Here is a 57,198-nt window from a genome sequence, read left to right as displayed (position 1 = left end):
GCAGTACCTGGTCAGCGCCTACTTCTCGGCCGCCGTCCTGGTCCCCGACGCGCTCGGAATCTTGGAGAACGTGGAAATCGGACGCTGAGGACTCACCCGCGCCGTCGTGCCCGGCCGCGACGCGGCCGGGCACGACGGCGCACCCTGCGCGGCAACACAGAAGGGGGCACCGACCCTTGGACCAGATCTCAACCGACCTCACCGACCGCGGCGCCGACCGCGCCGCCATCGACCGCGCCCTGCGGGAGGCCGTGGACACGCTCGCGCCCGACGTGGCGCAGGTGGCCTCCTACCACTTCGGCTGGACCGACGCCGAGGGACGGCCCGCCGAGGCGCGCCCGGGCAAGCACGTCCGGCCCCTGCTGGCGTGTCTGACGGCCGACGCGCTCGGCGCCGACCGCGAGGCCGCCCTGGCCGCCGCGTGCGCCGTGGAACTGGTGCACAACCATTCCCTGGTGCACGACGACGTCATCGACCGCGACACCCACCGCCGCTCGCGCCCCACCGTCTGGGCCGTCTACGGCGTGCCCGCGGCGATCCTGGTCGGCGACGCCATGCACGCGCTGGCCTTCGAGGCGCTCTCCCGCCTCCCCGGAACCCGCGTCGACTCCGCGTCGTCCCTGTTGGGCAAGACCGTCAACCAGCTCGTGCGCGGGCAGATGAGCGACATGGCCTTCGAAACGCGCACCGACGTTCGCCTCGGCGACTGCGTCGAGATGGTGGCGGGCAAGACCGCCGCGCTCATGGCCTGCTCGACCTCCCTGGGCGCCATCGTCGCCGGGGCCGAGGAGGAGACGGAGAACTCCGCCTACCGCTTCGGCTTCCACCTGGGCATGTGCTTCCAGCACGTCGACGACCTGCTCGGCATCTGGGGCGAACAGGAGGCCACCGGCAAACCGAAATACTCCGACCTGCGCAACCGGAAGAAGTCGCTGCCCGTGGTGGCGGCGTTCGAGTCCGAGTCCTCAGAGGCCGAGCGGCTCAGGGACTTCTTCGCCCCGGCCGCCGACCAGACCGAGAGGCTCTACGGACTGCCCACCGAGCGGCGCGGCGACGAGGAGGAGGCCGACTACGAGGCCATGGCCGAACTCGTGAGCCGCCTGGGGGGCGAGGCCGTCAGCCGCAGCGCCGCGGAGGCGCACCTCGAACAGGCGCTCGCCGCCCTGGATGGCATGGGGCTCGACACCGAGGGCGCGGCGCCGTTGCGCGCCATGGCCGTCCTCCTGGCAGAAAGGGACCGCTTATGAGCGCTCGCACCGTACTGCTGGCTTCGCCCCGGTCCTTCTGCGCCGGGGTGGAGCGGGCCATCACCATTGTGGAGAGGCTGCTCGACCGGGCGGGGCCGCCGGTGTACGTCTACCACCACATCGTCCACAACCTGCACGTCATAGAGAGGCTGCGCGGCAAGGGCGCGGTGTTCGTCGACGACGTCGACGAGGTTCCCGACGGGGCGACGCTGGTCTTCTCGGCGCACGGGGTGGCCCCGGCTGTCGGCTCGAGGGCCCGCGGGCGCGGCCTGGACCCGGTCGACGCGACCTGCCCGCTGGTGGCCAAGGTCCATTCCGAGGTCCACCGCGCGCTGAAGGAGGACCGCCACGTCATCCTCATCGGACACGACGGCCACGACGAGTCGGACGGCGTCCGCGGGATCGATCCGGAGCGGGTCACCCTGGTGGAGAGCACCGCGGACGTGGAGGAGCTGGACCTCGCCGGCCGCGACCTGGCCTACGCGTGCCAGACGACCCTGTCGCAGACCGAGTCGGCCGGGATCATCGCCGCCCTCAAACAGCGCTATCCCGACATCGAGGACCCGCCGAGCGAGGACATCTGCTACGCGACGACCAACCGGCAGAACGCCCTGTCCGCGGTACTCGCCGAGGCGGACTTCGCCCTGATCGTCGGCTCGCGCTACTCGTCGAACACCACCCGGTTGTGGGAGTTGGCGCGCGAACTGAACGTGGAGGCGCGCCTTATCGAGGATTCCGGCGACATCGAACCGGACTGGCTGGACAATAAGGACAAGGTCGCCCTCACCGCCGGGGCCTCCGCTCCGTCCGAGCTGGTCGACGGGGTGATCGAGAGGCTGGCCGAACTCGGGCCGATCCGGGTGGAGGAGAGGACGACCGCCGTGGAGACGATGGAGTTCCACCTGCCCGGCAGCCTGAGGTGACGGTTCGGCGCGGGAGGAGGAGGGGAGAGGCGTGGGCGCCAAGGAAGTCGTCGAGCAGAGGGCGAAGGCCGCATGGGAGTGGGCCAAGCGGGTCCCCCTCCTGCGGGCGGCCATCGACTTCTTCTCCAACTCCCGCACCGACAACGCCGCGGCGCTGACGTACTACTCCGTCCTGTCGCTCTTCCCCGCCCTGGTGGTGGGGGTGGCGGTCATCGGCATGCTCGACCGGGGCGCCATAGACCGCTTCCTGGACACGCTGACCGACGTCATTCCGAACTCGGTCATGGAGACCCTCAACACCATCCTGGACAACCTGCACGAGAACCAGTCCGCCGCGGGCACCGTCGCGGTGCTGGGAACGCTGACGTCGCTGTGGGCGGCGGGGAACTACATCGTGGCCTTCGGGAGGGCCGCCGACCTCGTAGCCGAACGCCATGTCGAGAAGCCCTGGTGGCGCAATTACGTGGTGCGGTTGGCGCTCATCCTCGTCTGCGGCGTTCTCGGAGTGATCGCGGTGATCGCGGTGGCCAGCGGGGCGGACCTCGTCCGCACGCTCGGCGACACCTGGGGCGACGGGGAAGGGGCCGCCAAAGTCTGGGCCGGACTGCGCTGGCCGACCCTCGCGCTCGTCCTGCTGACCATGATCGTCCTCCTCTACTCCTTCGCGCCCTCCTACCGGCTGCCGTTCCGCCCGCTCGTGCCCGGTGCGGTGCTGGGCATGGTCCTGGGGATGGCCGCCTCCTTCGGCCTCGGCTACTTCGTGTCGAACGTGAAGAACTACAACGCCGTCTACGGCACCCTGGGCGGGTTCATCGTCTTCCTCATCTGGCTGTGGCTCATGAACGTGGTCATATTGCTGGGCTACCAGTACGGCGTGACCAGGGGCAAGCTCGGGCACTTGCACCACCTCGAGGAGGAACAGGGCCCCAAGGAGAAGCCTGTATAAATGAGAGCGTGCCTCTCATCAACTTCCGCGACGTCGCCGACACCGCCGGCCCCGGACTGCGGCCCGGTCGCCTCTACCGCTCGGCGCGTCCCTTCGGCCTCACCCGGGAGGACCACGGGTTCGTCGCGGGACTCAAACTCATCGCCGACCTGCGAACCCTCGTGGAGCGGGACCACGACGACTGGCCGGCCTCCGCGACGGTCGACGTGAGCGTCCTCCGCAACCAGAACGTCGGGCTGGGAGCCGATCCCCGGTCGCTCATGGGCGACCCCGACCTGGGCGCCATGTACGCGGCCATCCTCGACTCCGACACCGAGTGGCTGGCCACCAACGTCATCGAGCTCTCCCAGAACCTCCCGGCCCTGGTCCACTGCTCGGCCGGCAAGGACCGCACCGGCGTGGTCGTGGCGACGGCCCTGTCCCTGGTCGGCGTGGACCGCGAGAACATCATCGCCGACTACCTGGAGACCAACCGGAACCGGGCGGCGATCGAAGGGATGCTCAAACGGACGGCCTCGATGGGCGCCTCGTTCTCCCGAGCACCCGCGGAGGTCCTCGACAAGATCTTGGACGCTCCCCGGGAGGCCGTCACCTCCTTTCTGGACCGCCTCGACGAGAAGGGCGGAGCCGAGGCGGCGCTGCGACCGCACGGACTGGTCGACGAGCACATCGAGCAGCTGCGCGCCGGACTGCTCGCTTGACCCGACTCGGCGCTCGGTCAGTCCGTTCCCCGGATGATCTGGCGGATCTTCTCCGCCGCCGTCGTGATGACCTGCGACCCGGTGAGGATCCCGAGCATGACGGCCGTCCACACCGCCACCGCCGACGGACCTTCGACCGGGACGGCCTCGGGGAGGAAGAACCTCGTCGACGAGGTCACGATGTCCGTTCCCGGACCGATGAGCCAGAACGCCGAGAGGAACGTCAACTGCGCCGCCGGCCCGCGCCAGCGCTTCTGCGCGTGGTAGGCCAGCGGCACGATGACGAAACCGCCCAGGAAGGCGCCCACGATGGGGCCGAACAGGACGTCCGACCCCTGGACCAGCGCGTAGGCGATGGCGAAGACCGCGATCATCCCCACCACAGCGCCCTTTCTCGCCGACGCGTACAGGTAGGCGCCGAAGGCCATGACGGGCAGCCCGACCCACCCGAGCCAGGCGCCCGCGTGGTAGCCGCCGGGGGCGGGCCCGGGACTGCCCGCTGCGACGAACCCCCCGGTGATGCCCAGGGTGAGCACTAGTAGCGAGGCCCCGGCCAGCATGATCCGGGAGGCGCCCGAGACCGTCGCCCCCGAGGACAGCTCCGTCAGGCCGATGGTGAACGCGGCGCCGGGCAGGAGCACCACCAGCGAGGCGAAGACGATCACCGCCGGCTCCCCGCCGATCCAGACGGGCGGAAGGGAGAACACGATGTACGAGACCAGCACCGCCGAGGCGACCGGCAGGACCATCGACAGGAGACGAAGCCTTCCCGCCGCCCACTGCAGGGCCGCCGTCAGCGCGCCCAGGGCGGCCAGCCAGGGCAGCGCGATCAGGGCGGGGTCCCTCGTCATGCCCAGCCCCAGGGACAACAGCGCGCCGCCGAGCACGATGACGGCGGGCGGGAACCGGGGCGGCTGAATGAGCAGCACCTCCAGATCCTCCACCGCCTCGTCGGGGTCGGGCAGGGTGTCCTTCAACCGGGCGACGAAGTCCTTGACCCGGCCGATCTGGTCGAGGCGCAGGGAGACCCCGCCGGTGACGGCGAAGTCGACCGTGCCGCCCGACGGGTCGGCCCGCCGAATGAAGATCGAGGTGGGAAAGGCGGCGAAGCGGATGCGGTGGACGCCGTAGAGGGAGGCGATGTCGTTCAGCTGGTTCGCGACGCGGTTGGTCGCGTCCCCGCTCGCCAAGAGCGCCGCGCCGACATGCCGCAGCAGCCGGACCACCGCCGTGTCCACGTTTCCACCTCCCCGCAGTCAGGAGCCGGCCGATTCCACCCCGCGCCGTCGGCCCCGAGGACTCACCGTATAGCCGATCGCCGCTGCGAGCAGTGCGAATCACGGTGATCCCATCCGTGTAACCCGGGTGCGCGGCGGCTCGGACGCACTTCCAGAAGATCTGAAGGTAATTCATTCATTCACGCCTACGTCGCGGCCGCATTATCTACCTTTCGAACATCAGCGACTAGCAAAGGACCGCCATGACCGCGACGCCCCGCCCTCCGCTCCGTGCCTTGACGCTCCTCGCCGCCCTCTTCTCCGCCCTCCTCCTCTCCGCGCCCGCGCTCGCCATCGCCCCTTTCGTCCTCGACCAGGGGAACATCACCGACAAAGTGGGCGCGCTCGGCGACCGCCGCGACGACGTGCAGGCCGCCATCGACCGCCTCCAGTCCGACGCGGAGGTCGGCTTCTACGTCGTCTATGTCGACTCCTTCGGCAACCTCCAGCCCGACGAGTGGGCCAACACCACCGCCGTCGAGTCGGGGCTCGGCACCGACGACCTCCTCCTCGCCATCGCGACCGAGGACCGCCGCTACACCTGGAGCGTCGAGGAGGACTTCCCCCTCGACGACGAGAAGCTCAACGAGGTCGCCAAGAAGGCCATCGAACCGGAACTGGCCCGCGACGAATGGGCCCAGGCCACCATCAACGCCGCGGACGGCTACCGGGCCGTTGCGGCCGGCGAGCCCGTCCCGGACTCCTCCGGGAACGATTCGCGGCTCCTCACCGGCCTCCTCTGCCTGGCCGCGGCCGTAGCCGTCGCCATCGCCGGCTTCCTCTGGTGGCGCACCCTGCGCTCGCCGAAGGAGAAGGACTCCGAATCAGAGGGCACGCCGGTCGCCGAACTCGAAGGCCGCGCCGACACGCTCCTCGTCGAGACCGACGACGCCCTGCGGACCAGCGAGCTGGAACTCGCCTTCGCCCAGTCCGAGTTCGGCGAGGCGGCCACCGCCGACTTCGCCGCGACCGTGGAGGGAGCCCGGACCGATCTGGCCGACGCCTTCCGCGTCCGCCAGCAGCTCGACGACGAACGGCCCGAGACCGAATCCGAACAGCGCGACCTCCTGACCCGGATCATCGACAGGCTCAACGCCGCCAACTCCCGCCTCGACGCCGATGCCGAGCAGTTCGACCGACTCCGCGACCTCGGTCGGCGGGCGCCGGAGGGCCTCGAACGCCTGCGAGGGATGCAGACCGAGGTGACCGCGGCCCTGCCGGGGGTGGACGAGACCCTCTCCCAACTGCGCGAGTCCTATCCCGAAACGGCGATCGGGCCCGTGGCCGAGGCGGCCGACGACGCCCGCGACCGGATGCTCTTCGTCGGCGCGCACCTCGACGCGGCCCATGAGGCGATCGCCGACGGGCGGTCGGGGGAGGCCGCCGTCGAACTGCGGGCCTGCGAAGAGGCGCTCAGCCAGGGACAGCAGCTGGTGAACTCCGTCGTTCGACGCAGTCAGGAACTGAGGCGCGCCGAGCACGACCTTCCGGAGGTCGTCGACCGCGTCGACCGCGAGATCTCCGCCGCGAGCGAGGACGAGGCCGACGACGAACGACTTCGCGCGGCGGTAGCCTCCGCGCGCCAATCCATGGAGGAGATCCGTTCCCAGACCGCAGCCGGCGAGTACGACCCCATCGCTCTCACTCTCAAGGCGGAGCAGACGGCCGAGGCGCTCGCCGAGCAGACCGAGCGCCTCCGCGACGAGGAGGAGAACGCGCGACGGGCGCACGACCAGTTGCGGCAGGCGCTCGACAGTGCCGTCGCCGCGATCGGGGCCGCCGAGGACTACGTGGCGACTCACCGCGGTGCGGTCGGTCCGCGGGCGCGTACGCGACTCAACGAGGCGAAGGCGGCGTTGGCGCACGCGCAGCACGACGGAGCTTCTGAGCCGGTGGCGTCACTGAAGGCAGCCACTCGGGCCGGTCGTCTCGCGAGCGAGGCGGCGGACCTCGCCGAGCGCGACGTCCAGGCCTATCGCGATCCGCTGGACCAGCGCGTTCCCGGGCCGATGGGCAACAGTTCCAATGCCGGAGCGATTCTCGGGGGAATCCTCCTGGGCGGCATGCTCGGCGGAGGCGGTCGCGGCGGTGGACGTTCTCCCGGGTGGGGGCAGCCCTCCCACCGGCCCGGGCCCGGGTCTTTCGGCGGAGTCGGGACGCGGGGGAGAAGAGGGGGCGGCGGCCGTTTCTGAGGAATCGGCGTGTGGTGAAGGCGTTCCCGTATTTCCGAACCCGGATCACCGGGAAATCCCGTTCACACGAGTAGACCCGCCGGAGCCGGCGAGATTCACCGACCGTTCCCGGAGGGTCTCATATCGCTGTCCTACAATCGGGTTGCTATGAACGAGACCGACTACTCCTGGCAGGACGATGTGGACCGCATCCTCTCGAGCCTGCCCGACGGCACCTGGACCAGTTATGGCGAACTCGGGAAGGCCGTGGGCCGGGGTCCGCGCCAGATCGCCCGCTACCTCACCCACGACATCGTGCACAACGCCTATCGGGTCCTGCGTTCTGACGGCCGTGTCTCCGACGGTTTCCACTGGGGCAATCCGGACAGTCCGCCCGTCCACGATGTCCTGCGCGACGCGGGGGTCCGTTTCAGCAAGTCCCTCAAAGCCGATCCCATGCAGAAGCTGGACAGTGTGGACCTCGCCGAACTCCTCGGGGAGTAGGAACGGAGGCTCTTAAAGGGCTACTGCAGCTTGCAAGGGACAGACCTGCGATTTTAATTAGGTTCATGCCGAAAATGGCAAGTTCGGGCTCTTCGCGCTCGAATGAAGAGAGAAAGACCGGTGCTCGGATGTCCACATGGTTCCGTGCCACGATGAGAAGGCACCCTGAACTTGCACGAACCTTCGCAACCATTCAAAGTCTGCGTGAGCGTGTCCTGTATCCGTGGTCGCTCTTGGGTGATGCTCAGGGAGAAGCGAGGAGCGCGGGAGCTTCATGCAAAAGCCTCTTCTGGGTGAATCGCGTACTGTTCGAGTTTCATGACGGTCTGTGAGGTTCGGTAGAGGTAGCGGAGGGGTCGGCGGTAGCCGGTGGCTAGGATTCGCCAGTTGCGCAGGTGGGAGATGCCTCGTTCCACCGCGGCGCGGTGGGATTTGATGCCGCGGTTGAACTCTCGCTCCTCCTCGGTCAGGTTGCGGTAGGCCGGTTTCCGGACTGGAGTGATGGGTACTTTCCCGATGTAGGCCTTGTCGCCGAGCATGCCGGGACCTTCAGGGCTGCAGTGGACCCTGTAGACCTTGTCAAGGCCGGTGTCGGTGAACGCGCGGGAGTCATGGACTGATCCCCGCAGCGGTGGGGAGAGTTCTATGACCCGGCCGTGGAGGGTGGCGATGGCCTGTAGATTCGCTCCGGTGTCGTGGCGTTTGCCGGAATAGAGGCCGTCGAACCACTTCCGCTCCCCGGTGGGGACGAGGAACCCGTCGACGATCAGCGCCTCGGCCAAAGCAGCGGCCCGCAGGCGCGCCATGAGGTCGTCGAGCAGGACCGACACGACCGGTTCCAGCTCCTTGATGTAGCGGGAGACAGTGGATTGGGAGACGAGGAAGTGTTCGCCAACGGCTTCTTGACAGTCGTTGCGGCGCAGGTAGTTCACGGTGACGACCACGGCCATGAACACCGAGAGGGACTTCTGGCGTCCGGTGGCCGGCTGCCACGGCCCGATCGTTCTCTCGACCCCGTGCGCGAGAGATGCCAGTTGCCTGTAGGACAGACCGGTCGTATGGTCAAGAGGAGGCAGCGCCCTGTTCTTGATCGCTTCTGTTGTTTTCATATCCCAGCGATCTCACGACGGGCGCTGCCGTCGCCGCCAGGTTCCCGACTCGCGAGTAGTCAAATCCCCTGCACACGCAGCATGCCACCCACACGAGACAATTGCATGAAGCTCCGGGATTGAACAGGCGTTATCCGACTCGAAATGTGGTCTGCTTCGCTGAAAGGGTGGACTCCGACGACGTAGCATGCGTGGTCAACGACGCGTCGGAGCCTGATCTAGTAGGGAAGGTGATCGTCGTACATGACTACGCCACTCCCGGATGGGAGCTCACTTCGGAATGCCGGACCCTGGCCGACTGGTTCGCGTGCGTATCCGACGATGTTGCCGAATGCGGTGCCTGATCTGATGTCAATTCGGAATTTGAGCGTTCGCCCGGCGGGGCGATTATTGAGCTTAGAATCCGGGGAAGGCGCAGACTCTGCTGTGGCAGGAATCGTCTCCTACGGGGTTGCCAAAGGGACGCATGCAGCCCCGCTAGTCGTGGAAGATGCTGCTCGGGAACGGGCGTGCCGCCCAGTCAACGGAGTCGTTCGCCTTTGGGATCTACGTAGATCGGCTGCACCAGGTAAATGTCTTCTACGCAGCCAAGCACCGCTTTGTCAGGGCACAACCCGACGGTGGCGGTGTTGATCTCCTCCGGTCCTCCGGGCAGCGTCGACAAAGCGAAATACCCACGCGGGATTGCCTGTCTTCTGACCTTATCCCAATCGGCAGCCTTACCGTCGACCCTCAGCGCTACGAGATCTGCCGGGACTGAGGAATCGGCGACCCATCGGCGTTCCACTAGATCCACGCGAGCAAGGGCGACTGATCCTATTGCGAATCGCCGGTAGACCGATCGGTAATAGGGGGCGTGTCCTCCCTGACTTCCGGGAAAGTTTTTCGGCTCGGCCACGGACACTTGTTCAGTGCGTTTTCTGCGGCGGGAGCGCCGGAGCTTCTCGAAAATACCGGCTCCCACGACATCGGTGACGAGTCCGGCGACGAGGTCACCGATCATGAAACCTCCTAGATGATGCCATCGGGGTTCTCCGGCAGTTTGAACTCACGTTGTACTGGTGATGGTCCTATATCCCGGAGTAGGTTCAGGCGATGCCGATGGGGCAGCTCATTCCATTAGGGCCGAGATTGCAGTAGCCCTGCGGGTTCTTGTGCAGGTACTGCTGGTGGTAGTCCTCGGCGATCCAGAAGTCGCCGGCGGGCGCGATGTGCGTGGTGATGGGTCCGTACCCGGCCTCGGCCACGACGGGCTGGAAGGCCGTCCGAGACTCCTCGGCGGCCTTGAGCTGCTCGGGAGTGGTCGTGAAGACGACGGACCGGTACTGGGTGCCGATGTCGTTGCCCTGCTTGTTCCCTTGGGTGGGGTCGTGGTTCTCCCAGAACTTCCGCAGGATCTCCTCGAAGGGCACCTGCGAAGGGTCGAAGACGACCTTGACGACCTCGGCGTGTCCGGTCGAGCCGGAGCAGACCTCTTCGTACGTCGCGTTCGCCTTGGAACCGCCCATGTACCCGACGGCGGTCGTCCATACGCCGTCGGTCTGCCAGAACATCCGCTCCGCTCCCCAGAAGCACCCCATGCCGAAATAGGCCGTCTGGAGGCCTTCGGGCGTCTGTCCGTCGATCGGGTTTCCGAGAACTGCGTGCGGTGTGGTCATGCGGTCCATGGTAGTCCGGTTCCGACCCTTCCGGCCACGCGTTCCACCGAGTGGACGCGTAGGCCACAGGGCGCGGAACCCCCGCACCGAGCAGCTGGGCGCCCCGGAACGGCCGCTCAGGCCGCGTCCAGCCCTCGCAGGACGCCGCGGACGGCCTCCGCGTCGGCCATCCACTCGCGAGCGCCGTCCTCGTCGCCCTCGCCCAGGCAGGTCAGAACGGATTCCGCGTGGCGGGCCAGCGCCCAGCCGGCGATGCGGCGCGCGTCGAGACCGGTCGTTTCGGCGGCGATCTCCAGCAGTCCCGGCAGGTCGTCCGGGTCATCGGACACCTGGGTCCAGAGCGGGCCGAGATCGTAGGCGGGGTCTCCGAGCAACGGCTTGGGATCGATGGCGACCCAGTCCTGGGCGCCGTGGCGGAGGACGTTGCCGGGGTTGAAGTCCCCGTGAAGCAGCACGGAACTCTCGGCGTCCCCCGAAAGCGTGCGCAAACTCTCCAGGCCCTCCAGCAGCAGGTCGCGGTCGAAGTCGCCGGGAGCGCGGGGGAGGTGCTTCTCGGCCCCAGCGGCCTGGTTCATCGCGACGAGCGGGAGCCCTTCGACGGAGGTGGAGTCGGGCACCTCGGCCGCCCAGAGTCCGCCGAGCACCTTGAGGCCGGCGCGCAGGGCTTCGACCGGGTCGTCGTGGTCGGCCAGCGAGTTTCCCGGCCGGACGTCCTCGAGCACGAGGATGTTGTTGGGCCAGTCCTCGTCGATCACTTCCACGGCCGGGCCGCCGCTCCACAGCCGCAGCGCCTCGGGTTCGGTCAGCATCTCGGGGTGCGGCCATCCGATCTTGACGACGACCGTGGTGCCGTCGCTCCGTCGCGCGCGTCCGACCCAGGAGCAGCTGCCCTTGTGGAACGGTTCGAGGAAGTGGAGGTTGAAGCGGTGGGCGGCGTGGGAGATCAGGTTGGGCAGCCTGGCGAGCCAGGCATGCGCGGAGGTGTTTCGGCGCAGATTGGCGATCACGGGAAGATCGGAGGGGATCAGGCGGAGTACGTCGTCCACATACCCAGTGTACATAGATGTGGCGCCCCGGTTCTCATCGTTGGCAATGTGGACAGTGATGGGTGGCGCGGCCTCCCACGACGCGTTTGCGCATGACGGTCTCGCAGCGTCGGCACGGCTGCCCGGCGCGCCCGTAGGCGTTGAGGGAGCGGTCGAAGTACCCCGACTCGCCGTTGACGTTGACATAGAGCTCGTCGAAACTCGTTCCCCCGGCGGTGACGGCCTCGGTGAGCACGTCGGTGACGTGGGAGAGCAGGTCGGCGGCCTTGGCGGTACCGACGCGGTGTCCCGAGCGGACGGGGCTGAGGCCAGCCCTCCAAAGCGCCTCGTCGGCGTAGATGTTCCCGATGCCGCTCACCCAGCCCTGGTCGAGCAAGACCCGCTTGACTTCGCTGCGCTTGGCGCGGAGGCGTTCGACGGCGCGGTCGGCGTCGTAGGCGGGGTCGAAGACGTCGGGGGCGATGTGCGAGATCCGCTCGGGTAGCCCGTCGGCCATCTCGGTGACCTCCATGCCTCCGAAGGTCCGCTGGTCGACGAACCACAGTTCGCGCCCGTCGGTGAACCGCAGGGCGATTCGCAGGTGGCGGTGGGCCGGGATCTTCTCGGTGACGGCGTGGAACTGTCCGCTCATGCCGAGATGGCACAGCAGGGCCTGGCCGGAGTCGAGCGTCAGCCACATGTACTTCCCGCGCCGCGACGACCCGGTGATCCGCGCGCCGGCGAGGGACTGGGCGAAGAACTCGCCGCCCTCGGCCTGGCGGCGGACGGCGCGCTGGTGGAGGACGTCGGCCTCGGCGATCTCGGCGCCGCGGAAGTTGGCGTCGACGCCGCGCCGGATGGTCTCGACTTCGGGTAGCTCGGGCATCCTTCCACTATAGGCACCGCTCGAGCGGTGCCTCCTTCGCGAGGGGCCCGATGCGGCATGAGGGGCAACGGGCCCTTGGGAGACGGCGCCGGGTGGGCGGGGACACTGCGTAGACTCGAGGAGGTGACCGCGAGCGAAGGGGAGGCGGGCCGTCCCCGCTTCGAGAGGGACCGCGACCGTCCCGAACTGGCCCACCTGATCATGGACGGCGTGGTCCAGGCGACGATCGACACGGAGGATCCGAAGGTCCTCGACGCCGACTACATGCGCCGCATCTCCTATTTCATCGACGCGTCCGCCCCGTCCGGTCGGCCGATCCGCGCCCTCCACCTGGGCGGCGGCGCCCTGGCCCTGGCCCGGTACGTGGCGGCCGCGCGTCCGCGCTCCTACCAGCAGGCGGTGGAGCCTAACCGCGAGGTCATCGACCTCGTCCGCGCCGACGCACCGCTCCCGAAGGGCGTGAAGGTCAAGATGCGCTGCGGCGACGCCCGGGAGGAGCTGGAGAAGGCCCCGGAGGACTGCTACGACTTCATCATCACCGACGTCTTCCAGGACGCGCGCATACCCGGTCACGTCGCGACCAGGGAGTTCGTCGGGGAGGTCGCCAGGGTGCTGCGCCCCGGCGGTCTGTACGCGGCCAATCTCTGCGACGGCGGCCGGCGCACGTTCGCCCGTTCGGCCCTGTCGGCGGTGCGCGCCGAGTTCGCCCACGCGCTGATTGCCGCGCCCGGCGCGGTGCTCCGAGGCGGGACCTTCGGGAACATCCTCGTCCTCGCCTCCGCCGCGCCTCTGCCGATCGAGGACGTGCGCCGGCGTTTCGCCACCGACCCGTTCCCGTGCCGCCTGGTCGAGGGAGCCGAGCTGGACGACTTCATCGCGGGCGCCCGCGCCCTGAGCGACGAGGCCGCCATGGATTCGCCGGTCCCGCCGAAGGGCGCCTTCCGCTGACGCCCGCCGGGCGGTGCGACAGGGGACATATCGGCTGTTCCCGCGACGAAGTGGACGACCTGTGCCACCCTTGGCGTATGCCGCAACCGCAAGCCCGGCAGCCCGGTGACCGCTGGAGGGAGGCGCTCACCGCCCTGGGCCGAGAACCCCGTCACGACGCCCCCGTGGCCGAACTCGTCGCCGAGGTCGCGGCCGTCACCGATGTGACGACGGCCTTTCTCCTGCTGGACAAGGACTCCGCCTTCGACTGGTCCCGCCGCTACTTGGAGGCGACGCCGGGGGCGACGCTGAACGCGGCCGCCGCGCGCCTGGTCTCTGCACGCCACGTCCTGCTCCACCTGGTGGAGGGGGAGGGGCCCGTGGACGACGCGACGGAGGCGTTGGCGGAGGCCATCGAGTTCCTCATGGAGGCGGAGAACGAGCTGACCGGCGGACCGGAGGGGGAGTCCGGCGGGACGGGCGCCGACGGGGAGGGGTCTCGGGGCCGGGCCGGAGAACCAGATGAATAGTTGTCTGTCTATTTATGATGGATTTATGAAGGACTCGTGACAGTACAGGGCAGACTGGAGTCATTGGACACGCATGTCCTCCGGATTGAGCAGCCGCCGACCGGGACGACTGGCAGTCCCGTCCCGGTCGGCGGTGGACGCTCCCCGCGCGTCCGACGAGTCCCCACCCGCAAGAACACAGGGCCGTTCCGGCGGCCGCGACGCGGGCTCGCCGGGCGCGCCTCTCACGCCGGCCTCAGCCGATCTTGAGCCACAGTCCCCATGTCGCGTCGGTCTGCGCGCAGGAGAAGTCGAAGACGTCCGTCCGGTCGCGCACCAGCTCCCCTCCCGCCTTCCGGCAAGCCTCCAGGTCCGCGTGACTCGAGTGGTGGACCTCGGCCAGATAGCCGTAGGCCGCCGCCCGCTCCGGAGCGGGCGCCGCCGCGGCGGGTGAGGCCGCCCCGGCGGCGACCGCCGCGATGAGGACCGCCGACGCGGCCCGATATCCGATTCCCATCTTTCACTACCTCCTCGCCCCGACTCTAGGAGAGGGGCGAGGCGAGATAGGACATTGTGGATTCTCAGCCCTGTCGGAATCTGGACATGGTGCGCGGACGGTGAAGCGGGGGCGGGCGCTCATCGCCCGCCCCCGTGCGGCTCAGCCGATACCGAGCAGCTTACGTGTTCCCTCAGGGTCGAGGACCTCGCGTCCGGCCAGGCGCAGAGCGTCGGCGGCCCGCTCCGCGAGCTGGGCGTTGGAGGCGACCTTCTCGCCCCGGCGGAAGCTCGTGGTGTCCTCCATGCCGACGCGCAGGTGCCCGCCGGCCGCCACCGAGGTCAGCATGACCGGCATGGTGGTCCTGCCGATCCCGGTGGCGGAGAAGGTCGTCCCCTCCGGAAGGTAGCGCCTCACCGCGTCGGCCATGGCCGTCACGGTCGGCGCGTCGCCCGACGCCCCTCCGGGCACGCCGAGGACGAAGTCCACGTGCACGTGCCCGCCGTGGGGCAGCCCGTGCTTGTCGAGCAGGCGGGCGAGGTTGGTGAGGTGCCCCAGGTCGAAGATCTCGTACTCGGGCACGACCCCCTTGTCGCGCATGGACTTGTGCAGCTCGGTGATGAAGTCCCAGCGGTTCATGAACACCGCGTCGCCGAAGTTCACGGTGCCCATGGTGCACGAGGCCATGTCCGGCCGCGCGTCGAGGACGCGCAGGCGGTCGGACTCGGGGTCGGTGACCGCCCCGCCGGTCGACAGCTGGACGACCAGGTCGGTGGCGGACCGCAGGGCGTCGACGGTGTCGGTGAGCCGCCCCAGGTCCAGCGTCGGCAGGGCGTCCTCGCCGCGGATGTGCACGTGGATGATCGACGCCCCGGCCTCCTCGCAGGAGACGGCGGTGTCGACCAGCTCGTCGAGCGTGACGGGCAGCGGTGGGAAGTCCGCCTTCGAGACTTCGGCACCGGTGGGTGCCACGGTGATGATTCCTCCGGTCATACCTGCGGCCCCTCGGGGTTCTCGGCCCACCACTGCCGCCCGGACTCGGGGATCGTGTCGATCGGGTCGAAGTACGGGTAGTGGCGCTCGAGAGCCTCGGGGTCTTCGGCCTCGATGGAGGTGCGGTAGTTCTTCGTCCAGTAGGAGATGCCCTTCTCCCGGTCGTAGTCGGCGATCATGTGGACCCACCGCTTCCCGACGAAGGGAACGTCGCAGATGATGCGCGGGGTGGCGTATCCCGGCAGGTAGCCCATGATGGACTCCTGCAGACGCTGGGCGTGGCGGACCGAGACCCGCCAGTGCTCGGAGCCGGGGATCATGTCGCACATGTAGAAGTAGTAGGGCAGGATCGACGCCTCGCCCTGGAGGGCGAAGCACAGGTCGAGCAGCTCCTTGGGCTCGGCGTTCACTCCGCGCATGAGCACGCCCTGGTTGCGCACGTCGCGCACGCCGGCGTCGAGCATGGCGTTGACCGCCTCGGCGACGGCCGGCGTCACCGAGTTGACATGGTTGACGTGGGTGTGGATGGCGAGGTTGACGCCCTGGTCCTGGGCGCGCTTGGCGATGCGCCCCATACCGTTGACGACCTCGGGCTGCGTCCAGTGCTGCGGGAGGCCGGCGAGCGCCTTGGAGGCCAGGCGGATGTCGCGGATCGAGTCGAGGGCCAGGAGGCTCTCGACGAAGGACTCCAGTCGGGGCCAGGGCATGTTGGCGACGTCGCCGCCGGAGACGACTACGTCGCGGACCTCGGGGTGCTCCTTGAGGTAGTCGAACATGGCGGTGAAGCGGTCGACGGGCTTGCCGCCCAGGCGGAGCTTGGCCACCTGGGGCGTCGAGTTGCCCACCAGGTCCATGCGGGTGCAGTGCCCGCAGTACTGCGGGCAGGTGGAGAGGAGCTCGGCCAGGACCTTGGTGGGGTAGCGGTGGGTGAGTCCTTCGGCGACCCACATGTCGTGCTCGTGCAGGGAGTCGCGCGAGGACAGGGGGTGGCTGGGCCAGTCGGGGAGCCGGTCCGAGGCCACGGGGAGCATGTAACGGCGGATCGGGTCGGCGTAGAAGGCGTCGGTCCAGGAACCGGGCTGCTCGTCGGTCACGGTGGGGACCATCGTGTTGAGCATCTGGGGCGGTAGGAGCATCGACATCGTCGCGTTGTGCGAGATGTCGTCGGCCAGGTCTTCGTAGAAGCGTTCGGAGACTCGGTCTCCGAGGACTTTCCGTAGCTGTTCGGGTTTCTTGACACAGTGGGCGCGCTGCCATTGCGCCGAGGCCCACTCCTCGTCCTTCACGTCCTCCCATCCGGGGAAGCGACGCCAGTCGGGTTCGACGAGGGTGCGGCGGCGGTACTGGTAGGGCTGTTCGATCGCGGTGGCGTGGTTGCCGGCGGTCGGATTCTGGGTCACGGTCAGTCCTCCGTCGTGGTGTGATCGGATCGGTCGCCTTTGTGACTAATCACGTCTTGTGAGTAGGATAACCTTCCGCTAGAGTTGTCCGCCAGGTCCCGAATGATGGGAATTCACGTCGCTCAACCGAGTTCAGAACAGAGGTCGCCAATGACGACGATCGCCTCGCCCGTGGGGTCCCACCGTGTCCTCACCCCGGCCGGAGTGCTCCCACAGGCAGCGGAAAGCCTGGACGCCGATCGCGAGATCCATGCGAACGAGGCCCGGGTGCGGGTCGAGCGGCTCAATCTCGACGCCGCCTCCTACCGCCAGCTGTCCACCGCCCATGACGGAAACGGAGCCGCGATACGCGCGAACGTGCTCGAAATCATCGAAAAGCGCGGCAAAATGCACAATCCGGCGACAGGATCTGGCGGAATGCTGATCGGGACGCTCGAAGAGGCCGGTCCCGACTGGCACGGCCCCGCCAAGCCCGGCGACCGCATCGCCACGCTCGTCTCGCTCAGCCTGACACCGCTGGAGGTCTACGACGGCCTCGCGGACTGGGACGGCCTGGGGGAGCAGGTCCCCGCCGACGGACACGCCATCCTGTTCGAGCGCACCGTCCTCGCCGTCCTCCCCGACGACTTCGACGAGACCCTGGCGCTGTCGGCGTTCGACGTGTGCGGGGCGCCCGCCCTGACCAAGCGGGTCGTGGAGCGCTTCCGCGCCGAGCGCGGAAAGGCGCCGCGCGTGGCCGTCATCGGCGGCGCGGGCAAGTCCGGCAGCCTCTCGCTGGCCGCCGCCCGCGACGCCGGAGCCGAGGCCACCACCGCCATCGCCTACGACGAGAACGAGGCCGAGCAGGCCCGCCGCGCCGGACTGGCCGACAGCACCGCCGTAGCCGACGCCACCGACCCGATGGCCCTGAGCCGGGCGGTGGAGCGGTCCGGCGGATCCGACGTCACGGTCGTCTGCGTGGACGTCCCCGGCTGCGAGCACGGCGCCGTCCTGGCCACGAACGAGGGCGGCGTCATCGTCTTCTTCTCCATGGCCACCTCCTTCACCGGCGCGGCCCTGGGAGCTGAGGGCCTGGCCGCCGACGTCGAGATGCTCATCGGCAACGGCTACAGCCCCGGCCACGCCGAGTACACCCTGGACCTGCTGCGCCGCGACGAGACTCTGCGGGAGCACTTCGCGGAGCGAAGTGGAGGACCCAGCGCGGAGCGAAGCGGAGGCCCCAGCACGCAGCGGGGCGGAGACCCCGACGCCCCGCAACACCGTGACACCGCCGCCCCCGGCCCCGAAGGAAACCGCCGATGACCAAGCTGCCACTCGACACCGACCTCGTCGCCCGCGCCCGCGCGCTCGCCGCCGACGCCGGAAAGCCCATCGTCGACCTCGCCCACGGCCACACCACCGCCTCGGTCGAACGGGCCACCCTCCGCCTCGCCGGACTCGAAGGCGCCGACTCCGAGGGCATCCCGTGGGTCAACCGCCTCGTCGACACCGTCGCCGAACAGACCGGCCTCGAACAGGGCGTGTCCGACCCCGTCTTCCACCAACTGCGCGAAGGCGACTGGAAGAGCCTCACCGAACTGGCCCAGGCCGCCGCGGCCGGAGCCGTCGACTTCACCCTGCCCTCCGGCAAGGCCAAGGACTCCGCCCGGACACTCGCCCAACGCCGGGTCCAGCGCGGACTCGACCGCGTGCGCGCCCGCAAACTGGAACGCGACGGACTCGTCTCCGAGATCGGCGACCCGCCCCAGCGGCCCTGGGTCTACCTCATCGTCGCCACCGGCGACATCTACGAGGACATCCCGCAGGCGCAGGCCGCCGCCCGCGCCGGAGCCGACATCATCGCCGTCATCCGCTCCACCGGACAGTCCCTTCTAGACTACGTCCCCGAGGGCGCCACCCGGGAGGGCTTCGCCGGCACCTACGCCACCGGCGAGAACTTCCGGCTCATGCGCGAAGCGCTCGACGAGACCTCCCGCGAGCTGGGCCGCTACATCCGCCTCACCAACTACGCCTCGGGCCTGTGCATGCCCGAGATGGCCGCGCTCGCCGGCATGCACCGTGTCGACATGATGCTCAACGACTCCATGTACGGCATCCTCTTCCGCGACATCAACCCCATCCGCACCTTCGTCGACCAGCGCTTCAGCCGCCAGATCCACGCCCTGGGCGGCATCGTCATCAACACCGGGGAGGACAACTACCTCACCACCGCCGACGCGGTCGAGGCCGCCCACACCGTCACCGTCTCGCAACTGGTCAACGAGTACTTCGCCCACGAGGCGGGACTCCCCGACGAACTGCTGGGACTGGGCCACGCCTTCGAGATCAACCCCGACGTGCCCGAGTCCTTCCGCATGGAGCTGGCCCACGCCATGCTGGCGCGCAGCCTCTTCCCCGACGCGCCCCTGAAATGGATGCCGCCGACCAAGCACATGACCGGCGACGTCTTCCGCGGCAACCTCCTCGACGGCTTCTTCAACCTCGCCGGGATCATGACCGGACAGTCGATCCTCCTGGTGGGCATGATGACCGAGGCCGTCGTGACCCCGTGGATCTCCGACCGCGACATCGCCCTGCAGAACGTCCGCTACGTCCTCAACGCCTGCTCCGGCCTCTCCGAGGACTTCCACCCGCCCGCCGACGGCTTCATCGCCAACCGCGCCCGCGAAGTCCTCTCCGAGGCCGTCGACCTCCTCGAGGAGATCGACCGGCAGGGACTGCTAGAGGCGATCGGCCAGGGCACCTTCGGCATCATGAAGCGCCCGCCCGAAGGCGGACGCGGACTGTCCGGAGTGGCGAAACGCTCCGACGACTTCTACAACCCCGCGATCGCCTACCTGGACGGGAACCCCGCGCGAGAAGAGGAGGAGAACCGATGAGCGAGTCCCACATCGTCCGCCCCTACGGCGACACCACCGGCGACGGCATGGTGCAGACCTCCTTCACCCTGCCCGTCCCGCACGACAAGAGGGCCGAGGGAGCCGCCCTGCAGTTCGCGACGAAGATGGGCTTCACCGCGCCCATGCTCGTCCACGCCCACCAGATCGGCACCGACCACACCTTCTTCGTCGTCTACGGCCCCGTCAGCCACCTGGTTAACCTCAGCGAGGTCAAGGTCGTCGAGCGCGACTTCCCGCTGCTGAGCCCCAAAGAGGCCAACGCCCTGGTCAAGGAGAAGCTCGGCCGCAAGCTCACCGTCGTGGGCGCCACCATCGGCACCGACGCCCACACCGTCGGCATCGACGCCATCCTCAACATCAAGGGCATCGCCGGAGAGAAGGGCCTGGAGTACTACCGCGAGTTCCGCGTCTTCAACCTCGGCGCCCAGATCAGCGTCCCCGACCTGGTCAACCGGGCCCTGGAGGAGAAGGCCGACGCCGTCCTCGTGAGCCAGATCGTCACCCAGAAGGACGCCCACCTCACCAACACCAAGGAGATGTCGGCGGCCTTCCGCGAGGCCCTCCCGCCCGAGAAGCGGCCCCTCCTCATCGCCGGAGGACCCCGCTTCGACGAGTCCTCCGCCGCCGAACTCGGCGTCGACCGCGTCTTCGCGCGCCGCACCACGCCCGGCGAAGTCGCCTCCTACATAGTCCACAGCCTCATCGGAACCCACTAGCCGCCCGCCGGCGCACCCGAGAACGAAAGGGACCCACCGACCCCATGACCGACCACAACGGAGTGACAGTCGTCCACCGCCGCTACATCCCCCACTCCGAAGCCCACTACGGCGGCAGCCTCGTCGACGGCGCCTGGGCACTGGCCTCCTTCGGCGACGTCGCCACCGAGATCTGCATCCGCACCGACGCCGACGAGGGACTCTTCGCCTCCTACTCCGACGTCCAGTTCAAGGCGCCGATCCGCGCCGGAGACATGGTCGAGGCGCAGGGAACCATCGTCCGCACCGGCAACCGCTCCCGCACCATCGAGTTCGAACTGCGCGTCACCTGCCGGTCCAACCCCGGCAAGGGCGACTCGGCCGCCGAGGTCCTCGACCCCCCGGAGTCCGCCGTGACCGCCACCGGAACCGTCGTAGTCCCGTGACCTCGGTCCTCTGCCTCGACGTCGGCTCCACCTACACCAAGGCGCTGCACCTCGACGGAGAGACCGGCGAAGTCCTGCGCCACCTCAGCAGGCCCACCACCCTGGCGACCGACATCGCCGACGGGGTCGAGGACCTCCTGGACGCCACCGGCACGAACCTGGCCGAGGCGCACGCCTGCTCCTCGGCCGGAGGCGGCCTCCGCCTCGCCGTGGTCGGCAACGAACCGCTGGTCACCGCCCGCGCCGCCTACCAGGCCGGGCTCTCGGCCGGAGCCAAGATCGTCCACATCGCCGCCGGCGGGCGCCCCGACCCGGGCGCGCTCGCCGCGGCGCGGCCCGACCTCGTCCTCCTGGCCGGAGGCACCGACGGCGGCGACGAGGGCATGGTCCTCGACCACGCCCGGGCGCTCGCCGACATACGCCTCGACGTGCCCGTCATATACGCGGGCAACGAGAACGCCGCGCCCGAAGCGGAACGCCTCCTGGCGGGACAGCGGTTCAGCGCGTGCGCCAACGTGCTGCCCCGCATCGGCGAACTGAACGCCGGCCCCGCCCGCGAACGCCTCCGCCAGGCCTTCCTCGACCACGTCATCGGCGGGAAACACCTCTCCGCCCGCGAGGACGTGATCGACCTGATCGGCATGCCCACCCCCGACGCCGTCCTCGCCGGAGTCGAACACCTCGCCCGCCACTGCGGACGCGACGTCCTGGTCGTCGACGTGGGGGGAGCGACCACCGACGTCTACTCCGCCCGCACCCCCGACCCGGAGAGCGAACACCTCTACGCCGAGGTCGGCGGCACCGCCTGGAACAGCCGCACCGTCGAGGGCGACCTGGGCCTGCGGCACAACGCCCACGGCATCGCCGAGGCGGCCGTCGAGGAGAGGCTCATGGACGACGCCGAACTCGCACGCCTGCGCCCCGCCCTCGACCACCGCACCGCCCGGCCCGACTGGCTCGCCGACACCGGCGCCGAACGCGACCTCGACCTCCGCCTGTGCACCCTGGCCGCGCGGATCGCCGTCCGCCGCCACGCCCGCGGCGAACGCATCGGCGGCCCCGGCCAACCGGTGCGCGGAGCCAAGAACCTCTCCTCCACCGGCCTCCTCCTCGCCTCCGGCGGCTTCTTCAGGGCCCACCCCGAGACAACGGCAGCGTCCCTGGCCGAAGCCGTCCTCGACGACTTCGCCGGCGGCATCCGCCCGCCCCGCGACGCGACGGTGGCCGTGGACGCCGAGTACCGCCTCTTCGCCATGGGGCTATTGGGCAAAGGGGCCCCGCGAAATGTGAGCAACTACCTTGCCGACCGGTTGGCCTCGGGACTCCTCCCCGAAGGGGTTTAACTGGAGGGGTGTCGTCCCGCACCGTGAACGAAACCGCCCCGGAGGCGAAGGCCCGATCCGACGCCTTCGTCTTCTCCGCGGGCGTCCTGGTCACCTCCGCGACCGTCCTCCCCGCCTTCCTCTTCGGCGGACTCGCCGTCCAGATGACCGGCGACCTCGGGCTCACCCCCTCCCTCATCGGCCTCGCCTCCGGCCTCTACTTCACCGCCGCCGGGCTCAGCTCCATCCTCGCCGGGAAGATCGTCGAGCGCTGGGGCGCGACCAGGTCCGCCTACGCCGGCATCGTCCTCTCGGGCCTGTGCATGGCGGCCATCGCGCTCCTCGCCCACCACCCCGGCACGCTCCTGGCCCTCATGGCGCTCGCCGGACCGGCCAACGGGCTCGGCCAGCTCTCCTCCAACGCCTACCTCAGCCGCTGGGCCCCGGCCCACCGCCGCGGACTCTTCTTCGGCGCCAAGCAGGCCGCCATCCCGCTGTGCACCTTCATCGCCGGGCTCAGCGTCCCCGCCGTCGCCCTCACCCTCGGCTGGAGGGCCGCCTACCTCATGGCGGCCGTCCTCGCCCTGGCCGCGCTGCTCATCGTCCGCGACTTCACCGGCCCCGCCGACCACGCGCCGGCTCCCGGGCGCGGTGAGAGGAAGGCCAAGGTCGGCGACCTGCGACTGGCCCTCTTCACGCTCGTGGCCCTGGCCGGAGCCAGCGCCGCGACCTCGTTGGGCCCGTTCGCCGCCACCTACGCCGTCTCCCAGGGCCAGTCCGAGCGCTACGGCGGCGTCCTCCTCATCGCGGGAGGACTCGCGGGAGTCGTCTCGCGCACCGCGGCCGGGGCGCTGGCCGACCGCTTCAGGGGCTCCGAACTCAAGATCATCCTCGGCATGTTCGCCGGGGGACTGGTCGGCATGGGGCTCCTGATCGGCGGCAGCGCCTGGACGATCGCGCTGGGGTGCATGGCCGGGTTCGCCCTCGGCTGGGCCTGGCCGGGACTTCTCAACCTGGCCGTCACGACCCGCTACCCCGACCAGCCGGCGGCGGCGACCGGCCACACCCAGACCGGCGTGTACTTCGGCGGCGCGGTCAGCCCCATCGCCTTCGGGCTCGTCGCCGACCACCTCGGCTGGACGGCCGCCTGGTCGGTCTCCGGCGTGCTCTTCGTGATCGGCGCCGCCAGTATCGCGGCGGTCATGGTCACGGAGCGAGGCGACCGTTTCCGTCCCTAGAGGCCGTTCCGTGTGGGAATGGCCTCACCGGGCCCGATCGGCCCCGCCGACTGGTGCGAAGATCGCGCCGGACCGGTTATGCTGGGCCTAGGCGGGTTCAACGGCGAGCCTGCCCCTGTAGGGAATTGGAAAGGTATTGGGATCTGAATGTCGAATAAGGCCACTGACGAGCAGCCCCGCAAGCGCGTCCTGATCGCCGAGGACGAAGGACTGATCCGGCTCGACCTCGCCGAGATGCTCACCGAAGAGGGCTATGAGGTCGTCGGTGAGGCCGGCGACGGCGAAGAGGCGGTCCGCCTGGCCAAGGAGACCAATCCCGACCTCGTCATCTGCGATATCCAGATGCCGGTCATGGACGGCCTCGAGGCCGCCGAGCAGATCGTCGGCGCCCGCATCGCCCCCGTCGTCATCCTGACCGCCTTCAGCCAGCGCGACCTGGTCAGCCGGGCCCAGAACGCCGGGGTCATGGCCTACCTCGTCAAGCCGTTCCAGAAGTCCGACCTGGTCCCCGCCATCGAGCTGTCCGTCTCCCGCTTCCAGGAGATGCAGGCGCTGGAGAACGAGGTCCACACGCTCAACGAGCGCCTCGAGGTCCGCAAGCTCGTCGACCGCGCCAAGGGCCTGCTCATGACCAAGTACGGCATGAACGAGCCCGACGCCTTCCGCTGGATCCAGCGCGCCGCCATGGACCACCGCATGTCCATGAGGGACGTCGCGGAGCGGGTCGTCCAGGAGAGCGAGGAGGAGGCCCAGCAGTAGGCCCTCCCCGAAGTCCTCGCGAGAGCGCCCCGCCGAGTGCGGGGCGCTCTCGCCTTTTCCGCCGGCCCCCGAGCCCGGGTTCTCGCGTTCACGCCTCGCCGGGTCGCGGCCCCGGATGTCGGCCCCGGCCGATAGTCTCTAAGGGTGAGTACCGAAAAGACACGCCTGCTCCTGATCGACGGGCACTCCATGGCCTACCGCGCCTTCTTCGCCCTGCCGGCCGACCGCTTCGCCACCGCCGGAGGGCAGGTCACCAACGCGATCTACGGCTTCACCTCGATGCTCATGAAGCTGCTCGCGACCGAGCGGCCCACCCACATCGCCGTCGCCTTCGACCTCTCCCGACAGACCTTCCGCACCGCCGAGTACCCCGAGTACAAGGCCGGCCGCGCCAAGACCCCCGACGAGTTCAAGAGCCAGGTGCCGCTCATCCAGGAGCTGCTCGGAGCGATGGGGATCGCGTGGCTGACCAAGGAGGACTACGAGGCCGACGACATCATCGCCACCCTCGCCCGCGAGGGCCGCGAGGCCGGCGCCGAGGTCCTCATCTCCTCGGGCGACAGGGACTCCCTGCAGCTGGTCACCCCCGACTCGACCGTCCTCTACCCGGGCCGCAAGGTCGACGAGCTCAAGCGCTACACGCCCGAGGCCGTCGAGGAGAAGTACGGCATCCGTCCCGACCAGTACCGCATCGTCGCCGCGCTCGTGGGGGAGAAGGCCGACAACCTGCCCGGCGTCCCCGGCGTCGGCGAGAAGACCGCCGCCAAGTGGATCAACAAGTACGGCAGCCTCGAGGGCATCATGGACAACCTCGACGCCATCGGCGGCAAGGTCGGAGAGAAGCTGCGCGACCACATCGGCGACGTGGAGCGCAACTACCGCCTCAACCGCCTCCTGGACGACCTCGAGCTAGACGCCGGACTCGGCGACCTGGCCTGGGAGGGCTGGGACTCCGCGTCGGTCAACGACCTGTTCGACCAGCTCGAGTTCCGCGCCCTCGGCAAGCGGCTCACCGAGCAGCTGGGGGACAAGGCCATCGGCGACCCGACCGCGAAGAACGCCGAGCCCGCCCGCGAGTACGAGACGACGGTGGTCGAAGCCGACGGCCTGGCCGCCTGGCTCGATGCCGCCGAGGGCCCCGTCGCGATCTCCTACAGCGGCGAGTTCGCCGCCGGCTCGGGATCGATCGACTCCATCGCCCTGGCCTGCGGCGACCGCGTCGCCTGGGCCGACCCCACCCAGTTCACGCCCGCCGACGACAAGGCATGGGCGGCCTTCCTCTCCGACGCCGACCGCCCCAAGCACGTGCACGGCGCGAAGAACCTCCTGTGGGGGGCCTCCGCCGCCGGCTGGCCGGCGCTCGAGGGCATGGCCGACGACGTCCTGCTGGCGGCCTACCTGCTCAAACCCGAGCAGCGCAATTTCGGTCTGCCCGAGCTGACCGAGCAGTACCTCTCCCGCGAACTCGTGACCGCCCCGCCGCAGGAGGAGGGCGTCCTCGACGGGCTCGACGAGGGCGACCCCGTCCAGCAGCGGCGCGACCGCGACACCGCGGGCGCGGTGGCCGTCGCCGACCTGGCCGAGCAGCTGGGGCAGCGCCTGGCCGACTACCACCAGGAGAAGCTCGCCCAGACCATCGAGTACCCCCTCGCCGGCGTGCTGGCCCGCATGGAGGAGATCGGCATCGCCGCCGACGACGGCCACTTCGCCGACCAGGAGAGCTCTTTCGCCGGGCAGGCCAAGGACGCCTCCGACCGCGCCTGGGAGATCGTCGGGCGCGAGTTCAACATGCGCAGTCCCAAACAACTCCAGGAGATCCTCTTCGAGGAGCTGGAGATGCCCAAGACCAAGCGCACCAAGACCGGTTACACGACCGACGCCGACGCGCTCCAGGGACTCTACGCGAAGACGGGCCACCCGCTGCTGGAACAGCTGCTGCGCTTCCGCGACGTCGAGAAGCTCAAGCAGATCGTCGCCACGCTGCGCTCCACCGTGCAGGCCGACGGGCGCATCCACACCACCTTCCACCAGACGGTGGCGGCCACCGGCCGCCTCTCCTCCTCGGACCCGAACCTGCAGAACATCCCGGTCCGCTCCGACGCCGGCCGGGCCATCCGCTCGGGCTTCGTCGTGGGCGAGGGCTACGACGAGCTGATGACCATCGACTACAGCCAGATCGAGATGCGCATCATGGCGAGCCTCTCGGGCGACGAGGCGCTCATGGACGCCTTCCGCTCCGGCGAGGACATCCACAAGGCCGTGGCCGCGAAGGTCTTCGATACCACGCCGGACAAGGTCTCCGGCGAGCAGCGCAGCCGCATCAAGGCCACCTCCTACGGCCTGGCCTACGGACTGAGCGCCTACGGGCTGAGCCAGCAGCTGGACGTCTCGGTGGACGAGGCGACCCAGCTGCGCGAGGACTACTTCCAGCGGTTCGGCAAGGTCCGCGACTACCTGGAGAACGTCGTGGCCGAGGCCCGGGAGACCGGCTACACCGAGACCATCATGGGGCGGCGGCGCTACTTCCCCGACCTCGGGTCCACCAACAGGCAGCGCCGCGAGATGGCCGAGCGCGCCGCGCTCAACGCGCCCATCCAGGGATCGGCGGCCGACATCATGAAGAAGGCGATGCTCGACGTGGACTCCGCGATCCGGGAGGCCGGGCTGTCCTCGCGCGTGCTGCTGCAGGTGCACGACGAACTCGTCTGCGAGATCGCGCCCGGCGAGCGCACGCGCTTCGAGAAGATCGTCCGCGAGCGGATGGAGGACGCCGCCGACCTCCCCGTTCCCCTGACGGTCTCCGCGGGCTTCGGCCAGTCGTGGGAGGCGGCCGCCCACTAGGAGGGCGACCGTCGGGGCGCCCGGCGCTTCGGCGCCGGACGCCGGCCACCGCTGTGAGCGGATTTCCCGCGAAGCGGCTACCAGACGACGGGCGTCTATTTCCAGAGGGCCCCTATAGTCTTGCCGACCGGGCCTGTCAAGCGGATTGCGCACTTCTGACAGGCCCGCCTACCAGCCAGGTCGCCGCCGCGTGGCGTCGCACACCCCGGATCGGGGACCATGGCGTAATCTTCCGATTGCAGGTAGGCTGGCAAGGGAATGCGTGTGATTCCGCGCCCTCGGTAGGGAGCAGGGCGCCAGAGGCCGCGAGGCCGACGACAGGACCAGCGCAGACGACCTAACGTAGGCCCGCCCCGCAAAGACAGCCGGGCGAGTTGACGAACTGAAAAGTATCCGGAGCTACAGCCCTAATGACGAGCAGCATCGAGGCCACCTCGAGCAACGCTGAGAACAGCGCGGTCGACGAATTCGCCTCCGACGAGGACCTTCTCGCCGCGATCGACGCGACCATCAAGTACTTCAATGACGGCGACATTGTCGAAGGCTCTGTCGTCAAGGTCGATCGGGACGAGGTCCTGCTCGACATCGGCTACAAGACCGAAGGTGTCATCCCTTCGCGCGAACTGTCGATCAAACACGACGTCGACCCCGAAGAGGTCGTCTCGGTCGGTGACCACATCGAGGCCCTGGTCCTCCAGAAGGAGGACAAGGAAGGCCGCCTGATCCTCTCCAAGAAGCGCGCCCAGTACGAGCGCGCCTGGGGCACCATCGAGAAGATCAAGGAAGAGGACGGCGTCGTCCGCGGCTCCGTCATCGAGGTCGTCAAGGGCGGTCTCATCCTCGACATCGGCCTGCGCGGCTTCCTGCCGGCGTCCCTGGTCGAGATGCGTCGCGTGCGCGACCTGCAGCCCTACGTGGGCCGCGAGCTCGAGGCCAAGATCATCGAGCTGGACAAGAACCGCAACAACGTGGTCCTGTCCCGCCGCGCCTGGCTCGAGCAGACCCAGTCCGAGGTCCGCACCGAGTTCCTGCACCAGCTCGCCAAGGGCCAGGTCCGCAAGGGCACGGTCTCCTCGATCGTCAACTTCGGCGCCTTCGTCGACCTGGGCGGCGTGGACGGCCTCGTGCACGTCTCCGAGCTGTCCTGGAAGCACATCGACCACCCGAACGAGGTCGTCGAGGTCGGTCAGCCGGTCGAGGTCGAGGTTCTCGAGGTCGACATGGACCGCGAGCGCGTCTCCCTGTCCCTGAAGGCCACCCAGGAAGACCCGTGGCGCCAGTTCGCCCGCACCCACGCGATCGGTCAGATCGTGCCGGGCAAGGTCACCAAGCTGGTTCCGTTCGGCGCGTTCGTCCGCGTCGAGGACGGCATCGAGGGCCTGGTCCACATCTCCGAGCTGGCCGAGCGCCACGTCGAGGTCCCGGAGCAGGTCGTCAAGGTCGGTTCCGACGCCATGGTCAAGGTCATCGACATCGACCTGGACCGCCGCCGCATCTCGCTCTCCCTCAAGCAGGCCAACGAGGCCTACGTGGAGAACGAGGAGCAGTTCGACCCGACGCTGTACGGCATGGCCGCCCAGTACGACGACCAGGGCAACTACATCTACCCGGACGGCTTCGACGCCGAGACCGGCGAGTGGATGGAAGGCTTCGACGAGGCCCGCGAGGAGTGGGAGCGTCAGTACGCCGAGGCCCGTCAGCGCTGGGAGGAGCACGGCAAGCAGATCGCCGAGCGCGTGATCGCCGACCCGCCGGCCAAGTCCGAGGGCGAGGGCGAGCAGTCCTCGAGCAGCAGCTCGAAGCCCGCTCCGAAGGGACGCAAGTCCGAGGAGAAGGCCGACGAGGCCCCGGTCGAGCCGGCCGGCACGCTGGCCACCGACGAGGCTCTCGCCGCTCTGCGCGAGAAGCTCGCCGGCAGCTAGGTCTTGACGCGGGTTCCCACCCGCACTGAGGCGTGAGGCCCCGTGGATCCGTCCACGGGGCCTTTTCCTTGCCCTTTGGGGTGAGAAGGCGGATGAACTCTGGTCCGCCACGCGGGGTCCGTTCCGGGTCGTGAGCGTGGACGCGAAGGAAAATTGCAGGTCACCGCATTGTTATGAGCGCGGATTTCATGTCCTGTTCAGATGGTGTTGGCGGCCCTGGTGCGGCCGGCGGGCAGGGGCGGAGTATCCTGTGGTATGTGCTTAAAATCGCATTGACCGGCGGTATCGGCGCTGGTAAGAGCACGGCCGCTCGGATCTTCTCCCAGCTGGGGGCCGAGCTTATCGACGCCGATGTCCTCGCCCGTGAAGTAGTCGCCCCCGGCACGGACGGACTCCGTGCCATAGTAGATCGTTTCGGCCCGGAAGTGCTGGCCGCCAACGGAGAGCTGGACCGCACGAAGCTCGCGTCCATAGTCTTCGACGACGGCGCCTCCCGGGCCCGCCTCGAGTCCATCGTCCACCCCCGCGTGCGCGCCAGATCGGAGGAGATCAAGGCGGCGCTTCCCGGGGGCGCCGTGGTCCTCGAGGACATTCCCCTGCTGGCCGAGACCGGCCAGGCCGCGGCCTTCCACCTCGCCGTGGCCGTGGAGGCGCCCGTGGAGGTGCGGTTCGACCGCCTCGTGGAGCGCGGCATGAGCCGCGAGGACGCGGTGCGCCGCGTGAAGAGCCAGGCCTCGGAGGAGGAGCGGCGGCGGGTCTGCGACGTCGTCCTGGACAACTCCGGTGACGAGCACTCGCTGGAGCTCCAGATCCAGCAGCTGTGGAGGGAGCGCGTCCTCCCCTTCGCCCGGAACCTCTCGGAGGGCAAGAGCGCCAAGCGCGGTGAGAAGCTGGAGTTCATCGCGCACGACAAGCGCTGGGAGAGCCGCTTCGAGCACATCGCCGCGCGCCTGCGACGGGTGCTGGGAACCTCGGCGGTCCGCATCGACCACATCGGATCGACCGCGGTGGCCGACCTTCCCGCCAAGGACGTCATCGACATCCAGGTGACGGTCGTGGCCCTGACAGCCGTGGACCGCGCCGAGGCGTCGCTGGGCGCGGCCGGGTTCTTCTCCTGCGCGCCGGAGGGCGGGAAGGCCGTGTACGACGTGCCGAACGCCGTGCACCCGGAGGAGTGGAAGTGGGAGAAGCGCCTGTACGGCTCGGCCGATCCGGGCAACATCGCGCACCTCCACTTTCGTTCCATCAAGACGCCCGGGCAGAGGTTCGCGCTCCTGTTCCGCGACTGGATGAGGAGCGACGAGGAGGCCCGGGAGGACTACGCGAGGATGAAAGGCGACCTGGCCGCCCGCTTCGAGACGACCACGGAGTACGCCGAGGCGAAGAACCCGTGGTTCACCGGCGAGGCGACCGACCGGGCCGAGGCCTGGGCGGAGGAGACCGGTTGGCGCAACCCGCTGTGCTGAAGATCGTTGAGAGGATACCTCTAAATCCATTTGTAGGGTTCGTGCGTATTCTGGGGGCATGCTTTTTCGCCTCTGGGATCGCGAACCGCCCGGTGAGGGCGTCTTCCGCGAAGGCGGCCACGTGGTCGTCGCCTCGCACGCACTGGCGAAGGAAGTCCTCTCCGACGCCGAGAGGTTCACGGCCGCCAACGCCCTGGAAGCCGTGACCTCTCTGCCACCCGCGGTGCTCCGCGAACTCACGCGGCACCGCTTCCGCCTGCCCCCGACGATGGCGAACAACGACACCGGCACGCACCCGCGGATGCGGGAACTCTTCGCCGAGGTGTTCGACCCGCGCGGGGTCGGCGGTATGGAGGCGCCCGTGCGGGCGTGGACGGCCGAGCTCGTGGCCAAGGCGGACGCCGCCCTGCGAAGGGGCGAGACCGTCGACCTGGACGCGGACCTGTGCGCGGAGATCCCCCTGCGGGCGCTGGAGCGGCTCCTGGACCTCCCGGCGGGATCGACGAACGAGGTTAAGCTCTTCGCCCGCGGCGCCCTGGAGATGTTCTGGGCCCGCCCGGGGGAGGAGCGCCAACTGGAGCTGGCGAAGATCGTCGGCCCCTTCCACCGCCGGCTGAGGGACCACGTGCGCCGGGCGGAAGGCCCGGTGGCGGCCGTGCGCGACGAGATAGGCGAGGACGAGGCCACCGGCGCGCTGTTCTTCCTGCTGGTCGCGGGCCAGGAGACCACCGCTCAGTTCCTCACCCTCCTCCTGGACCACCTCATCGCCCGCCCCCAACTGGCGGGGGAGGACCCGGCGGGAGTGGTCGAGGAGGGGCTCCGGCTCTTCCCGTCCATCGTCTCCTGGCGCCGCAAGGTCAAGCGCGACACGGACATCGGCGGACTGCCGGTGGAGGCGGGCGAGTCGGTCCTGGTGTGGCTCGCCGCCGCCGGACGCGACGAGGGCGTCGCCCGCTGCCCGGCGGAGTTCCGCCCCGGGCAGAAGGGCTCGCGGCGCCACCTGGCGTTCGGGGCGGGCGCCCACCGCTGCCTGGGCAGCCAGCTGACCCGCATGGAGGCCCGGGTCGTCCTGGAGGAGACCCGGGACCTCCTGGCCGAGTGGACCCTCGTCTCACGGCCGCGGTCCGACGACAACATGTCCTTCCGGATGCCGCGGGGCCTGGTCGTCAGGAGAGCCGGAACCCGACCGTAGCCAGGCGCTCCCGGAACTCACCGGGCTCCAGGGAGCCCAGGCCCTCCGGCAGAGCGGCGATCCGCTCGGCCGGGAGGTCGGTCAGGTTCTCCCGCTCGGCCAGGTCCGGCTCGGCCGGCCACGACCCGATCATGATCGAGGCGGGAACACCGCGCCGCTCCAGCGCCTCCAGGGTGAGGGCGGTATGGTTCAGGGTTCCCAGCCCGGAGCGGACGACCACCACGGCCGGACAGCCGAGGGTCGAGGCCAGGTCGGCGGCGGTCCACCCGTCCCGCCCCAGCTGGACGAGCAGACCGCCGGCCCCTTCGACGAGGACGGTGTCCGACGTGCTGCCCTTGACCGCGGCGACCACGTCGTCCATCGCGACCGGATCCAGCCCGCTGCGCCGGGCGGCGCTCAAGGGTGCCAGTGGATCGGGATAGCGGGCCAGAGCCCGGGCGGGTACTCCCGCCAGCCGTTCGACCACGCCGGCGTCGTCGTCATCGCCGGTCTGCGCGGCCTTCAGGACCTCGACCGACCGACCGGACCGCGACAGCCGCCAGGCCAGGGCCGCGGTCGCCACGGTCTTCCCCACTCCGGTGTCGGTGCCGGTGACGACCACCGGCCCGTTGAAATCGATCACGGGCGGACCTCCTCGAGGACGTCGAGAGCTTCTTGGAACACGGCCTCCGGCAGGGAGGCGTTGACGGTCAGGCGCAGGCGCGAGACGTGGTCGGGCGTCGAAGGCGGACGGAAGCAGCCGACCGCGATTCCGCGCCCGGCCGCACGGGCCTGCCACTCGACGGCCGCCGCGGCCTCCCCCGCCGGGACCGACAGGATCGCCCCGTCGGAGGGGGCCACCCCGAACCGTTTCGCCGCGGCCTCTATCCGCGCCCGGATCCGTTCCCGGGCGTCGTCGGCGGAGCGGGAGATCCGAAGGGCCGCCAGGGCCCCGGCCGCCACGGAGGGGGGAGGGGCGGTGTCGTAGAGGAAGGGGCGCGACGTGTCGACCAGATGGCGCCTCAGGACGCTCGGCCCGACGAGGAAGCCGCCGGCCGAGGCGAAGGCCTTCGACAAGGTCCCGGAGACCACCACGGTCTCCTCGGACAGCCCGCGGGCGAGGCCCCCGCCCTCGGCGCCCCTGACTCCGAAGGCATGCGCCTCGTCCACCAGCAGGAGTGCTTCGAACTCCGCGCACAGGGACTCCAGCTCCCGCAGCGGGGCCGCGTCCCCTAGGACGGAGTAGACCGACTCGACGACCACCAGCGGCGGCCGGTGCTCCGCCAGCAGCGACGCGAAGGCATTGAGATCATTGTGCGGCACCATGATCGACTCGGCACCGGCCAAGCGCGCCGCGTCGTGCAGCGAAGCGTGGACGTGCTCGTCGAACAGGACCCGGAGCTCCCCGCGCCGCACCGGAGTCAACGCGGCCACCGCGCCGAGGTTCGCCATGTAGCCCGAGGAGTACACCAGGCAGGACGACCGGCCCGACAGGCGGGCCAACTCCTCCTCCAACTCCTCGTGCAGTCCGACGGTGCCCCGCACGGCACGGGACGACCCGGCGCCGACGCCGTGCTCGCGGAGGGCCGCCGCGGCCGAATCGACCACCTCGGAGTGGGCCGACAGACCCAGGTAGTCGTTGGAGGCCAGGTCGACCAGGTCCCGGCGCGGCGACGGACGGCGGGACAGGCCCGCCCGGCTCCGCAACTCGGCCTTGCGGCCCAGCCGGTCCCACACCGAGGGCATCACCGGCCCCCGAAGACGTCGTCCAACCCCTTGGCCAGCGCCTCGATCATCAGCTCGGTCTCGGACACGCCGAGGTTCAACGGGGGCATGAGGATCACGGTGTTCCCCAACGGGCGTAGCCACACGCCGTGCTCGCGGGCCGCCTGGCAGACGTCGAAGCCCGTGCGCGGCCCCTGGTCGGCGACCTCCACGCCGGTCATCGTCCCGACCCGGCGCACCTCCGCGACCCGGTCGTCGCCGGCGAAGCCGTCCAGCAGGCCCCCGAGTCGCTCGCCGAGCGCGGCGGCCTGGTCGAGGACGCCCTCCTCTTCCATGACCTTGAGGTTGGCGATCGCGGCGGCGCAGCAGATCGGGTTGGCGGTGTAGGTGTGGCCGTGGAAGAACGTGCGCGGTCCGGTGTCGCCCGGGCGGGCCAGGAACGCGTCGTACACCCGTTGGGAGGTGAGCACGGCCGACAGGGGGAGGTAGCCGGCGGTGACGCCCTTGCCGAGCGTCAGCATGTCCGGAACGACCCCGGCTCGGTTGGCGGCCCACATGGAGCCGGTGCGGCCGATGCCGGTGGCCACCTCGTCGAAGATCAGCAGCGCGCCGTGCTCGTCGGCGAGGCGGCGGGCCGTGCGCAGGTACGAGGCGTCGTAGTCGAACATCCCCGCGGCGCCCTGCATGAGCGGCTCGACGATGATCGCGCAGACGTCCTCGCCGCGCTCGGCCATGATCCGCTCGAGGTCCGCCTCGGCATGGGCGACCCGGTCGGGGCCGTTGGCCCGGTCTCCGGGCGAGGCGGCGCCGACGGTGGTCAGCAGGAGCGGCTTGTACGTGCTGTGGAAGAGGTCGTGGCCCCCGACGGAGACGGCCCCCAGGGTGTCGCCGTGGTAGGCGTGCTGGAGGCGGACGAAGTCCGGCCGGGCCCGGCCGGACTGGGCCGAGAACTGGTAGGCCATCTTCAGGGCCACCTCGACGGCCGAAGAACCGTCCCCGGCGTAGAAGACCTTCTCCAGGCTCCGTTCGGCCGACCGCGGCGCACGTTCCACGAGCATCTCGGACAGTTCGATGCCCGGGCGGTGCGTCGAGCCGAGGAACGTGGCGTGGTCGAGGGTGTCGAGCTGGCGCTTGACCTCCTCGTTGACCCGCGGGTGGCAGTGGCCCACCGTGGTCGTCCACAGGGAGGACACGCCGTCGAGCAGGCGGCGCCCGTCGACGTCGGTCAGCCACGGCCCCTCGGCCGAGGCGACCACGGTCGGCTCGTCTCCCGCCCAGGTGGTGTGCTGGGTGAACGGATGCCAGACGACGGCCTCGTCGCGCGCGGTCCAAGCCGCCGACGAACTCTCGGCGGGCGACGGGGGACGGTCGGTCTGTGCCATGGGCGCTCCTTCGCTGATCCCTGGGAAGTCACTGATTTAGAGGATTCCTCCATAGGGAATTGTAGGATGCCTCTAAACGCGGAGCGTCCCGGGTGCCGTCCCCCGACAACCGGTCAGCCGATGGTCCTCCCGACCTCCCACGGGACGCTGAGCGATGGGGCGTCCACCCCGTGGTCGATCTCCGCCCGCGCCACGCCGGCGGCGGTCATCATCTCCACCGCGGCCAGGCGCCCCTCGGCGTCGAGGTGGTAGCGGAAGGCCGACTCCCCGGCCTCGGCCGCGACGTCGCCCTGGACGGGGTACTCCACGATCGTGTAGGACTCCCCGTCCTCCTCGTACTCGCGCAGCACGGAGGCCTCGCCCTCCAACTCTGCGGGATCCTCGGGAACGTCCGCGCGCATCTCCAGGACACGGTAGAGAAGGCTCTCGACGGTGCCGAAGTAGTCCTTGGCGCTCTCGTCTCCGACCGCCACGCTCTCCCAGCCGTCGGTGGGAATCGGCAGCCGCAGCTCGTCGCTGTCGACGGCGCGCGCGGCGAACCCGCCGGGCCGCAGCAGCTTCAACTCACCGGTCTCCTCGGACACGGCGGTGGTGTAGACCGTCGCCCCGGCCCAGTCGACGAAGCCGCCGCCGGTGACGAGGGAGCCGTCGGCCTGCGGGACCGTCAGCGACAGGCCCGCCCCGGAGTAGGCGTTGGCGGCGCGGACCCCGGCGATGGTCTCCAGCATCTCGCCCTCGGCCGGCTTCGGGTCCACCCTCGGGCCGCCGAGAAGGTCGACGGGATGCACGGTCTCGACCTCGGTGCGCTTGTCGAGCAGGAAGTCCACCCGGGCCATCTCGTCCCCGCCGAGGTTCACCTCGAAACGGCGCAGACCGCCCTCCTCGTCGACCCAGTAGTAGGCCTCGGGCGCGTCGGCGCCGCCGCTCTCCACCAGGATCGGGGCACGGAAGACGGAGACCTCGACGCCGTCCACCACTTCGGTCCGCTCCCAGCGCGACCGGCCCTCGAACGCCACGGCGTCGTCCTCGCCCGGCGACCCGAGGGTGAAGACAGAGGAGGAGACGAGGTCCAGCGCCTTGTCGGCGGGGCTGAGGCCGAGATCCTCCTGCGGCAGCATGGGGCGCACCTTCCAACCCTCCTCGGGGGCCTCGCCGGCGGCGAAGGCCTCCTCGTCGTCGGGGGCGCTCGCGGACAGCCCGGGGATCGCCTGGACCAGGCCGGGGCCGTCGCCGTCGTCGTAGCGGGCGTAGACCAGGGGGGTCTCCCAGTCGACGTAGCCGTCGACGGTGACCGGCGAGTCGCCCGAGGGGAGGGTCATGCGGACGGGCACCACTCCGGCCCCGGCGTTCGCTCCGCGCATCTCGGCCAGCAGGGCGGCCTCTTCGGCGGTGACATTCCGGGCGGGCTCGGCCGACTCGAAGAAGTCGGTCCTCAGCGCGATCAGCCCCACGGCGGCTATGATCGCGAAACCCACCATGATCAGGATTACGGTGCTTCGCTTGGTGCTGTGCAGTTCGGTACTCACCCCAGGACTAACGAACGAGGCGGGATTCGGTGTCGATGGCCCGCGGCCCCGGGGCGGGAGGACGTCATGAGGCCGGGGCGGCGGGAGGTCGGTCGCTGGCCCGCGGCCGCCCGGGCGGGAGCCTCGGGAACGACGGCTCCCCCTCGCGGTCCGGCCGTCCCCGGCCCGCTCGGACGGGAGTCGGATGCGGGTGTCGGAGCCTCTCGCTAGAGTGGAACCGTGGCATTCGACATTCCCAGGGCCGACGGCCGATTTGAAGTCATCAGCGAGTACGAGCCCTCCGGCGACCAGCCGACCGCGATCGCGCAGCTGGCCGAGAGCATTGAGGCGGACAACCGCGACACGGTGCTGCTCGGCGCGACCGGTACGGGCAAGTCCGCCACGGCGGCGTGGCTCATCGAGCGCCTGCAGCGCCCGGCGCTGGTCATGGCGCACAACAAGACCCTCGCGGCGCAGCTGGTCAAGGAGTTCCGCGAGCTCCTGCCGAACAACGCCGTGGAGTACTACGTCTCCTACTACGACTACTACCAGCCGGAAGCCTATGTGGCCCAGACCGACACCTACATCGAGAAGGACGCCTCGATCAACGAGGAGGTCGAGCGGCTGCGCCACCGGGCCACCTACTCGCTGCTGACGCGCCGCGACGTGGTCGTGGTGGCCACGGTCTCGGCGATCTACGGCCTGGCCACGCCCGTGGAGTACCTCAACTCGGCCCAGCAGCTCACCCTCGGCCAGGAGATCGAGCGCGACAAGCTCCTGCGCACCCTGGTCGACCAGCAGTACGCGCGCAACGACCTGAACCTGGTGCGCGGCAACTTCCGCGTCCGCGGCGACACCATCGAGCTGATCCCCGCCTACGAGGAACTGGCGATCCGCATCGAGATGTTCGGCGACGAGATCGACCGCCTGGCCTACGTCCACCCCGTCACCGGCGAGGAGGTGCGCTCGGTCGACAGGATGCTCATCTTCCCCGGCTCCCAGTACGTCCTAGGGCACGACCGCATGGCCGAGGCCGTCGGGGAGATCGAGCGGGAACTGGAGGAGCGCCTCTCCGAGCTGGAGGGCCAGGGCAAGCTCCTGGAGGCGCAGCGCCTGCGCATGCGCACCACCTTCGACCTGGAGAACCTGCGCCAGACCGGCACGACCGGCGGCATCGAGAACTACTCGCGCTTCCTCGACGGGCGCGGCCCGGGAACGCCCCCGCACACCCTGCTGGACTACTTCCCCTCGGACTTCCTGACGATCATCGACGAGTCGCACGTGACCGTCCCACAGATCGGCGGCATGTACGAGGGCGACGCCTCGCGCAAGCGCAACCTCATCGACCACGGCTTCCGCCTGCCCAGTGCCGCCGACAACCGGCCGCTGAAGTTCCCCGAGTTCCGCGAGCGCGTCGGCCAGTCGGTCTACCTCTCGGCCACGCCCGCCGACTGGGAGCTGGAACAGGCCGGCGGCGGCTACGTCGAACAGGTCATCCGCCCGACCGGACTGGTCGACCCGCAGGTCGACATCCGCCCGACCAAGGGCCAGATCGACGACCTCATGGCCGAGATCCGCGAGCGCTCGGCGAAGAACGAGCGCGTCCTGGTCACCACCCTGACCAAGAAGATGGCCGAGGACCTCACCGACTACTTCCTCGACAACGGGATCCGCGTGGAGTACCTGCACTCGGAGGTGGACACGCTGCGGCGCGTGGAGCTGCTCAAGGAGCTGCGGCGCGGCGACTTCGACGTGCTGGTGGGCATCAACCTCCTCAGGGAGGGCCTGGACCTGCCCGAAGTCTCCCTGGTGGGCATTCTGGACGCCGACAAGGAGGGCTTCCTGCGGTCGGCGACCTCGCTGATCCAGACGATCGGCCGTGCGGCGCGCAACGTGTCGGGGTCGGTCATCATGTACGCCGACAACATCACCGACGCCATGCGGCATGCGGTGGACGAGACCGAGCGGCGCCGCGCCAAGCAGATCGCCTACAACGAGGAGCACGGGATCGACCCGACCCCGTTGCGCAAGAAGATCGACGACATTCTCGGCGACCTGTACGACGAGGCCGAGGACACCGAGGAGCTCAAGGCCCGCGAGGGCGGGCGCCCGAAGACCGCGAAGAAGAAGCGGGAGGGCAACGACCCCGCCGCGCTGCGCCAGGAGATCCTCGACCAGATCGACGAGCGCAACGAGCAGATGATGGACGCCGCCCGGCAGCTGCGCTTCGAGCTGGCGGCCGCCTACCGCGACGAGATCGCGGACCTGAAGAAGGAGCTCAAGCAGCTCGACCGCGCCGAGGGCTAGGTTCCGGGGCCGGACAGCGCTTCGAACCGGGCTGCGACCGGCCTCCGCGTCCGTCGCCTCCCCTGAAGAGGGCGACGGCCCTACAGGGTGTGACGGGCGAGGAGCTGGGCCAGGGAGCGGATGTCGACCTTGCCCTTGAACTCGAACCGGACCTTGCCCAGGCCGCTGAACCACAGTTCCATCTCGGAGTCGAGGTCGAGGCGGCCCGCCGTCTCGACGGAGAACGCCTGGATCTTGGAGTAGGGGAGCGAGGTGTAGTCGACCTTCTTGCCAGTCAGACCTTGGACGTTGACGCTGATGACACGCTTCTCGGTGAAGACGACCTTGTCGCGGAGGCCCTGGAAGGCCGCTATGACGCCCTCTCCCTCGATCAGGAGCACCGACAGGTCCTTGGCCAGGCCTTTGGGGTCGATCTGCTTCAACTTGACGAGGGTACCGTTCTGAAAATCGATCATGGTCCGAAGCTATCAAGGAGTGCGGTGAGATCCTCCATCGGAACCGGTGCCGCCCAGTGGTTCCGGTGAGCGCGGACGTGGAAGGGGCCGACCGGTGTCCCGGTCGGCCCCTCGGCGCTCGCGGTCCGGTCGAAGGCGGGCGCGGTCCCCGAGCAGAGTGAGGGAGGCACGGTGCCAGGACTTCGCCGGCGGAGTCGAACTATTGGATTGTCTTCGACGGAGTCGCAGTATTAATCTGCTTCAACAGAGTCGCTGGGCTAGCTGTCCTTCGACAGAGTCGCTCTATGATTCTTCTTCGACAGAGTCGAAGTGCTCAACGTTCGGCGGCCGGGAGAAGAACGGGCCGAGGGCCTCGCGCCACTTCGGGAACCGGTCGGTGTCGCGGAACCCCTTCTCGTGGGCCTCGACCGAGTCCCATTCGATGACGAGCATGAACCGGGTCGGGGATTCGACACTCTGGGTCATGCGCATGCCGCGCAGCCCCGGCGAGACCGCCACGAGCTCGCGCGCCTCGCGGTAGGCCTTGATGAAAGACTCCTCCTGACCGGGGGAGACGTGGATTTCTGCCATTTCGGTAACCATGCGTCCAGCCTGCCACGCCCGCGATGCGGGATCCCCACCAGCCGAACCGCTGAGATCACCGTCATACGGACTGGGGAACAAAAGCAAGGGATAATAGGGCATAATGGTGAACGGTCGACAATGACCGAATTTATGGGGAGTATCCCGCAGCTTCTTGCTGAGCACCGCCGTCAAGACACGGGGCCGACATCGGCCCCCGGTTGTGCTGACCCGCCCGGGTTGGGAGAGACCATGAGATACTGTGAGCTGTCCAGCATGCGCCGACACGCCTCGGCGCTGTGTATCTCGTGGCGCATGTAGGCACTCCCGACTACGAAAGAGGCCAAAGCCTTGAACCTCCCATTGTGGGCCTGGGTTGCGACTATCGGGGTCTTCACGGCGGTGATCGTCGCCGACATCGTGTACTCCATCCGCAACCCTCACCGACCGTCCTTCAAAGAGTCGGCCGTGTGGTCGCTGGTCTACTTCGTGGCCGCGATCGCCTTCACGGGGGTCATCTTCGCACTCGAAGGCATGACCTATTCGGGCGAGTTCCTCGCCGGCTACCTCACCGAAAAGGCCCTGTCGGTCGATAACCTGTTCGTGTTCCTCCTGATCCTGACGGCCTTCAAGGTCCCCGACAAGTTCCAGTCGCGGGTCCTCATGACGGGCATCGTCATCTCCATCGTCCTGCGCGGCGCGTTCATCGCCGCCGGCGCCGCCCTGATCGCCCAGTTCAGCTGGGTGTTCTTCATCTTCGGCGCCATCCTCATCTGGACCGCGATCCAGATGATCAACACCAAGGACGACGGCGAGGAGGACTGGGAACCCAACAGGATGACGGTGTTCCTGAAGAAGCACCTGCGCGTCAGCGACGACTACGACGGCGGCAAGCTGTTCACCCGCATCAACGGGCTGCGCTACGCCACCCCCATGCTGCTGGTCATCGTGGCCGTCGGCTCCACCGACATCCTCTTCGCCCTCGACTCCATCCCGGCGATCTTCGGGCTCACCAAGGAGCCCTACATCGTCTTCACCGCGACCGTGTTCGCCCTGCTGGGCCTGCGCCAGCTGTACTTCCTGCTCGCGGGCCTGCTGCAGAAGCTGCGCTACCTGGACCTGGGCCTGTCGATCATCCTGGTCTGGATCGGCGTCAAGCTCATCCTGACCGGCCTGCACGACAACCACCTGAGCTGGATCAACGACGGCCAGCCCGTACCGGTCTTCGTGATCCCGACCTGGCTGTCCCTGGGCTTCATCGTCGCCGTGCTGGGCACGGTCATAGCGGCCAACCACGTGATCATCAAGCGCCAGGGCAAGACCTGGAGCGAGCTCATGCGCGAAAGCGAGGACGAGCTGCACCACGACGAGACCGAACCCGACCCGCAGAAGGCCAACTAGAGCCGGCCTCCCGACAACGGAGAACGGCCCGGAGCGAACGCTCCGGGCCGTTTCCCATGTCCGGTTCAGCCGGCGAGAGGCCGGCGCAGGGCCTCGGGACCCCACTCCGACAGTGGCTCGACCGAGACCTCGCCGGCCTCTGGCGCCGCGTGCACGACGTGGAGCCCGTCCTCTCCGTCGATGGACACGACCAGGCCGAGCCGCTCTCCGGCGAAGGCCAGGTCTCCCGCCTCGGCCTCCTCCGGGGCGACGGCCGCCCCCGCGTCGTCCGAGTCGGTGGGGAAGCGCGGTACGGGCACCCCCAGCTGCCGGTAGGACAGCCACACCACGGCGCCCGCGTCGAGCCCGTAGGCGCTCACACCGCCCTTCAGATAGGGGATGCCGACCAGCTGCAGCGCGATCGCCGACACTTCCAGGGAAGCGGCCTTCGGCGGCGCGGTCTCGGCCGGCTCGGGACGCAGGTCCCTCTCGGGCACCCAGCCCGGCCGGTTCGGCCCGGGAAGCTGCACCGGTACCCAGCCGCGGTAGGTTCCGCCCACCACGCGCAGGCGCGTCGAGAGCGACACCCCCGGCACGATCACGTCGCCGCCGGGCTCGTCGCGGATGGCGGTGGCCGTGGAGGCCACCAGGTGGGGCTGGTACTCGGTGTCCGCCTGCATCGCCGAGGTCACGTGGTCGGCCGGCAGCCATCCCGACACACCCATGACCGGGTCGCTGATGCGCACGCCGTTCTCGTCCTGTTCGAGAACGTGTACAGTGCTGCCAAGAAGAAGCTGAGTGACGATGCGGCCCTCGCCGTCACGGCGCTGTTCGGCCGAGAGCGAGGCGACCCAGTCCTTGAGCGCCGCCGGCACTCCCACGGCGAGCCGGTCGGCCGGAGTCCAGGCCTCGGGGCCGGACCACAGCGTGGCGCTGGAGACCGTGATGGCGGCTGGAGGATACGACGTCGTTGGCACTGTCGATCTTTCTTGTCGCAAGGATGGTGGATAGTCGGACGCGCGGAAGGGCCGAGTCCGGGGGCCGCCCTTGGACCGTCCAGGTTTTAATTTAGCAAGGCGGCCAAGGCCGTCGTCGGTGACACCGATTAGGATGTAGGCGTCCGCGAAGCGACGGGCAGTGAGGGGGAGCACGTGGGAGAGAGCCGGCAGCAGGCGGGAGGCGGGGCGAGGGCCTTGCCGGGCATCATGATCGACTCGGCCACCACGAAGGACCGCGACGACGCGGTCTGGGTGGAGGCACGCTCGGACGGCGGCTTCGACCTGTGGGTCCATGTCGCCGCGGCCGCCGACGCCGTCCCCTGGGACTCGTCGGCCGACATGCGGGCCCGCGAGCGCATGCACACCCGCTACGGCCGCACTCGCACCCGCTCCATGCTCCCCGAAAGAGTGGAAAAATCCGCCAGTCTGCGTGAAGCGGGGGATGAGACGCAGTCCACCCTCGCCGTCCACGCGCGTCTAGACGCGTCGGCCACGGTCGTCTCCCGCGAGGTATTCCGCGGGGCGATGACGCGCGCCCACGCGATCTCCTACGAAGAGGCCGCCGCCGCGACCGACGACCCCGCCCACGCCCTCCACAGGCCCGTGGCCCTGGCCGACACCCTGGCCCGGCGCCTGCTCGACCAGCGCCGCGCCAACGGCGCCCTGGCCTTCTACGACCTCAACTCGGGATTCGCCACCGACGAGGACGGGCGCCTGGTCCGTCTGGAGACCACCAGCCGCAACTCCGGCTACATCGTCGTCCAGGAGTTCATGATCCTGGCCAACTACCTCATCGCCGAATGGGCCGCCGAGACCGAGACGCCCCTGCTGTTCCGCAACCACCGCATGTCGCCCATGAACGGCTCGGGCACCGACCTGCGCCGCGAACTGGACGAAGTCGCGCTCTCCGGCGACGCCGAGTCCTACAACCTCCTGCGGGCACGCCTCCGCCTGGTCGCCTCGCGCGCCGGATACGGCACCGTCATCGGAGGCCACCACGGGCTCCAGCTGCCCTACTACACCCACGCCACCAGCCCCTTGCGCCGGTACGCCGACCTGGTCAACCAGAGGATCATCTTCGACCGCCTCGACGGCAGGGACGCGCACTACGACTTCGAGCGGCTCGAGGAGCTCGGCGAAGACCTCACCGAGCGCCTCCACGCGGAAAAGGAGGAGAAGAGCGAGTACTTCCGCACCGAGGCCCGGCGCATGGCCGCCGCCAAGCTCGAGTCCGGCGACTACTCCGGACTCGACACCTCCGAGTTCAACCGCGTCCTGAAGGTCGCCCTGGCCGACGGGGAGGTCCCCGCCGAGCTCATCCGCGCCGCCTCCGGACGCTACGAGGCCGGCCGGCTCGAACTGCGCGACATGGCGGAGATCTACTTCGCCCAGGGCCACCCCGAAATGGAACGGCTGCGCGGCAGGATCAACGCCGACCTCGCCGACGAGAGCTTCCGCGCGCCCACCATGCTCAACTGGTACCTCCAGGAGCAGTACCAGGGCCCCATCCTGCCCGGCGACCTGACCTGGAACGAGTCGACCACCCCGGTCAAGCCCGTCCCGCTGCACTCCGCCTCGGTGACCGTCCGCCTGGGGGAGGGCTTCCGCACCTCGCCGGAGCGCAGGAGGCACTCCAAGAAGGAGGCGCGCTCGCAGGCGGTCCTGGCGCTCCTGGCCGAACTGGCGGGCCTGGAGGACCTGTCGGCGGACGCCGGCGCGCCCGGCGGTTCGGAGAACGTCAAACCGGTTCCCGACGGGCTGGAGGCCGTCCAGATCGCCACGATCTACGCCTCCCGACGCCACATCCGCGACCTCGACTTCGCCTTCAAGGCCACCAAGGACGCCGCGAGCCGCTTCCGCTGCAAGGCCACCGCGGTGATCGAGGGCGGCGAGGGGGAGGGCCTCGAGACGCTCGGCGAGGGCCCCTCGAAGAAGGCGGCGAAGAAGGCCGCCGCCGCCGAGCTCAACCGGCTCGTGGAGGAGCGGCTCGGTTTGTCCCCGACCACCCCGGCGGGCGGCTGAGTCGCCGGTCCCCGTCCCCATAGGGCACAATGGCGGGGTGGATATAATCGACGATCTGACCTGGCGCGGACTCATCCAAGACTCGACCGACCCGGAGGCGCTGCGCGAAGCCGTGGACGCCGGCGGCCTGTCGTTCTATGTGGGCTTCGACCCCACCGCCGAGTCCCTCCACGTCGGCCACCTCACGCAGGTGCTGACCGCTCGCCGCCTCCAGGCGGCCGGGCTGCGTCCCCACCTGCTCGTGGGCGGTGCGACGGGCCAGATCGGCGACCCGCGCCAGACCAGCGAGCGCAACCTCAACTCCCCGGAGACGGTCGCCGGCTGGGTCAAGAAGATCCAGGGCCAGATCGAGCCGTTCCTCGACTTCGAGGGTTCCGACGCCGCGGTCATGGTCAACAACCTCGACTGGACCTCCGGCATGGACGTCATCTCGTTCCTGCGCGACGTGGGCAAGCACTTCTCGGTCTCCAAGATGATCAACCGGGAGGTCGTGCGCGCCCGCCTGGAGACGGGCATCAGTTTCACCGAGTTCTCCTACCAGCTGCTCCAGTCGAACGACTACTACCAGCTCAACGAGCGCTACGGCGTGAGCCTCCAGTTCGGAGGCTCCGACCAGTGGGGCAACATCACCGCCGGAGTGGACTTCGTGCGCCGCTCCAACGGCAAGCACGTGCACGCCTTCGTGACTCCGCTGGTCCTCAAGGCCGACGGGACGAAGTTCGGCAAGACCGCCGGCGGGGGGAACACCTGGCTCAGCTCCGAGCTGACCAGCCCGTACGCCTTCTACCAGTTCTGGATCAACGCCGACGACAGGGACGTGGCCAAGTACCTGAGGTACTTCTCCTTCAAGTCCCGCGAGGAGATCGAGGAGCTGGAGGAGGCCACGCGGGAGAAGCCCGCCGCCCGACTGGCCCAGAGGGCTCTGGCCGAAGAGCTGACCACGCTGCTGCACGGCGCCGAGGAGTGCGCCGACGTGCAGGCGGCATCCAAGGCCCTGTTCGGCAGGGGAGAACTGGCCGAGCTGCCGGAGCCGACCCTGCGGTCGGCGCTGGCCGAGGCCGGTCTGGCCGAGGCCGGGGCCGAGACCACCGTCGCCCAGATGTTCAAGGACGCCGGAGTGGTCGGTTCCCTGGGCGAGGCGCGGCGTGCGGCCAAAGAGGGCGGCGTCTACGTCAACAACGAACGGGTGACCGAGGTCAACGAGCCCATCGCTTCCGAGAAGCTGCTCCACGGCCGCTACGCGGTCCTGCGGCGCGGGAAGAAGACCGTGGCAGGGGCCGAGGTCACCTCGCGTTAAGCCCTGGGAAGGCCCGCGGAGCGGATAGACTCTGAAGTCGGCGGCGGTTCTCGCCGCCTACTCGGTCATGCCCGCCCTGGTGCGAGCGGGGGACCCGTGCGGCGAATCATCAAAGAGAGACGAATCGAATAGTGAACGACGAAAAGAACTATCGCGACCGGGACGACGACCGGCGCCGCCAGGGACCCAAGGGCGGCAACGGCGGTTACGGACGTCGCGATGACGACCGCAGGGGCGGCGACCGCCGCAGGGATGACGACCGTCGTGGAGGCGGTGGTTACCGGCGTCGTGACGACGATCGGCGCGGTGGCTACGGCCGCAGGGACGACGATCGCCGGGGCGGCGGTTACGGGCGCCGTGACGATGACCGCCGGGGCGGCGGCGACCGCCGTGGCGGCTACGGGCGTCGCGATGACGATCGCCGTGGCGGCGGTTACGGTCGCAGGGATGACGACCGTCAGGGCGGTGGATACCGCCGTCGTGACGATGACCGCGGCGGCTATGGACGCCGTGACGATGACCGACGCGGCGGCGGCGACCGGCGTGGAGGCGGCGGCCACCAGCGCCGCGACGACGACCGTCGCGGAGGCGGTTACGGTCGCAGGGATGACGACCGTCGTGGAGGCGGTGGTTACCGGCGTCGTGACGATGACCGGCGCGGTGGCTACGGCCGCAGGGACGACGATCGCCGGGGCGGCGGCTACGGGCGCCGCGACAATGACCGCCGGCGTGACAACGACCGACGCGGAGGCGACCGCCGCCGTGACGACCGCCGGGGCCGAGACGACGGCTTCCGTCGCGACGACCGCTTCGAGGGCCAGCACCGCGAGAGCCCGGTGCGCCTGGACGAGGTCGAGGGCGCGCCCGACCTCCCCGAGGGCCCGGAGTACGGCCTGGAGAACCTCGACGGCCGCACGCGTGCCGCGCTGCGCTCGCTCAACAAGCAGCTGGCGGAGGTGGTGGGCAACCGCCTGATCGCCACCGCCGCGCTGATCCCCTTCGACCCCGAGGCCGCCCTCGAACAGGCGAAGTACGCCCGCAAGAAGGCCAGCCGGGTCCCCGAGGTCCGCGAGGTGGTCGGCGTGGCCGCCTACATGGCCGGCCAGTGGTCCACCGCCCTGTCCGAGCTCAAGGCCGCCCAGCGCCTGACCGGGACGCTCGACCACGTCGCGATGATCGCCGACGCCGAACGCGCCTCCGGAAACCCCGAGCGTGCCGTGGACCTCTTCCGCGAGCACGGCAAGGACACCAAGATCGACGTCGCCGTCCGCGTCGAGCTGCTCATCGTCGCCGCGGGAGCCCGCCGCGACATGGGCCAGGGCCGCGCGGCGACCACCATGCTCAAGGTCCCGGCCCTGCACTCGCCCAAGACCGACCCGTGGGTGGCCCGCCTGCGCTACGCCTACGCCGAGGCGCTCCTGGCCGAGGGCCGCACCGAAGAGGGCCTCCAGTGGCTCGAGCAGGCCGCCGCGGCCGACGAGTTCGGAGAGTCGGGCGCCGCCGAGCGGATCCTGGAGCTGGAGGGCGTCGACTTCACCGACACCGAGGACATGGACGCCGAAGAGGACGACGACCCGGAGGACGACTCCGAGTCCCCCGCCGAGTCGGGCGACCGCGACGCCGAGGAGGGCGATGACACTCCGGAGCAGCGCTGAGCCTCTGGACCGCGCCTACGGTCTGGCGATGTTCGACCTGGACGGCGTCGTCTACCTGCTGAGCAACCCCGTTCCCGGGGTGCCCGAGGCGATCGGGCGCGCCGAGGCCGCCGGCTGTCAGAGCATATTCGTCACCAACAACGCCTCCCGGCTCACCTCCACGGTCGCCGATAGCCTGCGCTCCATGGGGATCGACTGCCGGGACGACCAGGTGGTGTCGTCGGCCCAGGCCGCGGCCCGGGCCATCGCCGACCACTGCGGCGAGGGGGCGGCGACCTTCATGACCGGCTCGCCGGCCTTCCGCGCCGCCCTGGAGAACGAGGGCCTCGCCATCGTCGACGACCCCCGCGAGGCCGTCGCCGTGGCTCAGGGGTTCTTCCCGACCATGCAGCTCAAGGACCTGGCCTCCGCGACCCTGGCGGCCCGCCGGGGCGCGTACTGGGTGGTGGCGAACCTCGACGCGACCCTGCCGACGCCCGACGGCCCCATGCCCGGCATGGGCGCCTACGTGAAGGTCGTCGAGACCGCCCTCGGGCGCGGGCCGGACGTCGTGGCCGGGAAGCCCCGGCCGACGATCTTCCGGGCCGCTCTGGAGCGCGTCCCCGACGCCAGGCCGCTCATGGTCGGCGACCGCCCCGACTCGGACATCGAGGGCGCCAACGCCCTGGGCATCGACAGCCTCCTGGTGTTCTCCGGAGTGGTCAAACCCGCCTCGGCGTTGCGCCTGCCTCCCGAACGCCGGCCCACCTATCTGGGCTGGACGGCCGCGGAGCTGAACAATCCGCAGCCGGAGGTCACGGTGGAGGAACCCGGAGCGGCGCACTGCGAAGAGTGGTCGGTGAAGCTGGTCTCGGGGACTCTTACGCTGAGCGGCAAGGGAGACGAGCTCTCGGCGTGGCGCGCGCTCTGCGCGGCGGCCTGGAGCGCCGTCGACGCGGGAGCGGAGTTCTCCGACGGCCTCGCGGCCGTCGGCGCCGAGGCGGAATCCGCCCTCACCACGGCCTGAAAGACCGGGAACACAGTCGTGGCGGGGAGGTTCACCTCCCCGCCACGACTGTGTGACTGCTCTGCAGAGCGGCGCCGGAAGCCGGCGCGGGACGCTCGCCCGGACGGGCGGCCGCCGGTTCCGAACGGCGGTGCCGAGGCGGAACGCGGGGGTCGCCGCGATGGGCGGCGAAGCGGTTAGAGGGCCGAGCCCAGCTTCATCATGTCCATCATGTTGGCCTTGACCTTCACCTTGCCGCCGGTGAAGGCCTTCTTGAAGTCCAGCTCCCCGCTGACCAGCGCGAGCAGGTCGTCGGAGGAGAGGATCATGCGGATCTGGGCCTCGTCGTCGTCGCCCTCCTCGATGTCGACCAGCTTGCCCTTGTCGAAGCGCCCGTGGAAGGAGACGTCGTCGAGGTCGGTGATGTCGCAGGCCAGGGAGCGGTCGAAGCCCGACAGCTTCTTGGCGGTCTTGGGCTTGGAGGCGAGCATTTCGGCGAACTTCTCCAGGGCTTCCTGGCATTCGGCGGCGTTGGCCATGGTTGCTCCTTCGCAATCGGTGGTAGTGGGCCGGCGCTGGGCCCGCCCTCGGTGGCGGTCCGACCGCCACGCGAGTATGTTACTCATCAGTATATAGCGTGGCTCCGGGCGTCCGCTCGGTACCGTAGTAGTAAACAGGAAAGAGGTGGACACAACCCATGATGGGCCCTAGCTTCCAATCCTATTTCGAGACCGCCGCCGGACAGGCCGCGGCCGCCGCCCGCCGCTTCGCGGACGCCGGCGACCGCTTCACCGAGTCCGACCCCCGGCTCCGCGAGGCGCGCCAGTGGGTCCGCAACGGCGTGGACACCGTCGCGGGCAAGTTCGGCTACTACCGCGACGCCGAGTCGGGCAAGGTCGACGACCTCGCCGACGAGGTCCGCCGCCACCAGTCCCAGACCAACCGCATGGACGCCAAACTGCGCCGAGCCCAGGACGACATAGCCGCGCTCCGCAAGAGGGTCCTCCAACTGGAGGCCCGCAGCGCCCTGGCGGACGACGAGAAGTCCCGGGAGGACTGAGATGACCGCAGAGACCCCGACCGCGCCCCCGCCGGAGGTCGCCGAAGACCTCTCCTCCGTCCTCTCCGGACTCGAGGGCATCGCTGAACGCCCCGTGACCGAGCACGTGGCCGTCTACGACACCGTCCAGCAGGGGCTCTCCGACCTCCTCGCCGACGTGGACGACGCGTGAGCGCCCCGTGAAGCGACTCGACGTGGCCCTCACCGAGCGGGGACTGGCCCGGTCCCGCTCCCAGGCCGGACAGCTCATCGCACAGGGCAAGGTCCTCATCAACGGCGCCCAGGCCGCCAAGAACTCCGTCAAGGTGTCCGACGAGGACGTCCTCGAACTCGAGGGCCCCGAGCCCTACGCCTCACGGGGGGCCGGCAAGCTCGAACCGGTCCTGCGCGCCTTCGGCGTCCGCGCCGAGGGCCTGACCTGCCTCGACGCCGGAGCCTCCACCGGCGGATTCACCGACGTCCTCCTCCGCGAGGGCGCCAAGCGCGTCTTCGCCGTCGACATCGGCGAGGGCCAGCTCGTGCCCGACCTCGCCGCCGACGAGCGCGTCACCGTCCGCGACCACTGCAACGTGAGATTCCTCTCCGAAGAGGACATCGGAGGGCGCGCCGACCTGACGGTGGCCGACCTGTCCTTCATCTCCCTGCCCAAAGTGCTGCCCGCCCTCGCCGCGTGCACCTCCGAGGACGGGATCCTCCTCCCCATGGTCAAGCCGCAGTTCGAAGTCGGCAAGGCCAAGATCGGCAACAGGGGCGTGGTGACCGACCCCGCGCTGCGCCGCGAGGCCGTCCAGTCGGTCATCGAGGCGGGCGCCGCGCTGGGGTGGAACACCACCGCCGTCACCCCGAGCCCCCTTCCCGGCCCTTCGGGCAATGTAGAGTTCTTCGCGCACATGAAGCACGGCCGCCCCGCCATGAGCGCCGAAGAGATTCGCGCAGTGGTCGAGTCAGTCTGAAGGAGTCGACGGTGACCGAACGCAACAGCGCGCCCGAGCGGATCCTCGTCACGACCCACCCCTTCCGGGAGGACGTGGGAGAGCTCGCCGAGTCCATTGCCACCACCTTGCGTGACAAAGGGATCGCGGTGCGCATCGTCCCGGCCACCATAGCCGCGCTCTCCGACCCCGAGGTGGTCGAGGTGGCCGACCGCGTCTCCAGCGGCAAGGCCGACATGGTGATCGCCCTCGGCGGCGACGGGACCGTCCTGCGCTCGGCCTCCCTGTCGGGCGAGGCCGGACTCCCGCTGCTGGGGATCAACCTCGGAAAGGTCGGCTTCCTCGCCGAGGCCGAGACCGGGGAGCTGCCCACCGTCCTCGACCGCCTCCTGCGGGGCGACTACACGCTGGAACGCCGCACTGCGCTCGCGGTGCGCGCGGTCGACTCCAAGGGAAAGCACTGGGCCGCCTGGGCGTTCAACGAGGTCGCCGTGGAGAAGGCCGAGCCCGCGCGCATGCTCGAGGTCTCCGTGGACATCGACGGCACGCGCGTCTCGCGGTACGGCTGCGACGGCGTGCTCTGCTCGACTCCGACCGGCTCGACCGCCCATGCCATGAGCGCCGGGGGACCGGTCGTCTGGCCCGACGTCGACGCCCTGATGCTGGTTCCGGTCAACGCCCACGCGCTGTTCACCACGCCCATGGTCATGCACCCCAGCGCGGAGGTCTCCATCACCGTGGAGTCCCCGATGACGCCGGCCGCGCTGGTCGCGGACGGCAAGCCCGTCGCGACCCTCACGTGCGGGTCGGTCGTCACCATCACGGCCTCCGACCGGCCCGTCTACCTGGTGCGCATGAGCGAGCGCCCCTATCCGCAGAGGTTGGTCTCGAAGCTCTCGCTGCCGGTCGAAGGATGGCGCAACCAGAGTTAGCCGGACGCCTCCGGGACCGTGCGTCTCTCGGCGCGGAGGCGTCGCCGGGCGCCGGAACGGCCGCGCCGTCCGGAGCAGGCGGCCGTACCGCTAGTGGTCCTCCGGGTAGCCCACGTGGGGAAGCGAGACGTCGTCCAGCGCCAGCCGGATCTCCGGGGGCAGGAAGAGCTGTTCGCTGCCCAGGGAGGACTTGAGCTGGGCCGCGTTGCGCGCCCCGACGACGGCCGAGGCCACGCCGGGCTGGTCGCGCACCCACGCCAGCGCCACCTCCAGGGGGGTCACGCCCAGCCCGTCGGCCGCGGTCGCGACGGCCTCCACGATCGCGGCCGAGCGCTCGTCCAGGTAGGTCTTGACGAACCGGCTCCACGAGGGGGAGTTGACGCGCGAGTCGGCCGGCCGGCCGTAGCGGTACTTGCCCGTCAACACGCCGCGCCCGAGGGGCGACCAGGCCAGCAGGCCCAGTTCCATGGCCAGAGCGGCGGGCAGCACCTCGCGCTCGACTCCGCGCTCCAGCAGCGAGTACTCGACTTCGGTGGCGACGATGGGAGCTCGGGCGGGCTCGGCGGCCTGCCAGGTGGCGGCCCGGGCAGTCTGCCAGCCGGTGTGGTTGGAGAGGCCCACGTAGCGGGCCCTGCCCGACCGCCAGGCCAGGTCGAGGGCCGCCATGGTCTCCTCCAGCGGCGTGTCGGGGTCGTAGACGTGCAGGAGCCACACGTCGACGTAATCGGTCTGCAGGCGCTTCAGCGAGGCGTCCAGGGCGCCCAGGAGCCAGTTGCGGGAGGTGTCGCGGCTGCGCCCGGTGCTGTCGGTGCGCACGCCCGCCTTGGTGACGATGTGCAGGCGCGAGCGGTCCACGACCGTGCCGCACAGGTGGCCCAGGACCCTCTCGGCGGCGCCGCCGCCGAAGACGTCGGCGGTGTCCACCAGACTGCCCCCGGCCTCGACGAACGCTATCAGCTGGGCCGCGGCGTCCTCCGTCCCCGCCTCGTCGGTCGACCACGTCATCGTCCCCAGCCCCAGACAGGAGACTTCCAAGCCGCTGCGGCCCAAAGGTCTGCGTTCCATGCCCCATAACTTACCGCGAGGTCCGCGACACGCCTCGGCCGCTCCGCCTTTAGGAGGAGAAACCCTGAGATTTGCCCCCCAGGGGCGCTCCGGGAGGGGCGGAGGCGGCGGGCGTCCGCTTACACTGGAGCGGCGTCAACGACCGAATGGCAAGGGAGAGCGACAGTGCAGATCTGGCAGGCCGTGATTCTGGGGGTCATCGAGGGGATCACGGAGTTCCTCCCCATCTCCTCGACCGGGCACCTCGTCGTGACGGCCGAGTTCCTCGGCCTCGACCCGGCCTCGCGGTCCTTCATCGGATTCAACGCCATGACGCAGGGGGCGGCGATCGTCGCGATCCTGGTCTACTTCTTCAAGGACATCGTCCGCATCGCGGTGGGCTGGGTCAAGGGGCTGTTCGACAAGGACGAGCGCAATATGGACTACCGCTTCGGCTGGTACGTCATCGTCGGCTCCATCCCCATCGTCCTGGTCGGCCTGCTCGTCAGCGACTCGATCGACAAGATCATGAACCTCTGGTCGGTGGGCATCGGCATGATCGGCTTCTCGTTCGTCATGTGGTTCGCGGAGAAGGTCGCCACGCACCAGCGGACCGAGTCCCACGTGAACATGAAGGACGCCCTGTTCGTCGGCGGCATCCAGGTGCTCTCGCTGTTCCCCGGGGTGTCGCGCTCCGGAGCGACGATGACCGGCGGGCTCCTGCGCGACCTGGACCGCGTGGCGGCCACCCGCCTGGCGTTCTTCCTGGGCATTCCCGCCCTGGTCGGCGCGGGGATCCTGGAGGCCGGGGAGGCCTTGGACGGTTCCATCCCCACCGCTTCGCTCGTGGTGGGCCTCGTCGTGTCGGGTCTGACGGCCTACGCCTCGGTCGCCTGGCTGATGAAGTTCGTCGCCAAGCACACCTTCATGCCCTTCGTCTGGTACCGCATAGGCTTCGGCGTCCTGATCCTGGGCGTCGCGGCCCTCGGCTGAGGCTGTTAGCGCACAGACAAAAAGTGGTGGAGAACCGGCGCCTCCCATTACCCTCGCTATATGGATTCGTGGAACAAACCGGAAGTCCCCGGGCTGCCGGGCCGGGGCCCCGCCCTCAAGCTGTACGACACCTCCGCCGCCGCGGTGCGCGACCCCCTCGACGAGGGCGCGGACAAGGCCGGCATGTACGTCTGCGGGATCACCCCCTACGACGCGACGCACCTGGGCCACGCCGCCACCATGATCGCCTTCGACCTGGTCGGGCGCTACTGGAGGGACCGGGACCTGCGGGTGGACTACGCGCAGAACGTGACCGACGTCGACGAGCCGCTCTTCGAGCGCGCCGAGCGCGACGGCGAGGACTGGAAGGTCCTGGGCCTGCGCGAGACGGCGCTCTACCGCGAGGACATGGAGGCGCTGCGGATCGTCCCGCCGACCCACTTCGTCGGGGCGATCGAGACCATCCCGTCGATCGGGGAGGCCGTCCAGCGCCTGTTGGACTCCGGCCACGCCTACCGGCACGAGTCGGGCGACGTGTACTACTCGGTCGAGTCCGACCCGAACTTCGGCTCGGAGTCCAACTACGACGAGGCGACCATGCGGAAGTTCTTCGGCGAGCGGGGCGGCGACCCCGACCGGGAGGGCAAGCGCCACCCCCTCGACCCGATCCTGTGGAACGCGCCGCGCGACGGCGAGCCGACCTGGTCCTCCCCGGTGGGCGAGGGCCGTCCCGGCTGGCACATCGAGTGCGCGCTGATCGCCCTCGACCACCTGGGCGAGACGATCGACCTGCAGGGCGGGGGGTCGGACCTGATCTTCCCCCACCACGAGATGTCGGCCGCCCACTCCGAGAGCCTGACGGGCAAGGCGCCCTTCGCCGGCGCCTACGTCCACACCGGAATGATCGGGCTGGACGGCGAGAAGATGTCCAAGTCGCTGGGCAACCTGGTCTTCGTCTCCCGCCTTCGAGCCGACGGGGTCAACCCCTCGGCCGTGCGCCTGGGCCTGATGTCCGGGCACTACCGGGCCGACCGGGACTGGAGCGACAAGGTGCTCGCCGAGGCCGAGTCGCGCCTGGACCGCTGGAGCCGCGCGGTGGGCCGCGAGACGGCTCTGCCGGCGGGGGAGATGCTCTGCAAGGTGCGCGAGCGCCTCGCCGACGACCTGGACACGACCGGGGCCCTCGCGGCGGTCGACGAGTGGGCCGACGGCACGCTCCGTGAGGGCGGCACCGACCCCTCGGCGCCGCTCCTGGCCCGCGACACCATCGACGCCCTGCTCGGTATCGAACTCTAGTCCTTACTGTAGGATTCCGACTCGCGGTAGTCTGCGGAGGTCCGAAGGACCTCCGCAGACCCGACCTTGAGAAACGAGTCGGCAAACGGACACACCCACCACAGCGTCGCCGGCTCCCGAACGCCGAGGAGTCAGCCTTGAAAATCCTTCTGTTGGTCTCGGCCTTCAACGGCCTCACCCAACGAGTCTGGTGCCACCTCCGTGACGCCGGACACGATGTCGGAGTGGAGTTGGCCCCGACCCACGACGACGTGTCGATCACCCGCCTCGTCTCCGATCTCGACCCCGACCTCGTCCTCTGCCCGTTCCTCAAACACCGTGTCCCCCAGTCGGTCTGGGACAACTGGCCCACGGTCATCCTCCACCCCGGGCCGGCGGGCGACCGCGGGCCCTCCTCACTGGACCACGCGACGCTGGACTCGCGCCCCCGTTGGGGCGTGACCGCCCTGTCGGCCGTCGAGGCGATGGACGCCGGCCCCATCTGGGCCTGCCACACCTTCGACATGCCGGAGTCCCCGATCCCCAAGAGCGCCCTGTACAACTCGCGCGTGGCCGACGCGGCCATGGCCTGCGTCGAGGACGTGCTCAACGCGGTGCGCACCAAGACCCCGCCGAAGGCCGTGTCCGGCTACCGCCACCCCGTGCCGGACACGGGGGAGCTGCCGCTGCTGCGCCGCAAGGACTTCGCCATCGACTGGAACGCCTCCCCAGCCGAGGTCTGCCGGCGCATCGCCGCCGCCGACGGCGCCCCCGGCGCCCCGGCGCTGCTCGAAGGCGAGGCCTACTGCGTCTTCGACGCGGCCCCGGAACCGGGCGTCGACGCCGGCGCGCCGGGCCGCCTGGTCGCCCGCGACGGCGAGAAGCTGGCCGTCTCGGCCGGAGGGGGACTGGTCTGGTTCGGGTACGCGGCCACCCTCGCCGACAACCGCCGCGGGATCAAGCTTCCCGCCTCCTACGTCCTCCCCGGCGCCGAGGACCTGCCCTACCGCCCCGCCCCCGAGGCGCTGCGGGAGATCTCCTACAGCCGTTTCGGCGGGGTCGGAATCCTGACCGTCCGCTCCTACAACGGCGCCATGCACACCGAGCAGTGCCGCCGCATGACCGACGCGGTCGGCAAGGCCCTGGCCGAGGACACCCACACCCTGGTCGTCACCGGCACCGAGCACGGCTTCTCCAACGGGATCAACCTCAACGTCATCGAGGCCTCCGAGGACCCGGCCGCCGAGGCCTGGGCGAACATCAACGCCATCGACGACTTCTGCGAGGCGATCGCCCAGGCCGACCAGCTGACGGTCGCCGCGCTGAGCGCCAACGCCGGAGCGGGCGGGGTCATGGCCGCGCTGTGCGCCGACGTCGTCTACGCGCGCGACGGAATTGTCCTCAACCCCTACTACGACATGGGGATCTACGGCTCCGAACTCCATACCTGGGGCCTGGCCTCGCGAGTGGGGGAGGACGCCGCGCAGCGGCTGCTGACCGAGAAGCTCCCCGTCTCCTCCACCGAGGCCCGCCGCCTCGGCATTCTGGACGCTGTGGGCCCCCGCGACTGGGAGTCCTTCGCCGGTTGGCTCGGCGAGCGCCTGCGGGCCCTGGAGGAGGAGTGGCTGCGCGACGAGATGCGGCGCAGCGCCGCCCACCGGTCGCCGTCGCGGCCGTTCTCCTACTACCGGACCATCGAGCTGGCCGAGATGGCCCGCGACTTCTTCGACGACCGCAACGGCTTCGCGGCCCAGCGCTTCGACTTCGTCAAGAAGCGCCCGACCTCGGAGACGCCTTCGCGCCTGCGGTTCAAGTAGCGGCCCCGGCCCGCCGAACGGGCTTTCCGAGACCCGCCCGCCGGGGCGGGGCCTCTCCGATTCGGCGGGCGGTCGGCGGCCTCCCGGCGGGGCCGCCCCGGCGCTCTGCCGGGAGGCCGGCGTCGCGATCCGCTCCTCCGCGGTCCGCGTCCGCCTATGATCATCGCCATGGCTTCGTCCGATCCCCGTCATAGGGCCCGGGGGCGGCGGCGCATGCGGCTGGAACAACGGTTCGAGGCGTAGCGGCCGGTATCGTCGAAAGGGCGCGGCGACCACCTCACGGGGATCCAATCTCAAAGAGTGGTACGCACTTCCCGCCTGCCAGACTCGTCTCGTACCCTTGAAGGATGCCTGCAACCAAAACCGCGCGCCGCCTCCGACCGGAGCAGAGCGCGTTCCTCGATGCCCTCACCCGTCGCGTCCTCGTCGCCGACGGAGGCATGGGAACCATGTTGCACGCCGCCGAGCCCACCGAAGAGGACTACGACGGCCACGAGGGCCTGTCCGACATCCTCTGCCTCACCCGTCCCGACATCGTCCTGGGCATCCACGACGCCTACCTCGCCGCCGGAGCCGACTGCGTCGAGACCAACAGCTTCAACGCCAACTACGGCGGACTGATCGAGTACGGGATCACCGAACGCGCCCGCGAACTGGCGCACGAGGCGGCCGTCCTGGCCCGGCGCAAGTGCGACGAGTACGCCACCCCCGACTCGCCCCGCTTCGTCCTCGGCTCCATGGGCGGCGGCACCCGCCTGCCCACCCTCGGCCACGCCCCCTACGCGACCCTGCGCGACCACTACCGAGAATGCTCCATCGGCCTCATCGAGGGCGGCGCCGACGCGCTGCTGGTCGAGACCGCCCAGGACCTCCTCCAGGCCAAGGCGGCCGTCCTCGGCGCCAAGAGGGCCAACGCCGCCCTGGGCACCACCGTCCCCGTCATCGCCCAGGTCACCGTCGAGACCACCGGCACCATGCTCGTCGGCAGCGAGATCGGCGCGGCGCTCAACAGCCTCTCGGCCATCGGCGCCGACCTCATCGGCCTCAACTGCGCCACCGGCCCCGCCGAGATGAGCGAGCACCTCCGCCACCTCTCGCGCCACTCTCCGGTCCCGATCTCCGTCATGCCCAACGCCGGCCTGCCGCAGCTGGGACCCAACGGAGCGGTCTACCCGCTCACCCCCGGCGAACTGGCCGACGCCCACGAGGACTTCGTCGAGAACTACGGCGTCAACCTCGTCGGCGGCTGTTGCGGCACCACGCCCGAGCACATCCGCCAGGTCAAGGAACGCCTCGACGGGCGCGAACCGCGGCCGCGCGACCCGCGTCCCGAACCGGGCC

General features: G+C 69.7%; 53 protein-coding genes (2 of these 53 cut by a window edge). 34 read left to right on the top strand and 19 right to left on the bottom strand.

Features of this window, described 5'->3' with window-relative positions; translation table 11 throughout:
* The 5 genes from ACFTE1_RS09760 to ACFTE1_RS09740 all read left to right on the top strand — a co-directional run.
* On the top strand, window positions 1-88 hold the end of the coding sequence (locus tag ACFTE1_RS09760) for a family 2B encapsulin nanocompartment shell protein (protein WP_380620622.1). Its footprint begins 1,337 nt before the window's first position; only the last 88 of its 1,425 coding nucleotides appear in the window; its start codon lies off the left edge, out of view; its stop codon occupies window positions 86-88.
* An 88-nt stretch (window positions 89-176) separates the two neighbouring features.
* Complete coding sequence (locus tag ACFTE1_RS09755; protein WP_380620624.1) at window positions 177-1,247, top strand: polyprenyl synthetase family protein; 1,071 nt, start codon at window positions 177-179, stop codon at window positions 1,245-1,247.
* Window positions 1,244-2,170, top strand: coding sequence for a 4-hydroxy-3-methylbut-2-enyl diphosphate reductase (gene ispH / locus ACFTE1_RS09750; RefSeq protein ID WP_380620626.1), 927 nt, complete (start codon window positions 1,244-1,246; stop codon window positions 2,168-2,170). Before ACFTE1_RS09755 ends, ispH begins: the two co-directional genes overlap by 4 nt.
* 31 nt (window positions 2,171-2,201) lie before the next feature.
* Window positions 2,202-3,116 (top strand): YihY/virulence factor BrkB family protein, encoded by a 915-nt coding sequence (locus ACFTE1_RS09745; protein WP_380620628.1) that lies wholly within the window; start codon window positions 2,202-2,204, stop codon window positions 3,114-3,116.
* A gap of 8 nt (window positions 3,117-3,124) precedes the next feature.
* The gene (locus ACFTE1_RS09740) at window positions 3,125-3,817 is read left to right on the top strand and encodes a tyrosine-protein phosphatase (protein WP_380620630.1); all 693 of its coding nucleotides are present in this window, start codon (window positions 3,125-3,127) and stop codon (window positions 3,815-3,817) included.
* Between the two features lie 17 nt (window positions 3,818-3,834).
* Here ACFTE1_RS09740 and ACFTE1_RS09735 read toward each other — a convergent pair whose 3' ends face one another.
* Window positions 3,835-5,055, bottom strand: a complete 1,221-nt coding sequence (locus ACFTE1_RS09735) for a threonine/serine exporter family protein (RefSeq protein WP_380620632.1) — start codon at window positions 5,053-5,055, stop codon at window positions 3,835-3,837.
* Between the two features lie 242 nt (window positions 5,056-5,297).
* Between ACFTE1_RS09735 and ACFTE1_RS09730 the strand changes: the two genes are divergently transcribed.
* Both ACFTE1_RS09730 and ACFTE1_RS09725 read left to right on the top strand, forming a co-directional pair.
* On the top strand, window positions 5,298-7,286 hold the full coding sequence (locus ACFTE1_RS09730; RefSeq protein ID WP_380620634.1) for a TPM domain-containing protein: 1,989 nt from the start codon (window positions 5,298-5,300) through the stop codon (window positions 7,284-7,286).
* Window positions 7,287-7,433: 147 nt separating this feature from the next.
* A complete protein-coding gene (locus tag ACFTE1_RS09725; RefSeq protein ID WP_380620636.1) occupies window positions 7,434-7,769 on the top strand; it encodes an MGMT family protein in 336 nt (111 codons plus the stop codon).
* A 272-nt stretch (window positions 7,770-8,041) separates the two neighbouring features.
* Here ACFTE1_RS09725 and ACFTE1_RS09720 read toward each other — a convergent pair whose 3' ends face one another.
* The 5 genes from ACFTE1_RS09720 to mutM all read right to left on the bottom strand — a co-directional run bounded on the left by ACFTE1_RS09720 (window position 8,042) and on the right by mutM (window position 12,447).
* Window positions 8,042-8,878: a transposase family protein gene (locus ACFTE1_RS09720; RefSeq protein ID WP_380624886.1), complete on the bottom strand. Its 837-nt coding sequence runs from the start codon at window positions 8,876-8,878 to the stop codon at window positions 8,042-8,044.
* Between the two features lie 520 nt (window positions 8,879-9,398).
* Window positions 9,399-9,881: a hypothetical protein gene (locus tag ACFTE1_RS09715; RefSeq protein WP_380623368.1), complete on the bottom strand. Its 483-nt coding sequence runs from the start codon at window positions 9,879-9,881 to the stop codon at window positions 9,399-9,401.
* 85 nt (window positions 9,882-9,966) lie between these two features.
* Window positions 9,967-10,545, bottom strand: a complete 579-nt coding sequence (gene msrA, locus ACFTE1_RS09710; RefSeq protein WP_380623370.1) for a peptide-methionine (S)-S-oxide reductase MsrA — start codon at window positions 10,543-10,545, stop codon at window positions 9,967-9,969.
* Between the two features lie 107 nt (window positions 10,546-10,652).
* Window positions 10,653-11,582, bottom strand: a complete 930-nt coding sequence (locus ACFTE1_RS09705; RefSeq protein WP_380623372.1) for an aminoglycoside phosphotransferase family protein — start codon at window positions 11,580-11,582, stop codon at window positions 10,653-10,655.
* 34 nt (window positions 11,583-11,616) lie between these two features.
* Window positions 11,617-12,447 carry a bifunctional DNA-formamidopyrimidine glycosylase/DNA-(apurinic or apyrimidinic site) lyase gene (gene mutM, locus ACFTE1_RS09700; protein WP_380623374.1) on the bottom strand — a complete coding sequence of 277 codons (831 nt, stop codon included), beginning with the start codon at window positions 12,445-12,447 and terminating at the stop codon, window positions 11,617-11,619.
* A gap of 123 nt (window positions 12,448-12,570) precedes the next feature.
* Between mutM and ACFTE1_RS09695 the strand changes: the two genes are divergently transcribed.
* Together ACFTE1_RS09695 and ACFTE1_RS09690 are read left to right on the top strand one after the other, a co-directional pair.
* On the top strand, window positions 12,571-13,395 hold the full coding sequence (locus tag ACFTE1_RS09695; RefSeq protein ID WP_380623376.1) for a spermidine synthase: 825 nt from the start codon (window positions 12,571-12,573) through the stop codon (window positions 13,393-13,395).
* A 77-nt stretch (window positions 13,396-13,472) separates the two neighbouring features.
* Complete coding sequence (locus tag ACFTE1_RS09690) at window positions 13,473-13,904, top strand: hypothetical protein (protein ID WP_380623378.1); 432 nt, start codon at window positions 13,473-13,475, stop codon at window positions 13,902-13,904.
* Window positions 13,905-14,139: 235 nt separating this feature from the next.
* On the opposite strand, the gene ACFTE1_RS09685 is transcribed toward ACFTE1_RS09690, so the two are convergent.
* The 3 genes from ACFTE1_RS09685 to ACFTE1_RS09675 all read right to left on the bottom strand — a co-directional run bounded on the left by ACFTE1_RS09685 (window position 14,140) and on the right by ACFTE1_RS09675 (window position 16,778).
* Window positions 14,140-14,400 (bottom strand): hypothetical protein, encoded by a 261-nt coding sequence (locus ACFTE1_RS09685; protein ID WP_380623380.1) that lies wholly within the window; start codon window positions 14,398-14,400, stop codon window positions 14,140-14,142.
* Window positions 14,401-14,541: 141 nt separating this feature from the next.
* On the bottom strand, window positions 14,542-15,372 hold the full coding sequence (locus tag ACFTE1_RS09680; protein WP_380623382.1) for a BKACE family enzyme: 831 nt from the start codon (window positions 15,370-15,372) through the stop codon (window positions 14,542-14,544).
* A complete protein-coding gene (locus ACFTE1_RS09675; protein ID WP_380623497.1) occupies window positions 15,369-16,778 on the bottom strand; it encodes a KamA family radical SAM protein in 1,410 nt (469 codons plus the stop codon). The genes ACFTE1_RS09680 and ACFTE1_RS09675 overlap by 4 nt, the downstream gene beginning before the upstream one ends.
* Before the next feature lie 144 nt (window positions 16,779-16,922).
* Between ACFTE1_RS09675 and kdd the strand changes: the two genes are divergently transcribed.
* From kdd to ACFTE1_RS09620, 11 genes are all read left to right on the top strand, one after another.
* The gene (kdd, locus tag ACFTE1_RS09670) at window positions 16,923-18,074 is read left to right on the top strand and encodes an L-erythro-3,5-diaminohexanoate dehydrogenase (protein ID WP_380623384.1); all 1,152 of its coding nucleotides are present in this window, start codon (window positions 16,923-16,925) and stop codon (window positions 18,072-18,074) included.
* On the top strand, window positions 18,071-19,651 hold the full coding sequence (kamD, locus tag ACFTE1_RS09665) for a lysine 5,6-aminomutase subunit alpha (protein ID WP_380623386.1): 1,581 nt from the start codon (window positions 18,071-18,073) through the stop codon (window positions 19,649-19,651). Before kdd ends, kamD begins: the two co-directional genes overlap by 4 nt.
* Window positions 19,648-20,388 (top strand): lysine 5,6-aminomutase subunit beta, encoded by a 741-nt coding sequence (kamE, locus tag ACFTE1_RS09660; protein ID WP_380623388.1) that lies wholly within the window; start codon window positions 19,648-19,650, stop codon window positions 20,386-20,388. The genes kamD and kamE overlap by 4 nt, the downstream gene beginning before the upstream one ends.
* Before the next feature lie 44 nt (window positions 20,389-20,432).
* Window positions 20,433-20,813: a 3-aminobutyryl-CoA ammonia lyase gene (kal, locus tag ACFTE1_RS09655; RefSeq protein WP_380623390.1), complete on the top strand. Its 381-nt coding sequence runs from the start codon at window positions 20,433-20,435 to the stop codon at window positions 20,811-20,813.
* Complete coding sequence (locus ACFTE1_RS09650) at window positions 20,810-22,156, top strand: glutamate mutase L (protein WP_380623392.1); 1,347 nt, start codon at window positions 20,810-20,812, stop codon at window positions 22,154-22,156. The genes kal and ACFTE1_RS09650 overlap by 4 nt, the downstream gene beginning before the upstream one ends.
* A gap of 23 nt (window positions 22,157-22,179) precedes the next feature.
* On the top strand, window positions 22,180-23,373 hold the full coding sequence (locus tag ACFTE1_RS09645; RefSeq protein WP_380623394.1) for an MFS transporter: 1,194 nt from the start codon (window positions 22,180-22,182) through the stop codon (window positions 23,371-23,373).
* Between the two features lie 147 nt (window positions 23,374-23,520).
* The gene (locus ACFTE1_RS09640; RefSeq protein ID WP_380623396.1) at window positions 23,521-24,132 is read left to right on the top strand and encodes an ANTAR domain-containing response regulator; all 612 of its coding nucleotides are present in this window, start codon (window positions 23,521-23,523) and stop codon (window positions 24,130-24,132) included.
* A 144-nt stretch (window positions 24,133-24,276) separates the two neighbouring features.
* Window positions 24,277-26,973, top strand: a complete 2,697-nt coding sequence (polA, locus tag ACFTE1_RS09635; protein WP_380623398.1) for a DNA polymerase I — start codon at window positions 24,277-24,279, stop codon at window positions 26,971-26,973.
* 410 nt (window positions 26,974-27,383) lie between these two features.
* Window positions 27,384-28,895: a 30S ribosomal protein S1 gene (gene rpsA / locus ACFTE1_RS09630; protein WP_380623400.1), complete on the top strand. Its 1,512-nt coding sequence runs from the start codon at window positions 27,384-27,386 to the stop codon at window positions 28,893-28,895.
* 257 nt (window positions 28,896-29,152) lie between these two features.
* Entirely contained in the window at window positions 29,153-30,361 is a 1,209-nt protein-coding gene (coaE, locus tag ACFTE1_RS09625; RefSeq protein WP_380623402.1) for a dephospho-CoA kinase, read from the top strand.
* Between the two features lie 58 nt (window positions 30,362-30,419).
* On the top strand, window positions 30,420-31,553 hold the full coding sequence (locus ACFTE1_RS09620; RefSeq protein ID WP_380623404.1) for a cytochrome P450: 1,134 nt from the start codon (window positions 30,420-30,422) through the stop codon (window positions 31,551-31,553).
* On the opposite strand, the gene bioD is transcribed toward ACFTE1_RS09620, so the two are convergent.
* From bioD to ACFTE1_RS09600, 4 genes are all read right to left on the bottom strand, one after another.
* Window positions 31,528-32,175: a dethiobiotin synthase gene (gene bioD, locus ACFTE1_RS09615; protein WP_380623406.1), complete on the bottom strand. Its 648-nt coding sequence runs from the start codon at window positions 32,173-32,175 to the stop codon at window positions 31,528-31,530. The two genes, ACFTE1_RS09620 and bioD, sit on opposite strands and share 26 nt — an antisense overlap.
* Window positions 32,172-33,278: an 8-amino-7-oxononanoate synthase gene (locus ACFTE1_RS09610; RefSeq protein WP_380623408.1), complete on the bottom strand. Its 1,107-nt coding sequence runs from the start codon at window positions 33,276-33,278 to the stop codon at window positions 32,172-32,174. Before ACFTE1_RS09610 ends, bioD begins: the two co-directional genes overlap by 4 nt.
* Window positions 33,278-34,639, bottom strand: a complete 1,362-nt coding sequence (bioA, locus tag ACFTE1_RS09605; protein WP_380623410.1) for an adenosylmethionine--8-amino-7-oxononanoate transaminase — start codon at window positions 34,637-34,639, stop codon at window positions 33,278-33,280. The genes ACFTE1_RS09610 and bioA overlap by 1 nt, the downstream gene beginning before the upstream one ends.
* Before the next feature lie 113 nt (window positions 34,640-34,752).
* Window positions 34,753-36,165, bottom strand: a complete 1,413-nt coding sequence (locus ACFTE1_RS09600; RefSeq protein ID WP_380623412.1) for a hypothetical protein — start codon at window positions 36,163-36,165, stop codon at window positions 34,753-34,755.
* Between the two features lie 219 nt (window positions 36,166-36,384).
* Here ACFTE1_RS09600 and uvrB point away from each other — a divergent pair, with 219 nt between their 5' ends.
* Window positions 36,385-38,451: an excinuclease ABC subunit UvrB gene (gene uvrB / locus ACFTE1_RS09595; protein WP_380623414.1), complete on the top strand. Its 2,067-nt coding sequence runs from the start codon at window positions 36,385-36,387 to the stop codon at window positions 38,449-38,451.
* An 80-nt stretch (window positions 38,452-38,531) separates the two neighbouring features.
* On the opposite strand, the gene ACFTE1_RS09590 is transcribed toward uvrB, so the two are convergent.
* Entirely contained in the window at window positions 38,532-38,906 is a 375-nt protein-coding gene (locus ACFTE1_RS09590; RefSeq protein ID WP_380623416.1) for a PH domain-containing protein, read from the bottom strand.
* Between the two features lie 282 nt (window positions 38,907-39,188).
* On the bottom strand, window positions 39,189-39,488 hold the full coding sequence (locus tag ACFTE1_RS09585) for an antibiotic biosynthesis monooxygenase family protein (RefSeq protein ID WP_380623418.1): 300 nt from the start codon (window positions 39,486-39,488) through the stop codon (window positions 39,189-39,191).
* A 330-nt stretch (window positions 39,489-39,818) separates the two neighbouring features.
* On the opposite strand from ACFTE1_RS09585, the gene ACFTE1_RS09580 reads away from it, so the two are divergent.
* On the top strand, window positions 39,819-40,868 hold the full coding sequence (locus tag ACFTE1_RS09580; protein ID WP_380623420.1) for a TerC family protein: 1,050 nt from the start codon (window positions 39,819-39,821) through the stop codon (window positions 40,866-40,868).
* A gap of 65 nt (window positions 40,869-40,933) precedes the next feature.
* On the opposite strand, the gene ACFTE1_RS09575 is transcribed toward ACFTE1_RS09580, so the two are convergent.
* A complete protein-coding gene (locus ACFTE1_RS09575; protein ID WP_380623422.1) occupies window positions 40,934-41,824 on the bottom strand; it encodes an NlpC/P60 family protein in 891 nt (296 codons plus the stop codon).
* Window positions 41,825-41,998: 174 nt separating this feature from the next.
* Between ACFTE1_RS09575 and ACFTE1_RS09570 the strand changes: the two genes are divergently transcribed.
* Both ACFTE1_RS09570 and tyrS read left to right on the top strand, forming a co-directional pair.
* Window positions 41,999-43,867, top strand: a complete 1,869-nt coding sequence (locus ACFTE1_RS09570; protein ID WP_380623424.1) for an RNB domain-containing ribonuclease — start codon at window positions 41,999-42,001, stop codon at window positions 43,865-43,867.
* A gap of 37 nt (window positions 43,868-43,904) precedes the next feature.
* Window positions 43,905-45,164, top strand: coding sequence for a tyrosine--tRNA ligase (gene tyrS, locus ACFTE1_RS09565; RefSeq protein ID WP_380623426.1), 1,260 nt, complete (start codon window positions 43,905-43,907; stop codon window positions 45,162-45,164).
* A 65-nt stretch (window positions 45,165-45,229) separates the two neighbouring features.
* On the opposite strand, the gene ACFTE1_RS09560 is transcribed toward tyrS, so the two are convergent.
* Window positions 45,230-45,988: a hypothetical protein gene (locus tag ACFTE1_RS09560; RefSeq protein WP_380623428.1), complete on the bottom strand. Its 759-nt coding sequence runs from the start codon at window positions 45,986-45,988 to the stop codon at window positions 45,230-45,232.
* 12 nt (window positions 45,989-46,000) lie between these two features.
* Between ACFTE1_RS09560 and ACFTE1_RS09555 the strand changes: the two genes are divergently transcribed.
* Both ACFTE1_RS09555 and ACFTE1_RS09550 read left to right on the top strand, forming a co-directional pair.
* Entirely contained in the window at window positions 46,001-46,819 is an 819-nt protein-coding gene (locus tag ACFTE1_RS09555; protein ID WP_380623430.1) for a hypothetical protein, read from the top strand.
* Window positions 46,797-47,825: an HAD-IIA family hydrolase gene (locus ACFTE1_RS09550; RefSeq protein WP_380623432.1), complete on the top strand. Its 1,029-nt coding sequence runs from the start codon at window positions 46,797-46,799 to the stop codon at window positions 47,823-47,825. The genes ACFTE1_RS09555 and ACFTE1_RS09550 overlap by 23 nt, the downstream gene beginning before the upstream one ends.
* Window positions 47,826-48,001: 176 nt before the next feature.
* On the opposite strand, the gene ACFTE1_RS09545 is transcribed toward ACFTE1_RS09550, so the two are convergent.
* Window positions 48,002-48,343 (bottom strand): SCP2 sterol-binding domain-containing protein, encoded by a 342-nt coding sequence (locus ACFTE1_RS09545; protein ID WP_380623434.1) that lies wholly within the window; start codon window positions 48,341-48,343, stop codon window positions 48,002-48,004.
* Between the two features lie 158 nt (window positions 48,344-48,501).
* On the opposite strand from ACFTE1_RS09545, the gene ACFTE1_RS09540 reads away from it, so the two are divergent.
* Genes ACFTE1_RS09540 through ACFTE1_RS09525 form a run of 4 tightly spaced genes read left to right on the top strand, consistent with a single transcriptional unit; the run spans window position 48,502 to window position 50,728 of the window.
* Window positions 48,502-48,864, top strand: a complete 363-nt coding sequence (locus ACFTE1_RS09540; RefSeq protein WP_380623436.1) for a hypothetical protein — start codon at window positions 48,502-48,504, stop codon at window positions 48,862-48,864.
* Window position 48,865: 1 nt separating this feature from the next.
* On the top strand, window positions 48,866-49,036 hold the full coding sequence (locus tag ACFTE1_RS09535; RefSeq protein ID WP_380623438.1) for a hypothetical protein: 171 nt from the start codon (window positions 48,866-48,868) through the stop codon (window positions 49,034-49,036).
* A gap of 7 nt (window positions 49,037-49,043) precedes the next feature.
* Complete coding sequence (locus tag ACFTE1_RS09530; protein ID WP_380623440.1) at window positions 49,044-49,817, top strand: TlyA family RNA methyltransferase; 774 nt, start codon at window positions 49,044-49,046, stop codon at window positions 49,815-49,817.
* Window positions 49,818-49,828: 11 nt separating this feature from the next.
* Entirely contained in the window at window positions 49,829-50,728 is a 900-nt protein-coding gene (locus ACFTE1_RS09525; protein ID WP_380623442.1) for an NAD kinase, read from the top strand.
* Window positions 50,729-50,818: 90 nt separating this feature from the next.
* Here ACFTE1_RS09525 and ACFTE1_RS09520 read toward each other — a convergent pair whose 3' ends face one another.
* A complete protein-coding gene (locus tag ACFTE1_RS09520; RefSeq protein WP_380623444.1) occupies window positions 50,819-51,793 on the bottom strand; it encodes an aldo/keto reductase in 975 nt (324 codons plus the stop codon).
* Window positions 51,794-51,958: 165 nt separating this feature from the next.
* Here ACFTE1_RS09520 and ACFTE1_RS09515 point away from each other — a divergent pair, with 165 nt between their 5' ends.
* The 4 genes from ACFTE1_RS09515 to metH form a co-directional block, all read left to right on the top strand.
* Window positions 51,959-52,765 (top strand): undecaprenyl-diphosphate phosphatase, encoded by an 807-nt coding sequence (locus tag ACFTE1_RS09515; protein ID WP_380623446.1) that lies wholly within the window; start codon window positions 51,959-51,961, stop codon window positions 52,763-52,765.
* Between the two features lie 60 nt (window positions 52,766-52,825).
* The gene (gene mshC / locus ACFTE1_RS09510) at window positions 52,826-54,061 is read left to right on the top strand and encodes a cysteine--1-D-myo-inosityl 2-amino-2-deoxy-alpha-D-glucopyranoside ligase (protein ID WP_380623448.1); all 1,236 of its coding nucleotides are present in this window, start codon (window positions 52,826-52,828) and stop codon (window positions 54,059-54,061) included.
* 137 nt (window positions 54,062-54,198) lie between these two features.
* A complete protein-coding gene (locus tag ACFTE1_RS09505) occupies window positions 54,199-55,857 on the top strand; it encodes an enoyl-CoA hydratase-related protein (protein ID WP_380623450.1) in 1,659 nt (552 codons plus the stop codon).
* Window positions 55,858-56,204: 347 nt separating this feature from the next.
* Window positions 56,205-57,198: the 5' end (the start) of a methionine synthase gene (metH, locus tag ACFTE1_RS09500; RefSeq protein WP_380623452.1), read on the top strand. 2,561 nt of this gene lie beyond the right edge of the window; only the first 994 of its 3,555 coding nucleotides appear in the window; its start codon is at window positions 56,205-56,207; the stop codon falls past the right edge of the window.

It is taken from the genome of Salininema proteolyticum, assembly GCF_042685645.1.
Classification (GTDB): domain Bacteria; phylum Actinomycetota; class Actinomycetes; order Mycobacteriales; family Micromonosporaceae; genus Salininema; species Salininema proteolyticum.
The sequence above is the reverse complement of the archived record's forward strand: the minus strand, read 5'-3'. Positions and strand labels throughout refer to the sequence as shown.

Excerpts from the sequence above, each read along its gene's own strand:
- ispH (WP_380620626.1), top strand. The coding sequence starts at position 1,244 with ATGAGCGCTCGCACCGTACTGCTGGCTTCGCCCCGGTCCTTCTGCGCC.
- ACFTE1_RS09730 (WP_380620634.1), top strand. The coding sequence starts at position 5,298 with ATGACCGCGACGCCCCGCCCTCCGCTCCGTGCCTTGACGCTCCTCGCC.
- ACFTE1_RS09725 (WP_380620636.1), top strand. The coding sequence starts at position 7,434 with ATGAACGAGACCGACTACTCCTGGCAGGACGATGTGGACCGCATCCTC.
- ACFTE1_RS09720 (WP_380624886.1), bottom strand. The coding sequence starts at position 8,878 with ATGAAAACAACAGAAGCGATCAAGAACAGGGCGCTGCCTCCTCTTGAC.
- ACFTE1_RS09715 (WP_380623368.1), bottom strand. The coding sequence starts at position 9,881 with ATGATCGGTGACCTCGTCGCCGGACTCGTCACCGATGTCGTGGGAGCC.
- msrA (WP_380623370.1), bottom strand. The coding sequence starts at position 10,545 with ATGGACCGCATGACCACACCGCACGCAGTTCTCGGAAACCCGATCGAC.
- mutM (WP_380623374.1), bottom strand. The coding sequence starts at position 12,447 with ATGCCCGAGCTACCCGAAGTCGAGACCATCCGGCGCGGCGTCGACGCC.
- ACFTE1_RS09690 (WP_380623378.1), top strand. The coding sequence starts at position 13,473 with ATGCCGCAACCGCAAGCCCGGCAGCCCGGTGACCGCTGGAGGGAGGCG.
- ACFTE1_RS09685 (WP_380623380.1), bottom strand. The coding sequence starts at position 14,400 with ATGGGAATCGGATATCGGGCCGCGTCGGCGGTCCTCATCGCGGCGGTC.
- ACFTE1_RS09680 (WP_380623382.1), bottom strand. The coding sequence starts at position 15,372 with ATGACCGGAGGAATCATCACCGTGGCACCCACCGGTGCCGAAGTCTCG.
- kdd (WP_380623384.1), top strand. The coding sequence starts at position 16,923 with ATGACGACGATCGCCTCGCCCGTGGGGTCCCACCGTGTCCTCACCCCG.
- kamD (WP_380623386.1), top strand. The coding sequence starts at position 18,071 with ATGACCAAGCTGCCACTCGACACCGACCTCGTCGCCCGCGCCCGCGCG.
- kamE (WP_380623388.1), top strand. The coding sequence starts at position 19,648 with ATGAGCGAGTCCCACATCGTCCGCCCCTACGGCGACACCACCGGCGAC.
- kal (WP_380623390.1), top strand. The coding sequence starts at position 20,433 with ATGACCGACCACAACGGAGTGACAGTCGTCCACCGCCGCTACATCCCC.
- ACFTE1_RS09640 (WP_380623396.1), top strand. The coding sequence starts at position 23,521 with ATGTCGAATAAGGCCACTGACGAGCAGCCCCGCAAGCGCGTCCTGATC.
- rpsA (WP_380623400.1), top strand. The coding sequence starts at position 27,384 with ATGACGAGCAGCATCGAGGCCACCTCGAGCAACGCTGAGAACAGCGCG.
- ACFTE1_RS09620 (WP_380623404.1), top strand. The coding sequence starts at position 30,420 with ATGCTTTTTCGCCTCTGGGATCGCGAACCGCCCGGTGAGGGCGTCTTC.
- ACFTE1_RS09610 (WP_380623408.1), bottom strand. The coding sequence starts at position 33,278 with ATGCCCTCGGTGTGGGACCGGCTGGGCCGCAAGGCCGAGTTGCGGAGC.
- bioA (WP_380623410.1), bottom strand. The coding sequence starts at position 34,639 with ATGGCACAGACCGACCGTCCCCCGTCGCCCGCCGAGAGTTCGTCGGCG.
- ACFTE1_RS09590 (WP_380623416.1), bottom strand. The coding sequence starts at position 38,906 with ATGATCGATTTTCAGAACGGTACCCTCGTCAAGTTGAAGCAGATCGAC.
- ACFTE1_RS09585 (WP_380623418.1), bottom strand. The coding sequence starts at position 39,488 with ATGGTTACCGAAATGGCAGAAATCCACGTCTCCCCCGGTCAGGAGGAG.
- ACFTE1_RS09550 (WP_380623432.1), top strand. The coding sequence starts at position 46,797 with ATGACACTCCGGAGCAGCGCTGAGCCTCTGGACCGCGCCTACGGTCTG.
- ACFTE1_RS09545 (WP_380623434.1), bottom strand. The coding sequence starts at position 48,343 with ATGGCCAACGCCGCCGAATGCCAGGAAGCCCTGGAGAAGTTCGCCGAA.
- ACFTE1_RS09540 (WP_380623436.1), top strand. The coding sequence starts at position 48,502 with ATGATGGGCCCTAGCTTCCAATCCTATTTCGAGACCGCCGCCGGACAG.
- ACFTE1_RS09535 (WP_380623438.1), top strand. The coding sequence starts at position 48,866 with ATGACCGCAGAGACCCCGACCGCGCCCCCGCCGGAGGTCGCCGAAGAC.
- ACFTE1_RS09520 (WP_380623444.1), bottom strand. The coding sequence starts at position 51,793 with ATGGAACGCAGACCTTTGGGCCGCAGCGGCTTGGAAGTCTCCTGTCTG.
- mshC (WP_380623448.1), top strand. The coding sequence starts at position 52,826 with ATGGATTCGTGGAACAAACCGGAAGTCCCCGGGCTGCCGGGCCGGGGC.